At 63.9% G+C, this 56,386-nt stretch carries 52 protein-coding genes and 1 pseudogene (2 of these 53 only partly in view); 35 read left to right on the top strand and 18 right to left on the bottom strand.

Features of this window, described 5'->3' with window-relative positions; all coding sequences use genetic code 11:
* From clpB to secA, 3 genes are all read right to left on the bottom strand, one after another.
* Nucleotides 1–2,362: the 5' portion of an ATP-dependent chaperone ClpB gene (gene clpB, locus AB6N07_RS04920; protein ID WP_370676699.1), read on the bottom strand. The gene continues 236 nt to the left of window position 1, outside the view; the window shows 2,362 of its 2,598 coding nt (coding positions 1–2,362); the start codon lies at nt 2,360–2,362; its stop codon lies off the left edge, out of view.
* 206 nt (nt 2,363–2,568) lie between these two features.
* The gene (gene rirA / locus AB6N07_RS04915) at nt 2,569–3,036 is read right to left on the bottom strand and encodes an iron-responsive transcriptional regulator RirA (protein WP_370676698.1); all 468 of its coding nucleotides are present in this window, start codon (nt 3,034–3,036) and stop codon (nt 2,569–2,571) included.
* A gap of 210 nt (nt 3,037–3,246) precedes the next feature.
* The gene (secA, locus tag AB6N07_RS04910) at nt 3,247–5,997 is read right to left on the bottom strand and encodes a preprotein translocase subunit SecA (RefSeq protein WP_370676697.1); all 2,751 of its coding nucleotides are present in this window, start codon (nt 5,995–5,997) and stop codon (nt 3,247–3,249) included.
* A gap of 361 nt (nt 5,998–6,358) precedes the next feature.
* Between secA and AB6N07_RS04905 the strand changes: the two genes are divergently transcribed.
* The 4 genes from AB6N07_RS04905 (at nt 6,359) to AB6N07_RS04890 (ending at nt 9,405) form a co-directional block, all read left to right on the top strand.
* Nucleotides 6,359–7,240 (top strand): peptidylprolyl isomerase, encoded by an 882-nt coding sequence (locus AB6N07_RS04905; RefSeq protein ID WP_370676696.1) that lies wholly within the window; start codon nt 6,359–6,361, stop codon nt 7,238–7,240.
* Between the two features lie 65 nt (nt 7,241–7,305).
* Nucleotides 7,306–8,547, top strand: coding sequence for a bifunctional glutamate N-acetyltransferase/amino-acid acetyltransferase ArgJ (gene argJ / locus AB6N07_RS04900; RefSeq protein ID WP_370676695.1), 1,242 nt, complete (start codon nt 7,306–7,308; stop codon nt 8,545–8,547).
* Nucleotides 8,548–8,675: 128 nt separating this feature from the next.
* On the top strand, nt 8,676–9,098 hold the full coding sequence (gene mutT, locus AB6N07_RS04895) for an 8-oxo-dGTP diphosphatase MutT (RefSeq protein WP_370676694.1): 423 nt from the start codon (nt 8,676–8,678) through the stop codon (nt 9,096–9,098).
* 109 nt (nt 9,099–9,207) lie between these two features.
* Nucleotides 9,208–9,405, top strand: coding sequence for a Flp family type IVb pilin (locus tag AB6N07_RS04890; protein WP_370676693.1), 198 nt, complete (start codon nt 9,208–9,210; stop codon nt 9,403–9,405).
* Between the two features lie 4 nt (nt 9,406–9,409).
* Here AB6N07_RS04890 and AB6N07_RS04885 read toward each other — a convergent pair whose 3' ends face one another.
* Nucleotides 9,410–10,291: a methyltransferase domain-containing protein gene (locus AB6N07_RS04885; protein WP_370676692.1), complete on the bottom strand. Its 882-nt coding sequence runs from the start codon at nt 10,289–10,291 to the stop codon at nt 9,410–9,412.
* 215 nt (nt 10,292–10,506) lie between these two features.
* Between AB6N07_RS04885 and AB6N07_RS04880 the strand changes: the two genes are divergently transcribed.
* The 4 genes from AB6N07_RS04880 (at nt 10,507) to AB6N07_RS04865 (ending at nt 12,991) form a co-directional block, all read left to right on the top strand.
* On the top strand, nt 10,507–11,325 hold the full coding sequence (locus AB6N07_RS04880; RefSeq protein WP_370676691.1) for a ComF family protein: 819 nt from the start codon (nt 10,507–10,509) through the stop codon (nt 11,323–11,325).
* Nucleotides 11,326–11,373: 48 nt separating this feature from the next.
* Entirely contained in the window at nt 11,374–11,628 is a 255-nt protein-coding gene (gene grxC / locus AB6N07_RS04875) for a glutaredoxin 3 (RefSeq protein ID WP_370676690.1), read from the top strand.
* A 9-nt stretch (nt 11,629–11,637) separates the two neighbouring features.
* Nucleotides 11,638–12,462: a carbon-nitrogen hydrolase family protein gene (locus tag AB6N07_RS04870; protein ID WP_370676689.1), complete on the top strand. Its 825-nt coding sequence runs from the start codon at nt 11,638–11,640 to the stop codon at nt 12,460–12,462.
* A gap of 67 nt (nt 12,463–12,529) precedes the next feature.
* Entirely contained in the window at nt 12,530–12,991 is a 462-nt protein-coding gene (locus AB6N07_RS04865; RefSeq protein ID WP_370676688.1) for a DUF1178 family protein, read from the top strand.
* A 2-nt stretch (nt 12,992–12,993) separates the two neighbouring features.
* On the opposite strand, the gene ubiG is transcribed toward AB6N07_RS04865, so the two are convergent.
* Complete coding sequence (gene ubiG, locus AB6N07_RS04860) at nt 12,994–13,743, bottom strand: bifunctional 2-polyprenyl-6-hydroxyphenol methylase/3-demethylubiquinol 3-O-methyltransferase UbiG (RefSeq protein WP_370676687.1); 750 nt, start codon at nt 13,741–13,743, stop codon at nt 12,994–12,996.
* Nucleotides 13,744–13,920: 177 nt separating this feature from the next.
* Here ubiG and AB6N07_RS04855 point away from each other — a divergent pair, with 177 nt between their 5' ends.
* From AB6N07_RS04855 to AB6N07_RS04830, 6 genes are all read left to right on the top strand, one after another.
* Complete coding sequence (locus tag AB6N07_RS04855) at nt 13,921–14,853, top strand: alpha/beta hydrolase (RefSeq protein ID WP_370676686.1); 933 nt, start codon at nt 13,921–13,923, stop codon at nt 14,851–14,853.
* A gap of 364 nt (nt 14,854–15,217) precedes the next feature.
* Nucleotides 15,218–16,471 (top strand): aspartate kinase, encoded by a 1,254-nt coding sequence (locus AB6N07_RS04850; RefSeq protein WP_370676685.1) that lies wholly within the window; start codon nt 15,218–15,220, stop codon nt 16,469–16,471.
* A gap of 283 nt (nt 16,472–16,754) precedes the next feature.
* On the top strand, nt 16,755–19,022 hold the full coding sequence (ptsP, locus tag AB6N07_RS04845; protein ID WP_370676684.1) for a phosphoenolpyruvate--protein phosphotransferase: 2,268 nt from the start codon (nt 16,755–16,757) through the stop codon (nt 19,020–19,022).
* Nucleotides 19,023–19,041: 19 nt separating this feature from the next.
* Nucleotides 19,042–20,115 (top strand): peptide chain release factor 1, encoded by a 1,074-nt coding sequence (gene prfA, locus AB6N07_RS04840; RefSeq protein ID WP_370676683.1) that lies wholly within the window; start codon nt 19,042–19,044, stop codon nt 20,113–20,115.
* Nucleotides 20,112–21,005 (top strand): peptide chain release factor N(5)-glutamine methyltransferase, encoded by an 894-nt coding sequence (prmC, locus tag AB6N07_RS04835; protein ID WP_370676682.1) that lies wholly within the window; start codon nt 20,112–20,114, stop codon nt 21,003–21,005. Before prfA ends, prmC begins: the two co-directional genes overlap by 4 nt.
* 430 nt (nt 21,006–21,435) lie before the next feature.
* Complete coding sequence (locus tag AB6N07_RS04830) at nt 21,436–22,650, top strand: DUF4167 domain-containing protein (RefSeq protein ID WP_370676681.1); 1,215 nt, start codon at nt 21,436–21,438, stop codon at nt 22,648–22,650.
* Nucleotides 22,651–22,801: 151 nt separating this feature from the next.
* On the opposite strand, the gene typA is transcribed toward AB6N07_RS04830, so the two are convergent.
* Nucleotides 22,802–24,628 (bottom strand): translational GTPase TypA, encoded by a 1,827-nt coding sequence (gene typA / locus AB6N07_RS04825; RefSeq protein ID WP_370676680.1) that lies wholly within the window; start codon nt 24,626–24,628, stop codon nt 22,802–22,804.
* A gap of 208 nt (nt 24,629–24,836) precedes the next feature.
* Between typA and AB6N07_RS04820 the strand changes: the two genes are divergently transcribed.
* The gene (locus tag AB6N07_RS04820) at nt 24,837–26,021 is read left to right on the top strand and encodes a multidrug effflux MFS transporter (protein WP_370676679.1); all 1,185 of its coding nucleotides are present in this window, start codon (nt 24,837–24,839) and stop codon (nt 26,019–26,021) included.
* Between the two features lie 10 nt (nt 26,022–26,031).
* On the opposite strand, the gene AB6N07_RS04815 is transcribed toward AB6N07_RS04820, so the two are convergent.
* Nucleotides 26,032–26,673 (bottom strand): LysE family translocator, encoded by a 642-nt coding sequence (locus AB6N07_RS04815; protein ID WP_370676678.1) that lies wholly within the window; start codon nt 26,671–26,673, stop codon nt 26,032–26,034.
* Nucleotides 26,674–26,962: 289 nt separating this feature from the next.
* Between AB6N07_RS04815 and AB6N07_RS04810 the strand changes: the two genes are divergently transcribed.
* On the top strand, nt 26,963–28,957 hold the full coding sequence (locus tag AB6N07_RS04810) for a methyl-accepting chemotaxis protein (protein WP_370676677.1): 1,995 nt from the start codon (nt 26,963–26,965) through the stop codon (nt 28,955–28,957).
* A 158-nt stretch (nt 28,958–29,115) separates the two neighbouring features.
* Entirely contained in the window at nt 29,116–29,754 is a 639-nt protein-coding gene (locus AB6N07_RS04805; RefSeq protein WP_370676676.1) for a hypothetical protein, read from the top strand.
* Here AB6N07_RS04805 and AB6N07_RS04800 read toward each other — a convergent pair.
* Nucleotides 29,680–30,177 carry a biosynthetic peptidoglycan transglycosylase gene (locus AB6N07_RS04800; RefSeq protein WP_370676675.1) on the bottom strand — a complete coding sequence of 166 codons (498 nt, stop codon included), beginning with the start codon at nt 30,175–30,177 and terminating at the stop codon, nt 29,680–29,682. The genes AB6N07_RS04805 and AB6N07_RS04800 overlap by 75 nt on opposite strands.
* Before the next feature lie 298 nt (nt 30,178–30,475).
* The gene (locus AB6N07_RS04795; protein WP_370676674.1) at nt 30,476–31,696 is read right to left on the bottom strand and encodes an argininosuccinate synthase; all 1,221 of its coding nucleotides are present in this window, start codon (nt 31,694–31,696) and stop codon (nt 30,476–30,478) included.
* 172 nt (nt 31,697–31,868) lie between these two features.
* On the opposite strand from AB6N07_RS04795, the gene AB6N07_RS04790 reads away from it, so the two are divergent.
* From AB6N07_RS04790 to AB6N07_RS04770, 5 genes and pseudogenes are all read left to right on the top strand, one after another.
* Nucleotides 31,869–33,323: an ArnT family glycosyltransferase gene (locus tag AB6N07_RS04790; protein WP_370676673.1), complete on the top strand. Its 1,455-nt coding sequence runs from the start codon at nt 31,869–31,871 to the stop codon at nt 33,321–33,323.
* A 31-nt stretch (nt 33,324–33,354) separates the two neighbouring features.
* Complete coding sequence (locus tag AB6N07_RS04785) at nt 33,355–33,732, top strand: YkvA family protein (RefSeq protein WP_370676672.1); 378 nt, start codon at nt 33,355–33,357, stop codon at nt 33,730–33,732.
* Nucleotides 33,733–33,957: 225 nt separating this feature from the next.
* On the top strand, nt 33,958–34,509 hold the full coding sequence (locus tag AB6N07_RS04780; RefSeq protein WP_370676671.1) for an invasion associated locus B family protein: 552 nt from the start codon (nt 33,958–33,960) through the stop codon (nt 34,507–34,509).
* A 276-nt stretch (nt 34,510–34,785) separates the two neighbouring features.
* A pseudogene (gene rlmN / locus AB6N07_RS04775) lies at nt 34,786–36,032 on the top strand (23S rRNA (adenine(2503)-C(2))-methyltransferase RlmN).
* The gene (locus tag AB6N07_RS04770) at nt 36,032–36,490 is read left to right on the top strand and encodes a hypothetical protein (protein ID WP_370676670.1); all 459 of its coding nucleotides are present in this window, start codon (nt 36,032–36,034) and stop codon (nt 36,488–36,490) included. Before rlmN ends, AB6N07_RS04770 begins: the two are co-directional and overlap by 1 nt.
* On the opposite strand, the gene AB6N07_RS04765 is transcribed toward AB6N07_RS04770, so the two are convergent.
* Complete coding sequence (locus AB6N07_RS04765) at nt 36,474–37,112, bottom strand: LysE family translocator (protein ID WP_370676669.1); 639 nt, start codon at nt 37,110–37,112, stop codon at nt 36,474–36,476. The two genes, AB6N07_RS04770 and AB6N07_RS04765, sit on opposite strands and share 17 nt — an antisense overlap.
* Before the next feature lie 76 nt (nt 37,113–37,188).
* On the opposite strand from AB6N07_RS04765, the gene AB6N07_RS04760 reads away from it, so the two are divergent.
* Entirely contained in the window at nt 37,189–37,656 is a 468-nt protein-coding gene (locus AB6N07_RS04760) for a low molecular weight protein-tyrosine-phosphatase (RefSeq protein WP_370676668.1), read from the top strand.
* 126 nt (nt 37,657–37,782) lie between these two features.
* On the opposite strand, the gene thpR is transcribed toward AB6N07_RS04760, so the two are convergent.
* Complete coding sequence (gene thpR / locus AB6N07_RS04755; protein WP_370676667.1) at nt 37,783–38,322, bottom strand: RNA 2',3'-cyclic phosphodiesterase; 540 nt, start codon at nt 38,320–38,322, stop codon at nt 37,783–37,785.
* 182 nt (nt 38,323–38,504) lie between these two features.
* Between thpR and AB6N07_RS04750 the strand changes: the two genes are divergently transcribed.
* The 5 genes from AB6N07_RS04750 to AB6N07_RS04730 all read left to right on the top strand — a co-directional run bounded on the left by AB6N07_RS04750 (nt 38,505) and on the right by AB6N07_RS04730 (nt 41,842).
* Nucleotides 38,505–38,642: a hypothetical protein gene (locus AB6N07_RS04750; RefSeq protein ID WP_370676666.1), complete on the top strand. Its 138-nt coding sequence runs from the start codon at nt 38,505–38,507 to the stop codon at nt 38,640–38,642.
* A 190-nt stretch (nt 38,643–38,832) separates the two neighbouring features.
* Nucleotides 38,833–39,780, top strand: a complete 948-nt coding sequence (gene argC / locus AB6N07_RS04745) for an N-acetyl-gamma-glutamyl-phosphate reductase (protein ID WP_370676665.1) — start codon at nt 38,833–38,835, stop codon at nt 39,778–39,780.
* A gap of 120 nt (nt 39,781–39,900) precedes the next feature.
* Nucleotides 39,901–40,506 carry a 3-isopropylmalate dehydratase small subunit gene (gene leuD, locus AB6N07_RS04740; protein WP_370676664.1) on the top strand — a complete coding sequence of 202 codons (606 nt, stop codon included), beginning with the start codon at nt 39,901–39,903 and terminating at the stop codon, nt 40,504–40,506.
* A 40-nt stretch (nt 40,507–40,546) separates the two neighbouring features.
* Nucleotides 40,547–40,945: a RidA family protein gene (locus tag AB6N07_RS04735; RefSeq protein ID WP_370676663.1), complete on the top strand. Its 399-nt coding sequence runs from the start codon at nt 40,547–40,549 to the stop codon at nt 40,943–40,945.
* A gap of 174 nt (nt 40,946–41,119) precedes the next feature.
* Nucleotides 41,120–41,842, top strand: a complete 723-nt coding sequence (locus AB6N07_RS04730; RefSeq protein WP_370676662.1) for a DUF1223 domain-containing protein — start codon at nt 41,120–41,122, stop codon at nt 41,840–41,842.
* Nucleotides 41,843–42,032: 190 nt separating this feature from the next.
* Here the strand turns inward: AB6N07_RS04730 and AB6N07_RS04725 are convergent, their stop codons facing one another.
* Entirely contained in the window at nt 42,033–42,506 is a 474-nt protein-coding gene (locus tag AB6N07_RS04725; RefSeq protein ID WP_370676661.1) for a DUF1203 domain-containing protein, read from the bottom strand.
* Between the two features lie 180 nt (nt 42,507–42,686).
* The gene (locus AB6N07_RS04720; protein ID WP_370676660.1) at nt 42,687–42,929 is read right to left on the bottom strand and encodes an Lrp/AsnC ligand binding domain-containing protein; all 243 of its coding nucleotides are present in this window, start codon (nt 42,927–42,929) and stop codon (nt 42,687–42,689) included.
* Between the two features lie 228 nt (nt 42,930–43,157).
* Between AB6N07_RS04720 and AB6N07_RS04715 the strand changes: the two genes are divergently transcribed.
* Nucleotides 43,158–43,769: a hypothetical protein gene (locus AB6N07_RS04715; RefSeq protein WP_370676659.1), complete on the top strand. Its 612-nt coding sequence runs from the start codon at nt 43,158–43,160 to the stop codon at nt 43,767–43,769.
* Here the strand turns inward: AB6N07_RS04715 and AB6N07_RS04710 are convergent.
* On the bottom strand, nt 43,742–44,662 hold the full coding sequence (locus AB6N07_RS04710; protein WP_370676658.1) for a metallophosphoesterase: 921 nt from the start codon (nt 44,660–44,662) through the stop codon (nt 43,742–43,744). The two genes, AB6N07_RS04715 and AB6N07_RS04710, sit on opposite strands and share 28 nt — an antisense overlap.
* A gap of 573 nt (nt 44,663–45,235) precedes the next feature.
* Here AB6N07_RS04710 and AB6N07_RS04705 point away from each other — a divergent pair.
* Complete coding sequence (locus tag AB6N07_RS04705) at nt 45,236–45,715, top strand: NUDIX domain-containing protein (protein WP_370676657.1); 480 nt, start codon at nt 45,236–45,238, stop codon at nt 45,713–45,715.
* Between the two features lie 61 nt (nt 45,716–45,776).
* Here AB6N07_RS04705 and AB6N07_RS04700 read toward each other — a convergent pair whose 3' ends face one another.
* Nucleotides 45,777–46,310 carry a carboxymuconolactone decarboxylase family protein gene (locus tag AB6N07_RS04700; protein WP_370676656.1) on the bottom strand — a complete coding sequence of 178 codons (534 nt, stop codon included), beginning with the start codon at nt 46,308–46,310 and terminating at the stop codon, nt 45,777–45,779.
* A complete protein-coding gene (locus tag AB6N07_RS04695) occupies nt 46,310–46,864 on the bottom strand; it encodes a peroxiredoxin (protein WP_370676655.1) in 555 nt (184 codons plus the stop codon). Before AB6N07_RS04695 ends, AB6N07_RS04700 begins: the two co-directional genes overlap by 1 nt.
* A gap of 356 nt (nt 46,865–47,220) precedes the next feature.
* Here AB6N07_RS04695 and nifB point away from each other — a divergent pair, with 356 nt between their 5' ends.
* From nifB to AB6N07_RS04675, 4 genes are read left to right on the top strand one after another with little or no spacing between them, the layout of a single operon-like run.
* A complete protein-coding gene (gene nifB, locus AB6N07_RS04690) occupies nt 47,221–48,675 on the top strand; it encodes a nitrogenase cofactor biosynthesis protein NifB (protein ID WP_370676654.1) in 1,455 nt (484 codons plus the stop codon).
* Between the two features lie 15 nt (nt 48,676–48,690).
* A complete protein-coding gene (locus tag AB6N07_RS04685; RefSeq protein WP_370676653.1) occupies nt 48,691–49,854 on the top strand; it encodes a cysteine desulfurase family protein in 1,164 nt (387 codons plus the stop codon).
* Nucleotides 49,851–50,996, top strand: coding sequence for a homocitrate synthase (gene nifV / locus AB6N07_RS04680; protein ID WP_370676652.1), 1,146 nt, complete (start codon nt 49,851–49,853; stop codon nt 50,994–50,996). The genes AB6N07_RS04685 and nifV overlap by 4 nt, the downstream gene beginning before the upstream one ends.
* Before the next feature lie 60 nt (nt 50,997–51,056).
* Nucleotides 51,057–52,064 (top strand): Gfo/Idh/MocA family protein, encoded by a 1,008-nt coding sequence (locus AB6N07_RS04675; RefSeq protein WP_370676651.1) that lies wholly within the window; start codon nt 51,057–51,059, stop codon nt 52,062–52,064.
* Between the two features lie 48 nt (nt 52,065–52,112).
* Here AB6N07_RS04675 and AB6N07_RS04670 read toward each other — a convergent pair whose 3' ends face one another.
* Nucleotides 52,113–53,057: an ROK family protein gene (locus tag AB6N07_RS04670; protein WP_370676650.1), complete on the bottom strand. Its 945-nt coding sequence runs from the start codon at nt 53,055–53,057 to the stop codon at nt 52,113–52,115.
* Nucleotides 53,058–53,368: 311 nt separating this feature from the next.
* Here AB6N07_RS04670 and AB6N07_RS04665 point away from each other — a divergent pair, with 311 nt between their 5' ends.
* Nucleotides 53,369–55,429: a methyl-accepting chemotaxis protein gene (locus AB6N07_RS04665; RefSeq protein WP_370676649.1), complete on the top strand. Its 2,061-nt coding sequence runs from the start codon at nt 53,369–53,371 to the stop codon at nt 55,427–55,429.
* Between the two features lie 35 nt (nt 55,430–55,464).
* On the opposite strand, the gene AB6N07_RS04660 is transcribed toward AB6N07_RS04665, so the two are convergent.
* On the bottom strand, nt 55,465–56,386 hold the 3' portion of the coding sequence (locus AB6N07_RS04660; protein WP_370676648.1) for an MFS transporter. 299 nt of this gene lie beyond the right edge of the window; 922 of the gene's 1,221 nt are visible here — the last part of the coding sequence; its start codon lies beyond the right edge, outside the window — the gene reads right to left on this strand; it ends in the stop codon at nt 55,465–55,467.

The raw sequence follows: 56,386 nt of genomic DNA, 5'->3' as shown, positions 1-56,386 counted from the left end.
GTAGCGTCTCCAGGCGCTTGAGCTGAATGTCGACAATGGCACCCATCTCCGACCGCTTCAGGCGATGGAACAGCACGATCTCGTCGAGCCGGTTCAGGAACTCCGGCCGGAAGGCCGAGCGCACCACACCCATCACCTCGTTGCGCACCGCTTCGACATCCTCGCCCTCCTTCTGGTTGGCGAGATATTCCGAGCCGAGGTTTGAGGTCAGGATGATCAGCGTGTTCTTGAAGTCCACCGTCCTGCCCTGGCCGTCGGTGAGGCGACCGTCGTCAAGCACCTGCAACAGCACGTTGAAGACATCCGGATGCGCCTTCTCGATCTCGTCGAACAGCACCACCTGATAGGGCCGCCGCCGCACCGCCTCGGTGAGCGCGCCGCCCTCATCGTATCCGACATAGCCCGGAGGCGCGCCGATCAGCCTGGAGACCGAATGCTTCTCCATGTATTCGGACATGTCGATGCGCAGCAGGGCGTGCTCGTCGTCGAACAGATAGGCGGCGAGCGTCTTGGTCAGCTCGGTCTTGCCGACGCCGGTCGGTCCGAGGAACATGAACGAACCGATGGGACGGTTGGGATCCTGCAAGCCGGCACGGGCACGGCGAACAGCCGTTGAGACGGCGTGTACCGCTTCGGCCTGACCGACGACGCGCTTGGCAAGTTCGTCCTCCATCTTGAGCAGCTTCTCGCGCTCGCCCTCCAACATCCTGTCGACGGGAACTCCCGTCCAGCGGGAGACGACCTGCGCCACATGGTCAGGCGTCACCGCCTCCTCCAGCATGCCGTTGGCTTGGCCAGCCGCTGCCTCGTCGATCACCTTCAGTTCGCCTTCGAGGCCCGGAATGACGCCGTAGGCAAGCTCGCCGGCCCGCTGATATTCGCCCTTGCGTTGGGCGACTGCGAGGTCGTTGCGCGCCTCGTCGAGCCGCCGCTTAAGCTCCGCGGCGTGGCCGAGCTTGTCCTTTTCCGCCTTCCAGCGGGCAGTCAACCCCGCGGATTCCTCTTCGAGGTCGGCGAGTTCACGCTCCAGCCGCTCCAGCCGATCGCGCGAGGCGACATCGGTTTCCTTCTTCAGCGCCTCCTGCTCGATACGCAGCTGGATGACCCGCCGATCGATCTCATCGAGTTCCTCCGGCTTGGAATCCACCTGCATCCTGAGCCGCGCCGCGGCTTCATCGACCAAGTCGATCGCCTTGTCGGGCAGGAACCGATTGGTGATGTAGCGATTGGACAGCGTTGCCGCCGCGACCAGCGCCGCGTCGGTGATGCGTACCCGGTGGTGCTGCTCGTATTTCTCCTTGATGCCGCGCAGGATGGAGATGGTGTCGGGCACCGTCGGCTCGTCGACGAACACCGGCTGGAAACGCCGGGCCAGCGCCGCGTCCTTCTCGACATACTTGCGGTACTCGTCGAGCGTGGTGGCACCAACGCAATGCAGCTCACCGCGCGACAGCGCCGGCTTCAGCAGGTTGGAAGCATCCATCGCACCATCGGCTTTGCCGGCGCCGACCAGCGTGTGCATCTCGTCGATGAACAGGATGACGCCACCCTCCGCCGCCGTCACCTCCGACAACACCGCCTTGAGGCGCTCCTCGAACTCGCCGCGATACTTGGCGCCGGCAATCAGCGCGCCCATGTCGAGGGCCAGCAGTTCCTTGTCCTTCAGGCTCTCCGGTACGTCGCCGTTGACGATGCGCAATGCGAGCCCCTCGGCGATGGCCGTCTTGCCAACGCCTGGCTCGCCGATCAGCACCGGATTGTTCTTGGTACGGCGCGACAGCACCTGAATGGTCCGGCGGATCTCCTCGTCGCGGCCGATCACCGGGTCGAGCTTGCCGTCGCGCGCCGCTTTCGTCAGATCACGCGCATACTTTTTCAGCGCATCATAGCCGCTCTCGGCCGACGCGCTGTCGGCGGTGCGGCCCTTGCGGATTTCGTTGACCGCCGCGTTGAGCGCATTGGCGGTGACGCCGGCATCCTTCAGGATCTTCGCCGTCCCTGCATCGGCCTCGACGGCCAGCGCGATCAGCAGCCGTTCGACGGTGACGAAGCTGTCACCCGACTTGTCGGCAAGCGCTTCGGCGGTTGAGAAAACCTTGGCGGTCGGTGCCGTCAGGTAGAGCTGGCCATTGCCACCCGAGACCTGTGGCATCGCATCGAGCGCTTTGTCGACGGCGGACAGCGCCCGGCCGGCATCGCCACCGGCGGCGTTGATCAAACCGGCGGCCATGCCCTCGGAATCGTCGAGCAAGACCTTGAGCAGATGCTCCGGCGCGAACTGCTGATGGCCGCGACCAAGCGCCATGGTCTGCGCCGACTGGACAAAACCACGCGCCCGCTCGGTATATTTTTCGAAATTCATATGGACATCCTTTCCTGGAGCCCGCGTCCCGCCGTCCGAAGCCCGGCGGAAGCGTCTGGATATCTTGGAGATTGGGACATGACCCTTGCCCCTCGCCGATCAATATGGGGAACGAGGCGAGCGCCGAAAAGGGGCAGCAAGAAAAGACAAAGCCCACCACGACGGAAACCGCCGGGCGGGCTCAAAAAACGACGTGACGAACCGCGTCAGGCGCTGGCAAGCGCCGGATGGAGAAGATCGTCGATGCCGAGCGCGTCGCGCAACATCGAGCGGTCTTTGGCGATATCGGCCACCGTGTAGCGGTCGAGCACGGCAAAGAAGGCGCCCAGCGCCTCGCGCAGCACGCGGTTGTATTCGCAGGACAGGATCAGCGGGCAGTCCTTGTGTCCATCCTCCGAGAAGCATTCCGCCATCTGGAAGCTTTCCTCGGTGGCGGCAATCACGTCGCCGAGCTTGATATCCTCGGCCGGCTTGCCGAGCTTCAGGCCGCCGTGACGGCCGCGAATGGTCTCGATGAACTTGTGATCCACCAGCACCTTCAAAATCTTGAACAGGTGCGTCTCCGACATGTCGAAGGTGGCCGCGATGTCAGCGACGCGGCTCGGGCGGTCGGGATTCACCGCGCAATAGAGCAGCACCCTGATCGAATAATTGGTTGCTTGGGTAAGGCGCATGACACCATCTGATTAAAGAGTTGACATTAAAAGTCAAGATTAATCGTTCAGATCCAGCATGCGCCTTTGCACAGGCAGACATAATTCGTGCAATTGCTGATCAGCTTTTATGACAGCCCTTTCGGGCAACAATATCGACGAATTGTCTAACCGACGCCCTCATCCGGCCGGAAAGTCGATGACTTCCCGGCCGGACGCGTAGGCCAACCCTCAGGCGAACTGGCCGTGGCAGTGCTTGAATTTCTTGCCGGAGCCGCAGGGGCACGGCTCGTTCCGGCCGATGTGCCCCCAGGTGGCGGGGTCGTTGGGATCGCGTTCGACGGGCGCGGCAACAAAATTCGATTCCATACCGATCGGCTCCAGCTCGAGACCGGTCGCCGGATCGGCGTGATGGGCCGATAGCACCCCTTCGTCGAAGGCCGGCGTTTCGGGCGGCGCCTGCCGGATCTCGACGCGAGCAAGGTTCGCCGTCACCTGACGGCGAAGATCGTTGAGCAGCGCCTCGAACAGCGAGAAGGCCTCGGTCTTGTATTCGTTGAGCGGGTCGCGCTGGGCATAGCCACGGAAGCCGATCACGGAGCGCAGGTGGTCGAGGTGAGCCAGATGCTCGCGCCACAGGTTGTCCAGCGTCTGCAGCAGGATCGCCTTTTCGACGCGGCGCATCAGCTCGGAGCCGACGCGTTCCTCACGGGCGGCAAAGTCGGCATCGGCGGCGGCGATGAGCCGCTCCTCGATCTCTTGATCGGCAATGCCCTCTTCCTTGGCCCAATCGGGGATCGGAACGTCGACGTTCAGCGTCTCGATCGCCGCGTCATGCAGACCCTTGACGTCCCACTGCTCGGCATAGGCGTTCTCGGGGATATGACGCGCCACCAGGGCGGAAATCACTTCGCGGCGCATGTCGGCGACGGTGTCGGCAACGCTCTCCTCGGTCATCAGCTCGATACGCTGCTCGAAGATCACCTTGCGCTGATCGTTCATGACGTTATCGAACTTGAGAAGGTTCTTGCGGATGTCGAAGTTGCGCGCCTCGACCTTCTGCTGCGCCTTTTCGAGGGCCTTGTTGATCCACGGGTGGATGATGGCTTCACCATCCTTCAGGCCGAGCTTCTGCAGCATGCCGTCCATACGGTCGGAGCCGAAGATGCGCATCAGGTCATCCTGAAGCGAAAGATAGAAGCGCGACTGGCCGGGGTCGCCCTGGCGGCCGGAACGACCGCGCAGCTGGTTGTCGATGCGCCGGCTTTCGTGGCGCTCGGTGCCGAGCACGAACAGGCCACCGGCGGCGAGCGCCTTTTCCTTGAGGCGGGCGACGTCCTCGCGGATCTTCGCCTCGCGGGCATCGCGCTCCGGTCCCGGCGGAACGTCGCCGAGGCGGTGGGCAATCAGCATGTCGGCGTTACCGCCGAGCTGGATGTCGGTACCGCGGCCGGCCATGTTGGTGGCGATCGTCACGGCGCCGGGCAGGCCGGCCTGCGAGATGATGTAGGCTTCCTGCTCGTGATAGCGAGCGTTGAGCACCTGGAATACCGGCTTGTCGCCGTCCATCAGCACGTCCGGATCGCTCTGCTGGAAGCCGCGCTTAATGAGAAGCTCAGCCAGCTGTTCGGACTTCTCGATGGAGGTGGTGCCAACCAGGATCGGCTGCCCCTTCTCCTTGCAGACGCGGATGGTTTCGATGATCGCCGCGTATTTTTCCTCGACGGTCCGATAGACCTCATCGTGATCGTCGATGCGGGAGATCGGACGGTGCGTCGGAATCTCGACGACTTCGAGCTCGTAGATGTCGGCGAACTCGTCCGCCTCCGTCGACGCCGTGCCGGTCATGCCGGCCAGCTTGTCGTACATGCGGAAATAGTTCTGGAAGGTGATCGAGGCGAGCGTCTGGTTCTCCGGCTGGATGCGCACGTGCTCCTTGGCCTCCAGCGCCTGGTGCAGGCCGTCCGAATAGCGGCGACCCGGCATCATGCGGCCGGTGAACTCGTCGATGATGACGACCTCGTTGTCCTTCACGATGTAGTCGCGGTCGCGCTGGAACAGCTTGTGCGCCCGGAGCGCCTGATTGAGATGATGGACAACCGAGACGTTCTCGACGTCGTAGAGTGAGCCGCCCTTCAAGAGGCCCGCGGCGCGGAGACGCTCTTCCATCCGCTCGGTACCGATCTCGGAGAAGATGGCCGTGCGCTGCTTCTCATCGATCTCGAAATCATCCTCGGCAATGCCGGGGATGAACGTATCCATGGTGTTGTAGAACTCGGAGCGATCCTCGAGCGGACCGGAAATGATCAACGGCGTACGCGCCTCGTCGACAAGGATCGAGTCCACTTCGTCAACGATGGCGTAGTGATGGTCGCGCTGCACCATCTGCGCCTTCTCGTACTTCATGTTGTCGCGCAGATAGTCGAAGCCGAGCTCGTTGTTGGTGGCGTAGGTGATGTCCGAGGCATAGGCGGCGCGGCGCTCGTCATCGGAAAGGCCGTGGACGATGATACCGACGGAAAGACCGAGGAAGCGATAGACGCGCCCCATCCACTCGGCGTCGCGGCTGGCGAGGTAGTCGTTGACGGTGACGACGTGGACGCCCTTGCCCGGCAGCGCATTGAGGTAGACGGCGAGTGTCGCCACCAGCGTCTTGCCTTCGCCGGTCTTCATCTCTGCGATGTCGCCGTCGTTGAGCACCATGCCGCCGATCAGCTGCACGTCGAAATGGCGCTGACCGAGGGCGCGCTTGGCCGCTTCACGCACAACGGCGAATGCGGGAACCAGCAGCGTCTCCAGATCGGTTCCAGCGGCGAGTTTCTCGCGGAATTCGAGGGTTTTGCCGGCAAGCGCCTCATCGGAAAGCGCCTCCATTTCCGCCTCGAGCGCGCCGATCGCCTCAACGGTGGGGCGATAGGAGCGGATGCGGCGGTCGTTCGCCGAACCAAAAATCTTGCGTGCTAATCCGCCGAGGCCGACCATGGCAGCCCATCCCTTCGATCAGAATTCCGTGTGCAGGTGCGGGAAAGGGAAGCGGCGACGCCCAGCGTTTGGTTCTGGGCCAACCGTTCGCCCGACCTGCCGAGCCACGCTCCATCTATGGCGGGGTCGGAGATATGTCAACGCTGGCCCCACCCGGATGGCCGGAATCGGCGCTTCCCGCGACCGCGCGATGCGATTGGTCTTCGGTGATGCACCGCTCCCACAGCGATACGGCGAGAGGCTGTTTTTTTGTCCGCGCCGTTACGGAGAATTTGCCGCCGCGCGCCGAGCGCGCTATAGGGCTGCCATCACGGTGCCGGCCCGATCTCCCGGGTGCCGGACCGAAGACAGGATCGTCCCGATGAATTTTGCTCCCGCAACCGGCACTCGCGGTCGCCTCGGTCTTCTCGCCGCCGCTCTCCTCGCGCTGCCCCTTTCCGTGCTGCCGGCCTCGGCCGACGACGTGGTGGCCCGCGTAAACGGCCAGGATATCACTGCCACCGAAGTGCAGATGGCCACCGACGTGTTCGGCGAGCAGCTTGCTCAGGTGCCCGAGGCACAGCGCCGCTCGATGGTGGTCGACGCGCTCGTCGACATGCATGTGGTGGCCGACGCCGCCAAGGCGGCTGGCACTGCCGACAGCCCGAAATACAAGGCGCGTATGGCCTTCCTCGAAGCGCAGGCCCTGCGCAATACCTATGTCGAGGACGAGTTGCAGGGCAAGATCTCCGACGAGGACGTCAAGGCCCGCTACGAAAAGGACATCGCAAGCTACACGCCGCCGGAAGAAGTGCACGCCCGTCACATCCTCGTGAAGACCGAAGATGAGGCCAATGCCATCCTGAAGCAGCTCGCCGATGGCGGCAATTTCGAAGCCATCGCCAAGGAAAAGTCGCAGGATCCGGGCTCCAAGGGCAACGGCGGCGACCTCGGCTTCTTCGCCAAGGGCCAGATGGTGCCTGAGTTCGAAGCAGAAGCCTTCGCGCTGAAGCCCGGTGAGACGTCGACCAAGCCCGTCAAGAGCCAGTTCGGCTATCACATCATCAAGGTCGAAGAACGCCGCACCCAGCCAGTGCCGACCCTCGACCAAGTGCGCGAGCAGGTGATCCAGATGGTCCAGCGCGACAAGTATCAGGAGACGCTCGCCAAGATGCGCGGCGAGGCCAAGATCGAGATCCTGACGCCGCCCGCCGCGCCTGCCGATCCGGCCGCCGCCCCGGCAACGCCGGCTCCCGCCAAGTAATAGACGCCTATCCGCCCCGGCCGCCCGTCGGCCGGGGTCCGCTATCTCCTCGTGAAGAGCCGAAGATGTCCGGAAACCTGTCACCGCTCGCCCCAAAGTCCTATCCCGAGCTGCCGGCCCTTAAGGGCGTGCGCTTTGCGACCGCCGCCGCCGGCATCAAGTACAAGGGCCGAACCGACGTGCTGCTGGTTGCCCTCGACGAGGGGACCGAAGTGGCCGGCGTCTTCACCACATCCAAGTGCCCGTCAGCGCCGGTCGACTGGTGCCGCGCCAACCTGCCCGCCGGCAAGGCGCGGGCGGTGATGGTCAACTCGGGCAATGCCAACGCCTTCACCGGCAAGAAGGGCCGCGAGACGGTGGAAGCCTCCGCCGCCTACGTTGCCGCCGCTCTCGGCGTGCCGGCCGGCGAGGTGTTCCTCGCTTCGACAGGCGTTATAGGCGAACCGCTCGATCCCAAGAAGTTCGAGGCAGTGCTCGCCGAGCTTTCCGGCCGCATGGCGCCGGCGCCATGGCTCGACGCCGCACGCGCCATCATGACCACCGACACCTTCCCGAAGGTGGTCACCGCCACGGTCGATCTCGGTGGTGTACCGGTGACGATCAACGGCATGGCCAAGGGCGCCGGCATGATCGCTCCGGACATGGCGACCATGCTGTCCTTCATCTTCACCGATGCGCCGCTGGCTGCCCCGGTGCTGCAGGACCTCATCGGCAAGGGGACACGGCAGTCCTTCAATTCGATCACTGTGGATAGCGACACGTCGACGTCGGATACGCTGCTGCTGTTTGCGACGGGCAAGGCGGCGCCCCATGGCGCGCCGCGTATTACCGACCCGGCCGACCCGCGCCTTGCCGCTTTCCGCGCCGCTCTCGACGGCCTGCTCACCGACCTCGCCAAGATGGTGGTGCGCGACGGCGAAGGCGCTCGCAAGTTCATCGAGGTCAATGTGACCGGCGCCACCGACGATGCCTCAGCCAAGCGTATCGCCTTTGCCATCGCCAACTCGCCGCTGGTCAAGACCGCCGTCGCCGGCGAGGATGCCAACTGGGGCCGTGTCGTCATGGCCGTCGGCAAGGCCGGCGAGCCGGCCGATCGCGATCGTCTGGCCATCTATTTCGGCGGCATCCGCGTTGCCGTCGACGGCGAGCGCGACCCCGACTATTCCGAGGAAGCCGCCTCGGCGGCGATGCGCAAGGACGAGATCGTCATCCGCGCCGATATAGGCCTCGGCAAGGGTTGCGCCACGGTCTGGACCTGCGACCTCACCAAGGAATACGTCGCCATCAACGGCGATTACCGCAGCTAAGCATCTGCCCGAAAAGTTGCAGACTTTTCAAAAAAGCAGATGTGTCGAGATAAGCGGCAAGGCATCCGCTGGAAAAATCTTCAGGATTTTAGGCGGATGCGGGCAACCAAATGTCTGGAGAGCGGCAGATGAAGATGGTGCTGGTCGTTGCCTGCGCTCTGATCGACGCCGACGGACGTATCCTGCTGGCTCAGAGGCCGGAGGGTAAAACACTCGCCGGCCTATGGGAGTTTCCCGGTGGCAAGCTGGAAGCCGGCGAGCGGCCGGAAGATGCGCTGATCCGCGAACTCGCCGAAGAGCTTGGCATTGTCGTCAAGCACGCCTGCCTCGCCCCGCTCACCTTCGCCAGCCACGCCTATGACGATTTCCATCTCCTGATGCCGCTCTACGTCTGCCGTCGCTGGGAAGGCGAAATATCCGGCCGTGAGGGACAGGCAATCGCCTGGGTTCGCCCAGCCAAGCTGCGCGACTATCCAATGCCACCGGCCGATGCCCCGCTGATCCCACATCTCACGGATCTACTATCTCCGCTTTCCAGTCGTTCTTTGTAACCGCCATATACGAAATTATCACAATTTTGCCGCTAAGATGGAGCCTGCGCATGGGTGATCGGCCGCGCCGGTCGCTCGCCACGTTTCCGGAACAGGAAGAGGCGACAGCATGGCGGAGAAGCGTCCGAAACAGCGCCTGCGCCGGCCCTACACCTTGTTGCGCGACACCAACGGCGCCACCGCCATCGAATATGGCATACTCATGATGATGATCGGTCTGGCGCTGCTCGGCATGATGACGCTGACCGACGTCTCCAACCAAATCAGCAACACCTTTAATTCCGTCTCGGATACGTTGTCGCGCTGATCGATCAGCCATCATTGCTTGGTGGCGAAGCCTTCAGCGCATCAGCGAGCCTCATATTGGCACTGCCTGGCCTGAGCGGCTTCTGCTGGCTTTCGTGTGGTGCCCAGCCCGACAGCGACACCAGCGTAAGGCTTGCCCGGACGCGCCCGTCGAGATCGGCGAACATATCCTGATAGACTGCCGCGACCTCGGCAAACAGCGCCGGCCCGGTAAGGCCGCGTTGGCGGTCGACCAGCACGCTGGTCGCGCCCATTGCCTTGAGATCGTCCATCAGCGCCAGGGCACTCGCATAGCGCAGCGTCAGTCGATCCTGATCGGCCACCGGCAGCGCGAAGCCGGCTCGCTGCAACAGGCCACCAAGATCGCGCACCTCGCCCATGGGCGCGACACGCGGCGATACACCGCCCGAGCGCCGGCTCTCGGCCATAAGAAAGGCCTGACGCAGCTCGGTCAGCGTTTCGCCGCCTGCCAGTACGCCCAAAAACAGGCCATCGGGCCTCAGCACACGCCGGACCTCGATCAGCGCACCCGGCAGATCGTTGGCGAACTGCAGCGCCAGCGAGGATACGACAAGGTCGAAGGCACCGCTGGCAAACGGCAACGCCTCGTCGTCGATCACCACGGCGCCGCCGCCATCAGTGCCAGGGACGAGCAGGTCGGCGCGCACCACCTCATCGACCCGGCCAGCGGCGATTCGGGCCGCCAGCAAGCCGGTCGGGTCGCCGACGACCAGCGCCCGCGAAAAATGCCGATCAACGGCGGCGAGCCGGTCGGCGAGATCGTCGGCGGCAAGCGCCAGCAGAAAGTCCGCACCTGATCGCCGCTCGGCAAGCGCCCGCGTCCGGCGACGCGCGAAAAGGTGACGGTCGAAGATCATGGGCGTCATCGGCGGCGGTCCAGCTGAAGCATCCATCGAAGATGGTTTCGGACAAGGCGGATGCGGAAAGCGAGCCAACCCGGATCGATCGGCTCTTTGCCCGCAAGATCGCCACCGTGATAGGCGGCGACGGGCGAGGCGTCAAACCGGGGCACCGACCCCGCAACCTCTGGGCGCGGAGACTGATCCATGCTTAACTTATCGCGGAACCCGCCGAACGCATCATGACCATAGATTCCGAACCCTGGCTGCCACTTGCCGCCGACGCACCGCGCCGTTGGATGCCGGGCTTTAGCGTCGCCGTCGTGGGCCGCTTTGTCCGTGCCATCTGCGGCGAGATGACTGACCTCGTGCTGCCGCCCGCCTGTCCGGTGTGCCGCGCCCGCCTCGGCAGCACCGGCGGCCTTTGCACCGCGTGCTGGCAGTCCCTGCGTTTCCTCGAACGTCCCTGGTGCGAGCGACTTGGCACGCCGCTCCCCATCGATCTTGGCCCCGGCATACTTTCGGCCGCCGCCGTGGCCGATCCGCCGGCTTTTGCCCGCGCCCGTTCGGCGGTCTCCTACGAAGGCCCGGTCCCAGACCTTGTCCACGCGCTCAAATACGCCGATCGCACCGATCTCGCGCCGATGCTTGGCGCCTGGATGGCACGCGCCGCCCATGAGCTGGTTCCTGATGCCGACATGCTGATACCGGTGCCGCTGCACTGGGGACGGCTCGCCAGCCGCCGCTTCAACCAGGCCGCCCTGCTTGCGCATCAAGTGGGCCGCTTGACCGGTCTGCCGGTCGCGGCCCGTCTCCTCCTTCGGACCCGACGCACGCCACAACAGGTCGGGCTCGGCCGGGACGAGCGCGCGCGCAACATGCGCGGCGCCTTTATCGTCCCCGAAAGCAAGAAGGCGGATCTCGCCGGCCGCCGGCCCATTCTCATCGACGATGTGCTGACCACTGGCGCCACGCTTGAGGCCGCCACGCGTGCGCTGCTCGCCGCCGGTGCCCCTGCCGTCGACGTGCTGACGCTGGCACGGGTTGTGGCGCCGAGCTGAAGCGGGCTATAGAATCGTCTCAGTAAGGCTTATCTCAGGAGGTCCGCCATGGTTCCGGTCACCATCTACACCCGCGAGGGCTGCGGCTACTGTGTCAGGGCCAAGGCGCTCCTGACCAAGAAGGGCGCTGCCTTTACCGAGATCCACGCCGGCGGCGACCCCGCCCTCAAGGCGGAAATGATGCAGCGCTCCGGTCGCGCAACCTTCCCGCAGATCTTTCTCGGCGATGCTCACGTCGGTGGTTGCGATGACCTTTACGCACTCGACGCCGAAGGGCGGCTCGACGCCCTTCTTGCCGGCTAAGGAGAGATTATGACGCGTCCGCTCTGCGTCGCCGCCGTTCAGCTCCGCTCCGGCCGCGATCCCCTGAAGAACCTGCCCGAGGTCGAGGCGCTGATCCGCGACGCCGCCGGCGCTGGCGCCACGTACATCCAAACGCCGGAGATGACCAACATCATCGAGCGCGACCGGCCCGACATGCTGGGCCGTCTCGAGGTCGAGGCCAGGGACGCCTTCGTTGCCCGTGGCGCCCAGCTCGCTCGCGAACTCGGCATCACCTTGCACTTCGGCTCGCTGGCCATCCGCCGCGACGACGACAAGATCGCCAACCGCGCCTACATTTTTGGTCCCACTGGCGATCTCCTTGCCCGCTACGACAAGATCCACATGTTCGACGTCGATCTGCCCATGGGGGAGACTTGGCGAGAAAGCGCCGCCTACACACCAGGCGAAAGCGCCATCGTCGTAACAGCTGCCGGAACGAAGATCGGCCTCGCCATCTGCTATGATCTTCGCTTTCCGCAGCTGTTCCGCGCCTACGGCCATGCCGAAGTCGAAATCATGGGCGCGCCGGCCGCCTTCACCCGCCAGACCGGCGAGGCGCACTGGCACGTGTTGCAGCGCGCCCGCGCCATCGAGAACGGCTGCTTCATGGTATCGGCCGCCCAGGGCGGCACCCATGAAGACGGCCGCGAAACCTATGGCCATTCGCTGATCATCGGCCCCTGGGGTAAGGTGATCGCCGAGGCCGACCACGCCAATCCCGGTATCGTCGTCGCCGACATCGACCTCGATGAGGTCGAGCTCACCCGGGCCCGCATCCCCTCGCTGGAAAATGAGCGTCGCTTCACGCTTTGATTGCCGGCTCAGCTAAAAAGCAGCGCTGGACTTGCGATAACAGTGCCGGCGCGCCATGTTGAAAGTCATGATCCGCTATTCGCTCGTCTGTTCCAACGGCCATGAATTCGAGGGGTGGTTCCGCTCCTCGGACGATTTCGACACCCAGTCGTCGGCTGGCCTTTGCGCCTGTCCCGAATGCGCGTCGACGTCGGTGGCCAAAGCGCTGATGAGGCCGAACGTTGCGACGTCGGAAACCAGGGCCGCCGTCCCGGTCGCGGTCGAAGGGGGCGCGCAGGAGAAGCAGCTCGTCGCCGTCCCGCCAGAAGCCCGAGAATTCCTTGAAAAACTCAAGGAAATCAAGGCCGCGCTGCTCGATGGTTCCGAGAACGTCGGCAAGCGTTTTGCCGAGGAAGCACGGCGCATCCACTTCGGTGAGGCGCCGATCCGCGCCGTACACGGCGAAGCCACCGAAGAGGACGCGCGCGCCTTGGTGGAAGAAGGCATCGACATTTTGCCGCTGCCCGTCCTGCCCGGCGAGCGAAACTAACCTCAGCCTTTAGGGCGCGCTGCCAGCACCATGTAATTCACGTCGGTGTCGTTGCTTTCCTTCCAGGCGAAACGGAGGGGATCGAATACGACGCCGCGCCGGTCAAGCAACGTCAGGCCCGAATCCTGAAGTGGAGCTTCCAGTTCCTCAGGCTTGACGAACTTCTTCCAGTCGTGGGTGCCAACCGGCAACCAACGCAACACGTATTCAGCGCCCACCACCGCCAGACCGAGCGCCTTCAGCGTCCGATTGAGCGTAGCGGCGACGACGAGGCCACCGGGCTTCACAAGGTCGGCCACCGTCGTAAGGAAAGCTGGTACGTCGGCCACGTGCTCTACCACCTCGAGCGCAAGCACCACGTCGAAGCGTTCACCGCCCGAGAGAACCTCCTCAGCCGTCGTCGCCCGATAATCGATGGCCACGCCGGTCTCGGCGGCGTGCAGCCGCGCCACCTCGATGTTGACGGGGGACGGATCGATGCCTGTCACCGCGGCACCGAGTCTGGCCATCGGCTCTGAAACAAGGCCACCGCCACAACCGATGTCGAGGAAGGAAAGCCCGGAAAAGGCGTCGGCGGCGCGCTCATCGAGGCCGAAATGCCTGGACACCTCGCGCTTGAGGTAGCTGAGCCGAACCGGACTGAACCGGTGCAACGGCTTGAACTTGCCGTTCGGGTCCCACCACTCCCTGGCCATTGCCGAGAAGCGGTCGACTTCGGCCTGATCGACGCTGTCACGCTTCATCTCGGTCATGGGTTTCTCCGAACCATTGTCGCCGCCAGGATCGGGGCGGGTCTCGACTTTTCGAGCCGGTCGGCTGCCAAGTCAACCCTCGGTCCAATGTTCGAATTCTGGTCATAAGCGAAAAGGAGACCTTTCCGCCGCCGCTCTGAAGCGCTTCACTAGTGAAAAATATGCTGGAGTATCCCCATGCCGCTTCATCCCGAAATCGCCGCTGATCTGGCGGCCGCCGCCGCGCGCGGCGAACCACCGCTCAAAGAGCTGTCCGCTGAAGCCGCTCGCGCCCGCGCCGAGTCCGAGCCACGCGTCGGCGGTGCGCCGGTAAAGACGGTGGAGACAATCGCCATTCCCGTTGACGGCGGCACCATCGCGGCGCGCGTCTACCGGCCGTTCGGCGACGGCGATGCCCTGCCCGGCATCATCTACATCCATGGCGGCGGCTGGGTGCTGTGTTCGCTGGACACCCACGACAACGTCTGCCGCAATCTCGCCGCCAGTGTCGGGGCCATCGTCGTCTCGGTTGACTACCGCATGGCGCCCGAGCATCGCTTCCCAGTGGCGAGTAACGACTGTCTCGCCGCCGTCCGCTGGGTTGCCAGCCAAGCGACCAAGCTCGGCATAGACCCGGCCAAGCTGGTTGTCGGCGGTGATAGCGCCGGCGGCAATCTTGCCGCCGTCACGGCCCTGCGCATCCGCGACGAGGGCGGACCGACGCTCGCCGGCCAGATGCTGATCTATCCGGTCACCGACGACATCGCCGCCGGCCATCCGTCCTATGCCGAGTTCGCCGACGGCTTCGGCCTCACCGCCGATGACATGGCCTGGTTCTGGGACCACTACGTGCCCGATCCGGCTGAGCGCACCCATCCACATGCCTCGCCGCTACGGGCCGAAAACCTCGCCGGACTGCCACCGGCCTTGCTGCTGACGGCCGGCTGCGACGTGCTGCGCGACGAGGGCGAGGCCTATGCCGGCCGCCTCGCCGCCGCCGGCGTCACGCTCGACTTCCGCCGCTACGACGGTTTGCACCACGGTTGCGCCGGCGACTATGGCCGCCTGCGGGCCGTCACGCCCTTCTTCGAGCACATCGTGGCCTGGTCCAGATCGATCTTCCAACTTTAGGCAAGCGCCAAGCATTCCGCGCGTTACCAAGCAAAGGCACCCGAAGCCGCGCCAGCGGCTTCCGGCGCCAAGCGGCGCCCGCGCGGAGCGCGAAAGCCAAAGGCCGGAGGCCTGCCGGCGACTGAGGCTGGAAAGAGCCACGCCAAGCGGCGCCCGCGCGGAGCGCGAAAGCCAAGAGCCGGAGGCTCGCCGGCGACTGAGGCCAGAAAAAAGCCAAGCAATCACCGTAGGGCATCGTCTGCCGGTGATTGCCCGCCGCCGCACCTTCCTGTATTGAGGGCGCGGCCCTGCGGGTGCCGTACGGTGGCCCGCCTTTTCACCTCTCGCAACGGGGTTCCCGCCCCTTAGGAAACGACGTCGGAAAATGGCTCGATTGGTGATGAAATTCGGCGGCACTTCGGTCGCCGATCTCGATAGGATCCGTAATGTCGCGGCCCACGTGAAGCGTGAGGTCAACGACGGCCATCAGGTCGCCGTCGTCGTGTCGGCCATGGCCGGCAAAACCAACGAGCTGGTCGCGCTCTGCCGCGGCGCGGCCACGTTGCACGACGCCCGCGAATATGACGCCATCGTCGCCTCGGGCGAGCAGGTAACGAGCGGTCTCCTTGCCATCACGCTGCAGGCGATGGGCATCGACGCCCGGTCCTGGCAGGGCTGGCAGTTGCCCATCGTCACCGATGGAGCCCATGGTGCTGCCCGCATTCAGTCGATCGACGGCAGCCGCGTCATCGAGCAGATGGATGCCGGCCGCGTCGCCGTCATCGCCGGCTTCCAAGGCGTCGGCCCCGATGGCCGCGTCTCGACGCTCGGTCGTGGTGGGTCAGATACCTCGGCCGTCGCCGTGGCTGCGGCGGTAAAGGCCGATCGCTGCGACATCTACACCGACGTCGACGGCGTCTACACCACCGACCCGCGCGTCGTGCCCAAGGCCCGCCGTCTCGACAAGGTCTCCTTCGAGGAGATGCTGGAGATGGCCTCCCTCGGCTCCAAGGTGCTGCAGGTGCGCTCCGTCGAGCTCGCCATGGTCCACAAGGTCCGCACATTCGTGCGATCGTCCTTTGAGGATCCCAACAACCCCAAGACCATGCCGAACGGCGACCCGTTCGGAACGCTTATTTGCGATGAGGACGAGATCGTGGAACAGGAAGTCGTCACCGGTATCGCCTACTCCAAGGATGAGGCGCAGATCTCCATTCGCCGCGTGCCGGACCAGCCGGGCGTCGCCGCCGCCGTGTTCGGGCCGCTCGCCGAGGCCAACGTCAACGTCGACATGATCGTCCAGAACATCTCGGCCGATGGCGCCGAGACCGACATCACGTTCACGCTGCCAGCCACGGACTACGAGCGCGCCACCGCCGTGCTCAACGACAAGAAGGTCGAGATCGGTTACAAGACCTTCGAAGGCACGACCGGCATGTGCAAGGTGTCGGTGATCGGTGTCGGCATGCGTAGCCACGCTGGCGTCGCCGCCCAGGCCTTCAAGGCTCTGTCGGCCAAGGGCATCAACATCCGGGCGATCACCACGTCCGAAATCAAGATCTCCGTGCTGATCGACGAGGCCTATACCGAACTCGCCGTCCGCACCCTGCATTCGGCCTACGGCCTCGACAAGGTCTGATATGCCATACCGGTGCCGGGGGTTCCGGAGCCGGTTCGCCACGTCGGCGCTCACGCCGATTTGTAAGGGGCTCTGAGAAAAGGGCCTCGCCGCTCGAACGGCGAGGCCGTATCAACGTGCTGGAGCCCGTTCGTTTCTCGGCAGCTGTCCGTGAAGGAAAGGCTGCCATATTGATGGCTTCAAGCCGGCCGCAAAAAGCGCTAGGGCTGGCAATATGGAGTGGATGAGCCCGTCGGCCGGCCTGGCGCCGTTCCGGCCCGCGGGAGAGAGCAGGAAGCCGACGATGCGGGGAGGCCTTTCCGGACCGCGCGTTCTGCTCCGCCGCCTCCGCGAGGTGATGGCGGAGCCGATTAGCGCCCAGGAGCGATTGGACAAGATCGTCGTTACCATCGCGGCCAACATGGTCGCTGAGGTCTGCTCGCTCTATGTCCTGCGCGCCGACGGCGTGCTCGAACTGTTCGCTACCGAAGGCCTCAACCGGGAAGCCGTCCACAAAGCTTCGCTCCGTGTCGGCCAGGGCCTCGTCGGCCTGATCGCCGCCGAGGCGGCGGTGCTCAACCTCGCCGACGCCCAGGAACACCCGGCTTTCTCCTACATTCCCGGCACCGACGAGGAAGCCTACCATTCCTTCCTCGGCGTGCCGATCCTGCGCTCGGGCCGTACGCTCGGCGTACTGGTGGTGCAGAACCGCGTCCGCAAGACCTACTCCGAAGAGGAGGAGGAGGCGCTTCAGACCACCGGCATGATCATCGCCGAGATCATCGCCTCCGGCGAGGTGCTTGGCCTGGCCGCCGCCCAGCAGACGGTTCTCGACCTCAATCGCCCGATGCACGTGCCTGGCATCGTGTTGTCCGATGGCGTGGGCCTCGGCCATGTCGTGCTGCACGAGCCGCGTGTCGTCGTTACCAACTTCATCGCCGAGGATCCCGAGCAGGAAGTGAAGCGGCTCACCGCCGCCATCGGCAACCTGCGCCTTTCCATCGATGACATGATCGACAGCGGTGAGGTCGCCCACCACGGCGAGCATCGCGACGTGCTGGAAGCCTACCGCATGTTCGCCTACGACCGCGGTTGGACGCGGCGCATGGAAGAGGCGATCGTCCGCTCCGGCCTGTCGGCCGAGGCGGCGGTGGAGCGCGTGCAGTCCGACACCCGCGCCCGCATGCAACGGCAGACCGACCCTTATCTGCTGGAGCGCCTGCACGATTTCGACGACCTGACCTATCGCCTGCTGCGCGAGCTGATGGGCAAGGACAAGAACACCGAACTGCCCGAAAACGCCATCGTCGTCGCCCGTTCGATGGGGGCCGCCGAACTCCTCGACTATGACCGGTCCAAGCTGCGCGGCCTCGTCCTCGAGGAAGGCACCTCGACCAGCCACGTGGCCATCGTCGCCCGTGCCCTGTCGATCCCGGCCGTGGGCCAGCTCGCCAACGTCGTGTCGTTGGCCGAGAACGGCGACAGCATCATCATCGACGGCGAGAGCGGCTATGTGCACCTCCGGCCGCCGGCCGATGTCGAGCAAGCCTATGTCACCAAGGTGCGCTTCCGCGCGCGCCGGCAGGAACGCTATCGCCAGCTGCGCTTCAAGGCACCTGTGACGCTGGATGGCGTACGCATCGCCCTCAATACCAACGCCGGCCTGCTGTTCGACCTGCCGCATTTCGACGAATCGGGTGCCGATGGCATCGGCCTGTTCCGCACCGAACTGCAGTTCATGATCGCGCCCACCTTCCCCAAGCTGAGTCAGCAGGCGGAGCTCTATTCCAAGATTCTCGACGGCGCCACCGGCCGGCCCGTCACCTTCCGCACGTTGGATATCGGCGGCGACAAGGTGCTGCCCTATCTCACCCGCTCGGTGCAGGAAGAGAACCCGGCCATGGGCTGGCGCGCCATTCGCATCGGCCTCGACCGCACCGTCATCCTGAGAACGCAGGTGCGCGCCTTGCTGAAGGCGGCTGGCGGGCGCGAGCTGCGCGTCATGTTCCCGATGATCTCGACGGTCGAAGAGTTCAACAAAGCCAAGGAACTGGTGAAGGGCGAGCAGCGCTTCCTCGAAAAGCACGGCCACGCCCTACCCTCGTCGCTGAAGCTCGGTGCCATGATCGAGGTGCCGGCGCTGCTGTTCGAGCTCGATGAACTGCTGTCGGTGGTCGACTTCGTCTCGGTCGGCACCAATGATCTGTTCCAGTTCATGCTCGCCGTCGACCGTGGCAACGCCAAGGTGGCGCAGCGCTTCGACCCGCTCGCCCCGTCGTTCCTGCGCGCGCTGCGCACCATCGCCCGCAAGTCGGCCGAATATGGCAAGCCGGCAACGCTGTGCGGTGAGCTGGGTGGCACGCCGCTCACCGCCATGGCGTTGATGGCCATCGGCTTCCGCTCAATGTCCATGGCGGCCACCTCGGTCGGCCCGGTCAAGGATATGATCCGCTCGGTCAACCTCGGCGAACTCGAGGCACTGCTCGCCCCGGCCCTTAACCGGCCCGACGGTCCGCCGATCCGCAAGCTCTTGCAGGACTTCGCAGAATCTCGCGACATCCCGCTCAACTGATCTGGTTCCCAACCAACGCATGACCCCTTTTGACGCCCGTCTCGAGGCTCTCCTCGACCGTTTCGCCATTCTCGAGGCGCGGCTTGCCGGCAATCCGGACGCCGAGACCTTCGTCCGCCTGTCGCGCGACTATGCCGAACTCGAACCGCTGGTCGTCCGCATCCGCGCCTTGCGGGACGTCGACCGTGAATTCGGTGACGTCGAGGCGATGCTTGCCGATCCCTCAACCGATGCGGAGATGCGGGCGCTCGCCGAAGCCGAACGGCCGGAGTTGCTCGAAAAGGTCGAGACGCTGCGGCAGGACGTGCGCATCGCGCTGTTGCCGCGCGACCGCGCCGACGACAAAAGCGCCATCCTGGAAGTGCGGGCCGGTACCGGTGGCGACGAAGCCGCCCTGTTTGCCGGCGATCTGTTCCGCATGTACCAGCGCTACGCCGAAGCGCGCGGTTGGCGCGTCGAGGTGATGAGCGTGTCGGAGGCCGAACTTGGCGGCTACAAGGAAATCATCGCCTCGATCGACGGTGCCGGCGTCTATGCCCGGCTGAAATTCGAGTCCGGCGTCCACCGGGTGCAGCGGGTACCGGTGACGGAGAGCTCGGGCCGCATCCACACGTCGGCGGCCACCGTGGCGGTGCTGCCGGAAGCCGAGGACGTGGATATCGCCATCAACGAGACCGACCTTCGCGTCGATACCTTCCGCTCGTCCGGTGCCGGCGGTCAGCACGTCAACACCACCGACAGCGCCATTCGCATCACCCACATACCCACCGGGCTTGCCGTCGCCTGCCAGGAGGAGCGGTCGCAGCATAAGAACCGCGCCAAGGCGATGAAGCTGCTGCGCTCTCGCCTTTACGAGATGGAGCGTGAAAAGGTCGACAGCGCCCGCGCCGCCGACCGGCGCGGCCAAGTGGGCTCCGGCGATCGCTCGGAACGCATCCGCACCTACAATTTTCCGCAGGGGCGCGTCACCGATCACCGCATCAACCTCACGCTCTACAAGCTGCCACAGGTGATGGAAGGCGATCTCGACGATGTGGTCGATGCCCTGATCACTGATCATCAGGCCAGGCTGCTCGCCGAAGCCGAAGCATGAGCGGCGCACCCACCCTCGGCACCCTCCTCGCGACCGCCCGTCGGCGTCTTGCCGAGGCGGGCGTCGACACGGCGGCCATCGATGCCCGTCTGCTTGTCGAGGCGGCGACCGGCGCCAGCCGGCTCGATTTCCTCGCCGCGACGGACCGTCCGGCGGCGCCCGACGCCGCCGCCCGCCTCGACAGCTGGATCGACCGCCGCGCCGCCGGCGAGCCGGTTGGTCGAATCCTGGGATCCGCCTCTTTCTACGGCCTCGACTTTGCGCTTGGCCCGGACACTCTGGAGCCGCGCCCTGACACCGAGACGCTGGTGGAAGTGGCGCTCGGTACCGTTCGCTCCGGTCGCATACCGGGCGTTTCACCCAACGGCGACGGCCTTCGCCTTCTCGATCTTGGTACGGGTACCGGCGCCATCGCCGTTGCGCTGCTCGTAAAACTGACGCATTCCCGGGGGCTGGCCATCGACCTTTCGCCCGGCGCGTTGGAGGTTGCCAAGGGCAACGCCACCCGCCATGGCGTCGACGACCGGCTCGATTTCGCGCTGGGCGATTTTTTCGCCGCCGCCACCGGCAGCTTCAACCTCATCGTCTCCAACCCGCCCTATATCGCCAGCGATGTCATCGCCGACCTCGATCGCGAAGTGCGCCTGCACGATCCGCGGCTTGCTCTCGACGGCGGTCCCGACGGGCTCGACGCCTACCGAACCATCCTGAATGACGTAGGCCAACACCTTTCTCCGGGCGGCCTCCTCGCCGTCGAAATCGGCTGGGACCAGGGCGAGGCGGTCGGCAATCTGTTTGGAGCGGCCGGGCTGTCGGAAATTGAAGTCCACCGCGACCTCGGCGGCCGCGACCGGGTGGTCTCGGGCCTCTTTCGAGCGCAAATCGACTGAAATTCCCTCGCTTTATTGGCCTTGAACCTAAAATTCAGCTTGGAAAGTTGCAGCGAAGCAGCTAGGGTCCGTTCGTAGAGAATCGGCTGTATTTGACGTCACCGTCGAAAAGCCGTATTCGGGAGGCATGACCTCTTGCCCTGGCGGGTGAGCAATCGGAGTTCGCTCACGGCGGCCGGTTGCCGACAGAGCCAAGGCGTGGGCCAGGATCCCGCTCAGACCCGTTCTCGATACGATCAAACGTAGAGGATGCTGAGGCGACACCGTCATGGGCCAGGCCCGAGCGGATGGCCGTTCTCGATGGATAATATGTTTGCACCAGGCGCCGCGACTTCACCGGCCTCCTCATCAGGAGAGCTGAAAGTCAACGAGACCCGCGGCCTCGCGCCCCGTGCTTTTTTGACCCGCGAAGGCAAGAGATAGCGGACATATGAGGCAGAACCAGCAGAACAAGCAGCGGATGCGCGGCCGGCCCAACAACAACCGCAAGGCTCCCAATCCGCTGACCCGGTCGTTCGATTCCAACGGCCCGGACATCAAGATCAGAGGCACCGCCCTTCATATCGCCGAGAAATACACGCAGCTCGCCCGCGATGCGTCGTCGGCCGGTGACCGGGTGATGGCGGAGAATTATCTCCAGCACGCCGAGCATTACTACCGCATCATCGCCGCCGCGCAGGCTGCTCAGGCCGCCGCCGCCGCGGGCCGCGAGGATGAAACCGACGACGACGATTTCGAGCCGATCGGCTCCGACCGTTTCGAGCCACGCCAGATCGAGATCCGTCAGCCTGGCCAGTTGGACAACAACACCCGGCAGCCGAATGAGCAGCGCGAACCGCGCGACATCGGCAACGGCAACTACCAGAACCGCGACAACAGTGGTCAGCAACGCGATTACAATCGCAATGGCGACAACAACGGCCAGCAGCGCGACTACAATCGCAATGGCGACAACAACGGCCAGCAGCGCGACTACAATCGCAACGGTGGCGACAACCGCAACGGCGATACGGCCGCTAACGGTGACCGCAACCGCAATGTCGACAACAACCGTAGCGCGGATACCGCCGGCGGTGATCGTCAGCAGCAAGACCGCAACAACGAATATCGTCGCGATCGCCGCCCGCGCTTCGACCGCTTCGGCCGCGACAATCGCAACGACCGCCAAGGTCAAAACAACCAGGACAACCGTGGCGGCGAGCGTCAGCCGCAGCCGGCCGTAGCGCCAACGCTGTCCGATGCGCCGCAGCCCGACGTCAGCTTCCCCGACGTGCCGCAGCCGGTCGTCCGCGTTGAGCGCGAGCGCTCAGCCGAGCGCGAACGTCCTGTCGAGCGTGAGCGTCCAGTGACGGTTGCCGCCGAAGCCGGCCTGCCGGCCTTCCTGCTCGAGCGCCAGCCGCGCGCTTCAGAGCCAGCTCCCGCGACGGTGGCCGAGCGCCCTGCTCCGGCTGCCGAGCCTGTTCGCGAAACTTCGCCCGCCCCGGTGGCTGCCGCGCCAACCGAGACCGGAGCCGAGGAAGAGGCCCCGCGCAAGCGCGTCCCGCGCCGCCGTGCCACCACCATCGGCACGCCGATTGTGCCGACGACCCGTCCGCGGACCCGCCGAACTAAAACCACGACGGAACCCGAGGGCGGCGAGAGCTAAGCCTTTCGCAAAACCCCATAGAATAAGCAAAGGGCCGCGTCGGCAACGACGTGGCCCTTGTCATTTCCGCCTCCCGCGGGCGTGGACCGGATATGAAAAAGGGCGACGCCACGGCGCCGCCCTTTGCCTATCTTGGTTCGCAGGAGCTAGCTCAGGCTGCCGCGTCCTTGGACCGCAGGCGCTTGCGCTCGATCGGATCGAGCAAAATCTTGCGCAGGCGAATGGACTTCGGCGTTACCTCGACCAGTTCATCGTCCTGGATCCAGGCGAGGGCCTTCTCCAGCGTCATGCGGATCGGCGGAGTGAGGCGCACCGCCTCGTCCTTGCTGACCGAGCGAACGTTGGTGAGCTTCTTGCCTTTGAGGACGTTGACCTCAAGGTCATTTTCGCGGGTATGCTCGCCAACGATCATGCCCTGATAGACCTTCCAACCCGGCTCGATCATCATCGGGCCGCGATCTTCGAGGTTCCAGAGCGCGAAAGCGACGGCCTCGCCGATGTCGTTGGAGATCAGCACGCCGTTGCGCCGGCCGGGCAGGTCGCCCTTGTGCGGCTGATAGGCGTGGAACAGCCGGTTCATCACCGCTGTACCGCGCGTGTCGGTCAACAGCTCCGACTGGTAGCCGATCAGGCCACGGGTCGGCGCGAAGAACACCAGGCGCAGGCGATTGCCGCCGGACGGGCGCATCTCCACCATGTCGGCCTTGCGCTCGCTCATCTTCTGAACGACCACCGAGGAATATTCCTCGTCGACGTCGATCACCACCTCTTCGATCGGCTCCAGCGTCTCGCCGGTGGCCTCGTCCTTGCGGAAAACGACGCGCGGCCGCGACACGGCGACCTCGAAACCTTCACGGCGCATGGTCTCGATCAGCACGGCAAGCTGCAATTCGCCGCGACCGGAGACGAACATCGAATCCTTCTCTGAGCTTTCCTCGACCTTCAGGGCAACGTTGCCCTCCGCCTCACGGATGAGGCGATCGCGGATCATGCGGCTCGTCACCTTGTCGCCCTCGGTGCCGGCCAGCGGCGAGTTGTTGACGACGAAGGTCATGGTGACGGTCGGCGGGTCGATCGGCTGCGCATGCAGCGGCTCGGTGACGTCGAGGGCGCAGAAGGTCTCGGCCACCGTGCCCTTGCTGAGGCCAGCGATCGCCACGATGTCGCCGGCTTCGCCGACGTCGATCGCCGTGCGCTCGAGGCCACGGAAGGCGAGGAGCTTGGAGACACGGCCCTGATCGACAATGTTGCCGTCCTGGTCGAGCACCTTGATGGTCTGGTTGGTTTTTACCGAACCCGAGGTGATGCGACCGGTCACGACGCGGCCGAGGAAGGGATTGGCCTCGAGCAGCGTGCCGATCATGCGGAAGGACGCGTCCTTCTCGACATGCGGCGGCTCGACGTGGCGCAGAACCAGATCGAACAGCGGCGCCATGCCGTCGCCCTCGCCGCCTTCCGGCGTGGTCGAGAACCAGCCGTTGCGGCCCGAGCCGTAAAGGATCGGGAAGTCGAGCTGCTCATCGGTGGCGTCGAGATTGGCGAACAGGTCGAACACTTCGTCCACCACTTCGTGGATGCGGGCGTCGTGTCGGTCGACCTTGTTGATGGCAACGATCGGCTTCAGGCCGACCTTCAGCGCCTTGCCGACCACGAACTTGGTCTGCGGCATCGGCCCTTCGGCTGCGTCGACCAGAACGATGGCACCATCCACCATATTGAGGATGCGTTCCACTTCCCCACCGAAGTCGGCGTGGCCTGGGGTGTCGACGATGTTGATCCGCACATCCTTCCAGACCACGGAGGTAGCCTTGGCAAGGATGGTGATGCCACGCTCCTTCTCGAGGTCGTTGGAATCCATCACGCGCTCCGCCACCTTCTGGTTCTCGCGATAGGTGCCGGACTGTTTCAGAAGCTCATCGACCAGGGTCGTCTTGCCATGGTCGACGTGCGCGATGATGGCGATGTTGCGCATTTGCATGGGCGTACTCGGTTTGGAAAAGACAGACGGCCCGAAGCGAGCCTCCGGACCGTCATTCTGGCGCGCACTATACAAATGATTGTGACAGGAGCAAGAAAAACCTGATTATTCGTGCGAAGATCAGCCATGCAACAGGCTGCGACACTTAACAGAGCTGAGCCGTCTCTGCTAAAAAAGCCAATTCCAGCTCTCCTGTCCGGGACTCCCCATGCAGCATGCTCCGATGACCGAGCGCCATGTCGCCGCGATCGGTTCTCTCCTCATTGCTCTCGGGCCGATGTCGCTCGCTCTCTACACGCCGGCCATGCCGGAGCTGGTCGCCGATTTTGCCACGACCTACCCGGCGGTAAAGGCAACGCTGGCCGCCTATTTCGCCGGTTTTGCCTTGGCACAGCTGATTTGCGGCCCATTGTCGGATGCCTATGGCCGTCGCCCCGCCGCGCTCGCCTTCCTCACGCTCTATGCGATCGGCTCGGTCGGCGCCATGCTGGCACCCTCCATCCATGCGCTGATGATCGCCCGCCTCGTGCAAGGCATTGGCGCGGCGGTCGGTATCTCGGTCGCCCGCGCCATCGTCCGTGACAACTTCACCGGCGAGCAGTCGGCGCGGGTGATGAACACCATCGGCATCTTCCTCGCCATCGGCCCAGCGATGGCGCCGACGCTCGGCAGCCTCGCCATGCTGGCTTTCAGCTGGCGGGCAATCTTCGTGCTGATGGTGGTCTATGGCGGCACGCTGCTGGTCGTCGTCTATCGCTTCCTGCCGGAAACCAACCACGCACCCGATCCGGCCCGCGCCAGGCCGGCTGGCCTTGTGCGCGCCTACGCCGATCTCGGCCGCGATGGTCGCTTCCTGTTTCCAGCCCTGATGCTAGGCCTCGTGCTCGGCGGCTTCTATTCGCTGAGCTCGATGCTGCCATTCCTGTTGATCGACATCGCAGGCCTCAGCCCGCAGGCCTTCGGCTTCGGCATGCTGGGGCAAACCGGCGCCTATATTCTCGGCGGCATCGTCACCAAGGCCCTGCTCAAGCACGTTCCCGCCCGCAATCTGGTGCTGCCCGGGCTTACGCTCTCCATGGTGGGCGCACTGGCCATGATGGCGTCGATCGCCCTCTGGCCGCCCTCCTACCTCTCGGTGATGCTACCCGTCGCGGTATTTGCCTTCGCGCTGGCCATGCTGACGCCCGACCTGACCACCCGCGCCATGGCCGCCTTCCCGGAAAAGGCCGGCGCCGCCGCCGCCCTGCTTGGCTTTGCGCAAATGGGCAGTGGCTTCATCGATTCCGGAGCGGTGGCGCTGATCGGCTCGCCGCCGCTTGCCTTCGCCACGGTGATCCCGATCGTCACCCTGGCCGCTCTGTCGCTTGGCTTTGCAGAACGGGAACGCGACTGAGCGTGGCCCCTCAGGTGCGTCGGTAGCCAAGCAGCCCCGGAGCCGAGTGCCAGAAGGCTTGCGCGGCAAATCCCATGAACAGCAGCCCCGAGCCCCTGACAATGGCAAGCTCGTGCGCCCGGTAGAAGCGGCGCACCGCGCCGGCGCCGATGACGGATATCATCACCACGTCGGCGGCGAGGAAGCCGACGAAGGATGCCGCGAGCAAAGCCGGCAGGTTTGAGAAGGACAGCGTGTCGGCGACGCCGCCGACCAGCGCCGTGAAAGTGGCGAGCGCCACCGGATAACCCTTGGGGTTGGTAAGGCCGAAGATCAGGCCACGTCGAAACGGCCGCTCCACCGCCATCACGGCCTGACCTTCTTGGCGCGGGCGCGCCCGGAAGGCGCGCCAGCCGATGAAGGCGAGATAGGCGCCGCAGATGCAGCCAAGCAGATCGAACACCATCGGCCCCACCACGTGCGCGCCCACCAGAGCAACGAGCGCCAGGCTCGTCCACAGCGTGTCACCGGCAAGATGGCCGGCGATGAAGCGAGCCCCGGCACCTCGCCCCTGCCCGGCGCCGATACCGAGCAGCGCAATGAAGGCAGGACCGGGAATGACGACGTAGAGGAACGCGGCGACGAAAGCCGATAGAAGAAGCGAAAGCGGCATGAAAACTGGCCTTCTGGCAGGAGATTATCGAGCTTCCCGCAAATCGCCGCCCCGCGCAATCGCCGCCCTGCCGATAAGCTAGGCACAAGCCACGAGCGCCACTATCCGGCAACGCTGTCAGCATTGTTGTCATCCGCAGTTTCTTCAGGTTCGCGCTATTTTTGGCGATGCACTTTACGCGCAATTAATCGGCGGCGGCGATGCTACCTGGGATGGAATCTGATCGGGAGGAGACGGCGCGCTAGGCTTGGGCTTTGCGCCGGACCGATCAATCGGGGAGTTTCGCCATATGCCGAAGTTCAAGCTCAAGGGATTCGCGTTCGGCTCGCGGTTCCGAATTGCCACCAAAGTGCTCGCCTTTGGGTTGTTTTCGCTATTGGCCCTAGCCATGGTCGGCGGGCTTTACATGACGCAGGACATCAACGCCAACAGTTACCGCCAGCGCGCCGCCAGCGCCCGTATCAACGCCGATCTCGCCGGTACGCTGCAGACCACCGCGCTACAGCTCCGCCGCGCCGAGATCGAGTTCCTGTTCACTGGCAACGAGCGCTATTCCGGCCTGCACGGTGATCTGACGCGCATGACCGTCTCGAATATCCAGCAGCTCGAGACCCGCATCAAGGCAACCGACCCGGCGAAGGCGGGAAACGTCGCCCAGATCAAAGCCGGGCTCGAGGAGTATGGCACCTCCTTCAAGGCCATCCTGGACATCAAAAAGCAGCTCGGCCTCTATCCGCAGCAAGGCGTCAACGGTGCGCTCCTGAAATCCAGTCAGGCAGTGACCGACCTCCTGGCCGCCAACCCGGCACCCGATCTGTCGGCGCTTTTCGCTACCATGCGAACCTTTGAAAAGGACTTCATGCTGAAGAGCGATCCGCAGGCTTTCACGGCTTTCGGCAAGGCGTCCATGGACTTCACCCGCGCCCTCGCCCGCAGCACCCTGCCGGCGGATGCCAAGGCGGCGCTCAGCAAGGCGATGGACGGCTACTCGACCAATGTTGGTCAGTGGGTGGCGTTGCAGCAGAAATTCCTCAGCATCTATGAGCAGCTTTCCAACGGCTATAAAGCGCTGGAGCCGCAGCTCGACAATCTTGTCTCAATGATCCGCAGCGTCGACACCGCCGCCTCCACCTCGGAAATTCGTGCCCGCCGCGACGCCCGGGATCAGCTGATGATCGTCTTCGGCGTCATCATGGCGATGACGCTGGTGTTCGGCCTGCTGCTGGCGCGCGGCATCGTCAAGCCGATCGGCCGCATTACCGCTGCGATGAAGGCGGTTGCCGCCGGCGACCGCGACGTCAGCATTCCCTACGCCGACCATCGCAACGAGGTTGGCGACATGGCACGGACACTCGACGTCTTCGCCAAGGGACTGTCCGAGACAGAACACCTCCGGGCCGAGCAAGGCGAGAACGACCGCCTCGCCGCCGAGCGGCAGCTCCAGGAGCGGCAGTCCCTCGCCGATGCCTTCCAGTCGACCATGGGCGCTTTGGCCGATCGCTTCGCCCGCTCATCGGCCGAGGTGGCCGAAGCTGCTCGCGAGCTATCGGAAACCGCCGATGCGACATCCGGCCGGGCGCAAGCGGTGACCGGCGCCGCCGAAGCCGCGGCGTCCAACGTGCAGACGGTCGCGGCCGGCACCGAAGAACTCACGGCCTCGATCCGCGAGATCAACGTCCAGGTATCCAAGTCGGCCGGCATCGCCGACGAAGCTGCCGCCGAGGCATCCCGCACCGAGACCAAAGTGCGCGCGCTGACCGACGCCGCCGTCCGCATCGGCGACGTGGTCAACCTCATCCGTGCAATCGCCGAGCAGACCAACCTTCTCGCGCTCAATGCCACCATCGAAGCGGCGCGGGCTGGGGATGCAGGCAAGGGCTTCGCCGTCGTCGCCAGCGAGGTCAAGCAGCTCGCGGCCCAGACGGCCAAGGCCACCGACGAGATCGGCTCGAAAATTGGCGAAATCCAGGAGGCGACCAACGAGACGGTCACCGCCATCGGCCGCATTACCTCCACCATCTCGATGATCCGTGAAGTGACGGCATCGATCGCCGGCGCGGTCGAGGAACAGGGCGCCGCCACCGGCGAGATCGCCCAGAACACCCAGCGCGCCGCCGAGGGCACGCAGACGGTGACCGGCTCCATCGCCGGCGTCGGCGAAGCGGCCGAGCATACCGGCCGCGCCTCGACCCACCTGATGTCGCTCTCGAGCGAACTCGAACACCAGTCCGCCGACCTTCAGAGCGAAGTGGGCAAGTTCGTCGACAGCCTGCGCGCGGCGTAACGTAAATACTACAAATCACATACAGTCGCCGCCTTCAAAAAGCGGCGACTTTCTTTTATGCGAAAAGAAGATTATTTTGCAGGAATGTAACCAGCTTTATGCTTCTAAGATAGAAAACTGGCCATCCGATAGGGATCGCATATTCGGAAGCACAAATCATGTTAACTGCCCTAATAACTTCTCTACTTACATTTATCCTATCTGGAATAATCGCAACTCGAATTGCGTATACATGGCAGAGGGAAAGCTGGATTCGCCAGCAGAGAGTCCTCGACAGAGAGAATGAGGTAAAAATTCTTAGAGATCTGGTAGATAGATTCGCGGATCTGGCTGGGAAACGCCAACATAAAATGCTTAGACTTGTTTTCGCCTTAAGGTCTGGGAAAAAAGATCTCATAGAAAAAAGATCCATAGAATATGATGAGATATTGGACGAATGGAACTCAAATATCGTATTTCTATACGCCAAATTGACAATGTATGTATCTTGGGAAGAGGCGATAAAACTTGAAAATATACAAAATATATTTGTCAGAATCGGTTGGAAGATAGAATATATAAAAAATAATTTATCTAACAACCAGAATAAAGAAATTAAAGATTCTCTAAACAGCATGAACGAGCTGCAAGGCTTGCTAGGTAATTTGCAAAAGAAACTTATCAAGTCGATCTTAGAGAAGAAAGATAATATATATAAAGAAGAAAAATTGAGTGAAGATACCCTAGACCGCATCCCAACTTGGAAGCTTTTCAAATCGCTCTTTGAGCGAAGGGTAAAGAGAGACGAGATATTTTGAGCGGCGATCTAATTTAAGCTTCCATCGGTTATCCGGAACTAGAGGACGGGGATAGACAAGCATTGACGCAAGCTGCGCCGCCTCAGTAAGATCGAGTTCAAACGGCATTTTGCCAAAGATGACTAATGAAGCTCGGCTAACCCCGTAAATTCCAGAACCCAAGAAAGCGCACGACAGGTAGCTCCTGAGAATTTGCGCCTTCGAGTATCTATATTGGATAATTCTCGCCAAAAGCATTTCATATACTTTTCTGCGTAACGATTTCTCATAAAACTCCGTCGCCGTTCGAACAAATTGCATGTCTACTGTACTAGCTCCGCCATAAAACCTTAAATTAATAATTCCGGAGACAACACGGAGTATTGATAGCCAGTCAATACCGTTATGACGAAAGAACCGCCTGTCCTCAGAGATAAGAACCATTACCTCCACCAGGTCCAAATCGGACGAGTATTCAGCCTCAGAAATGATATAGCTATCTATCTTCAAAAGATCCCTATGGATGCGAATCAATAATCGCCTAGGGAAAGGTGCTCGAAATGGGCTAGTTCTTGTAGCCATTATCGTCTGGAGCCTCGAACTCCGTATAAAATACAGAAACCAGCGGCATCGATCAATGTAACCTAAATAGCTGGGTACATACGGCCCGACTTGGGTGATTCCTTATGAACCCAGCGGGAGTTACCCCGCTGGGCGATTTTTGAATGGTGCAAAGGCCGGCTCAGCCGCGATCGCGCTTGGCGAGGGTGCGCAGGCGCAGCGCGTTGAGCTTGATGAAGCCGGCGGCGTCCTTCTGGTCGTAGGCGCCCTGGTCGTCTTCGAAGGTGACCAGCGTCGACGAGTAGAGCGTCTTCGGCGACGAACGACCGGTGACGATGACGTTGCCCTTGTAGAGCTTCAGCGTCACTTCGCCCTCGACGCTCTCCTGGCTCTTGTCGATCAGCGCCTGAAGCATGTAGCGCTCCGGGGCAAACCAGAAGCCGTAGTAGATGAGCTCGGCATAGCGCGGCATCAGCTCGTCCTTGAGATGGGCGGCGCCGCGGTCGAGCGTGATGCTCTCGATCGCCCGATGGGCGGTGAGCAAGATGGTACCACCGGGGGTCTCGTAGACGCCGCGCGACTTCATGCCGACGAAGCGGTTCTCGACGAGGTCGAGGCGGCCGATGCCGTTGTCATGGCCGTAGGCGTTGAGCGCCGCCAACAGTTCGGCCGGGCTCATGCGCTTGCCGTTGATGGAGACGGCGTCGCCCTTCTCGAAACCGACGGTGATGAGGGTCGCCTTGTCGGGCGCCTCTTCCGGCGAGATGGTACGCATGTGGACATATTCCGGCGCCGGCTGCGACGGATCTTCAAGCACCTTGCCCTCGGAAGATGAGTGCAGGAGGTTGGCATCGACCGAGAAAGGCGCATCGCCCTTCTTGTCCTTGGCGATCGGAATCTGGTGCTTTTCGGCAAAGTCGAGCAGATCGGTGCGGCTCTTGAAGGACCAGTCGCGCCAGGGGGCGATGATCTTGATGTCCGGGTTGAGCGCGTAGGCGGAGAGCTCGAAGCGGACCTGGTCGTTGCCCTTGCCGGTGGCACCGTGGGCAATGGCGTCGGCGCCGGTCTTCTTGGCGATGTCGATCAGGTGCTTGGAGATCAGCGGCCGAGCGATCGAGGTGCCGAGCAGGTAGACGCCCTCGTAGACGGCATTGGCGCGGAACATCGGGAAGACGAAGTCGCGGACGAATTCTTCGCGCACGTCCTCGATGAAGATCTCCTTGATGCCCATCATCTCGGCCTTCTTGCGGGCCGGCTCGAGATCGCCATCGCCCTGACCGAGGTCGGCGGTGAAGGTCACCACCTCGGCGTCGAGCTCGGTCTGCAGCCACTTGAGGATGATCGACGTGTCGAGGCCGCCGGAATAGGCCAGCACGACTTTCTTGACTTCGCCCTTTTTCATGGAAACTCCGTGGGGATGAGTGCCGCGGCGGTCGGCGGGAGGCTCGCCGGCGGCTCGAAAAGATCGCCGGCAATTTAACCGACTATGCCGGCCGTGCAAGGCTGGAGATTCGCCATTTGCCGACCATGATCGCAGCTGATAAACCCGGCCATCCCCGCCAGCCGAGCCAAGCATGACCGATCTCCACCCGATTTCAGACCGAGCCTGGATGAGGCTGACCCTTCTGGTCATCGCCGCCTTCCTTCTCCTTCGCCTCGCCGCCCTCCTGTTGAGCGGCTTCGAACTGACCTATGACGAGGCGCAGTATTGGGCCTGGTCGCGCCATCTCGCCTTCGGCTATTTCACCAAGCCAGGGCTGATCGCCTGGCTGATCCGAGGCACCACGGAAATCTGCGGCGACGGCGTTGCTTGCGTGCGGGCGCCCGCGCCCATTCTGCATGCGGCAGCCGCCTGGTTCGTTTTCCTCGCCGCCCGTCGTCTCTACGATGCCCGCATCGCCTTCTGGAGCGCGCTCGCCTACGCGGCGATGCCGGCCGTCAGCCTGTCCTCGCTGATCCTCAACACCGATGGGCCGCTCCTGTTCTTCTGGTGCGTCGGCCTGCATGCGACAGTGCTGTTCCTCGAAAAGCCATCCCTCTCCCGCGCAGCCTATCTTGCCGCAACCGTCGCCATCGGTCTCAACGCCAAATACGCGATGATCTATCTGCCGGCTTCGCTTCTCGCTTATGTCCTGGCGACGGCCGACAAGCGGCCGCTGCTGCGTAGCGGTTCCACCTGGGTGGCGCTTCTCGGCGGTCTCGCCGGCTTCCTGCCCAACCTGATCTGGAACGCCCAGAACGGCTTCGTCACCTTCCACCACACCGGCGACAATGCCGGCTGGGAGAAGATCGGCTTCAAGGTCGGCAAGATCGTCGAATATCTCGTCGGGCAGTCCGTCATTCCCGGGCCGATCCTGTTCATTGTCGTCGTCCTCGCCGCGATCCTCGGTTGGCGGTCGACGAAGCCAACGGCCGACCGGCTGCTGATGTGGCTGAGCCTGCCCATCCTGATCGTCATCGGCGTCAATGCCGCCTTCGCCAAGCTGCATGGCAACTGGGCGGCGACGGCCTTTCCGGCGCTGATCATCTTTGCCTCCGCCTTGCTCTGCAAAGGACGCTGGTACGGCTTCCTGAAGCTGTCGGCGGCGATCAACATCGTGGCGGCCGTCGCCCTAGCGGTTGGCGCAAGCCTCGTCGGCCATGTGCCCCTGCCGGAAAGACCGAGACAGCTCCATCGCCTGCTGCATTGGTCCGACTACGGCGACAAACTCGCCGCGGCCGCGAGGGCGGCCGGTGTTCATACCGTCGTCACCGTCGGGCGTCCGATGACGTCGGAAACCCTCTACGAACTGCGCGACAGCGGTCTTGACGTGCGCCCCTATCTCACGCCCGGCGCGGCGCCAGCCGATCAGTTCGAAATGACCATCCCCTACCAGCCCGCCGCCCATGGCCCGGCACTGCTGGTTACCGAGGTCGATCCGGCAACGCTCGGCATCGCGCCGGAGCGGATCGAGCAGCTCGGTGCCCTCGACACCCGAATCTACAAGGCAGAAGGCGGCCGCATGCCGATCTACCGAATCGACCGTTGACAGCGGGCGCCGGGATTCCCATTTCGACCCCATGCGCAAAACACACCACCCCGACCCTGAGATCATCGGTCCCGCCGAAGACCACGAGGCCCGTGTCCGTTCCCGTTTCTGGAGGACGGTCAAGAAAGCGGTTGCCGCCATTCCATTCATCGAAGAGGTGGTAGCCGCCTACTATTGCGCCCTCGACCCGGAAACGCCGGCTTCGGTGCGGGCGACCTTGCTGGCCGCCCTCACTTATTTCGTCGTACCGCTCGACATCGTACCGGATTTCATTCTGGGATTCGGCTTCTCCGATGATATCACCGTGCTTGTCACCGCCATCGGCATGGTCAGGCGCCATATCGGCGAGCGGCATCGGGTAGCCGCTCGCATCGCGCTCGACCGTCTCGCTACCGAAAAGACCGGATAACTGGCGGGCGGATAACAGCATTGACCGGCTGGCCGCATTGTCGCCCGATTTCGGGCCAAGCCTCGCGCCGCAGCAACGTGAGGCGCCTATGGCTACCTTAGTCAGACAGATCGAAACGCCGGAGCAACACTTTGGTAACCATGACGCATTAACGTTTCCCTTAGGCTTCATGCGGACCGCTTCGGTGGGCGCATCCGTGTCCACGACAAGACCCAAGGTGATTAGATGACGAACGCACGCACCCTCGGCTTGGCCGTCGCACTGCTGCTCGGCGTGACAACCATAGCCGACGCTCAGCAGACCAAGGCGCCCACGCCGCAGCAACAGCAGCAGACCAAGGCCCCCACACCGCTCCAGACGTTCGAGAGCTGGGCCACCTACACCTACAACAATGCCGGCGCCAAGGTCTGCTACACGGCGACGCAGCCGACCGATAAGCAGCCGGCTGGCGTCAACCGCGACCCGGTGTTCATGTTCATCACCAATCGCCCGAAGGAAGGCGTCAAGCACGAGGTTTCGGTGATCGCCGGCTATCCTTACAAGGAAGGCTCCAAGACCACCGTCAAGATCGGCGACGCCACCTTCAGCATGTACACCAAGGACCAGGGCGCCTGGGTTGACAACGCCGCCGAGGAAACCCGCTTCATCAATGCCATGAAGGGTGGATCAAACATGGTGATCACCGGCACGTCGCGTCGCGGCACCGTGACCACCGATACCTATTCGCTCAAGGGCATCAGCGCCGCCCTGAAGCGTATCGACGGCGAGTGCCAGTGAAACATGATCGGCCGGAAGCCGCCTATGGCAGCTTCCGGCGCCCTGCGGAGCGGCAAAGCCAACGGCCGCAGGCCTGCCGGCGACTGAGGGCGGGATAATATAAGACCTGCGTCGGCAGAGCGGCAGCTTTGCCCCGCCGGCTTGGGTTTCTCCCGATTTTCTGATATAGCTTCGCATAACCGGGAACGGTCGGGACGGTGACGTCCGCGGCCGTTCTTGCATTTCGGGCGGACTTTTTTCGCCCCTTTCAACCTCATCAGGACTCACCGAACGCCCATGTCGACCCTCATCGACCACAGCCCTGTTGCCGTCTCTCCCGCCGCCGCGCCGGAAAAGCCGTCGCTCGTCGGCATGACACGGATCGAGATGGCCAAGGCGCTTCTTGCCATCGGCGTCGAGGAGCGGCAGCTCCGGATGCGCGTCGCCCAGCTTTGGCACTGGATCTACGTGCGTGGTGTGCGCGAGTTCTCGGCGATGACCAACGTCGCCAAAGAATTGCGCGCCCGCCTTGACGCCGCCTATGTGGTCGGTCGCCCGGAGATCGTCGCCGAACAGGTGTCGGCCGACGGTACGCGCAAATGGCTGATGCGCTTCCCCCGCGCGGCGCCGGCAAGCCGGTGGAGATCGAAACCGTCTATATCCCCGAGGAAGGACGCGGCACGCTCTGCGTTTCCTCGCAGGTCGGCTGCACGCTCAACTGCTCCTTCTGCCACACCGGCACGCAGATGCTGGTCCGCAACCTCACCGCCGAGGAGATCGTGGCGCAGGTGCTGGTGGCTCGCGACCGGCTCGGCGACTATCCGGACGTGGCACCCAACGCCGACGCGGCCATTCCGAGCGAAGGGCGCCTTGTTTCCAACGTCGTCATGATGGGCATGGGCGAGCCGCTCTATAATTTCGACGCGGTCAAGCAGGCGCTCGCGATCATCATGGACGGCGACGGACTGTCGCTATCGAAGCGTCGCGTTACGCTATCCACCTCCGGCGTGGTGCCGAATATCGCCCGCACTGGCGACGAGATCGGCTGCATGCTGGCGATTTCCCTGCATGCCGTGCGCGACGACCTGCGCAACGTCCTGGTGCCGATCAACAAGAAATATCCGCTCAAAGAGCTGATGGACGCCTGCCGCGCCTACCCGGGGCTGTCGAACGCCCGTCGCATCACCTTCGAATATGTGATGCTGAAGGGGGTCAACGACAGCCTGGAGGACGCCCGCGATCTCGTGAAGCTTCTGAAGGGCATTCCGGCCAAGATCAACCTGATCCCCTTCAACCCCTGGCCGGGCACCACCTACGAATGCTCCGATTGGGAGACGATCGAGGCCTTCGCCCAATTCGTCAACGACGCTGGCTACGCTTCGCCGATCCGCACGCCGCGCGGCCGCGACATCGCCGCCGCCTGCGGCCAGCTGAAGAGCGAGAGCGAGCGCCTCAGGAAAACCGAACGGCTCCGGCTTGAGGCGGGCCTCACCGAGGCCGATCTTGCCATGCGCGCCATGGTGGCCGGCCACGGAGAGGACTGATGCGAGCGATCGGCCGCATCTTCGCCGCGCTGATCGGCTTCATCCTGGCGGTGATTGCCGCCGCCTTGTTCATGCTGGTCGCCTCGGTCGGCTTTGAACCTGCCGACCCAGCCGACAGCTTGTGGTTCTGGGGCAATTTCGGCGTTGGCGCTGCCATGGCTGCCAGTTATCTCGGCGCCATGGCCCTTACCCCCTGGGCCGTGGTCATCGTGGTCACCGAAGCGTTCCGCTTGCGCTCGGTTCTTGTCTATCTGGTTGCCGGCGGTGCCCTCGGCATCCTGCCAGCTCTCGGGATCGCGCCGCTGATGCGTCCGCTCGATAACGATCCACGCAATATCGCCATCCTGATCGCCGCCGGCTTCGTTGGCGGCTTCGTCTACTGGCTGACAGCTGGCCGAATGGCCGGCATTGACGGCGTTTTCCTGACCGGAAGCCGCCACCCTAAAGACGGGCAGTGACGAGTTTCACCGCGAAGGCCCCCATGACACCGGCAAAAAGATAGTCGATGCCCCGCATCACCTTTGGCCGCGCCTTGAAGAAAGCGGCAACGCCACTCGCCCCAAGAATGAGCGGCAACATCGACAGCGTCGACACCGACAAGAACCACAAGCCAAGGAACAGCAGTTTGCCTCGGGCAGCCGGATCGCCCGGTTCGACGAACTGCGGCAGGAAGGTCAGGAAGAACAGCGCCACCTTGGGGTTCAGCACATTGACGGCCAAGCCCTTGAGATAGAGCCGGATCGCCGGCTCGGGCGGCAAGACACCGCCTTCCGGCGCGAAGCGGTTCCCATGACGGAGGGTGCCAATGGCGACGGTGAGAAGATAAAGCGCGCCGACCACCTTGAGCACATCGAAAGCAACCGGCGAAGCGGCGAGCAATGCGGCAAGGCCGAAAGTCACCAAGAGCGTGTGCACGAGAATGCCGCTGCTGGTACCAAGGAAGGCGGCGAATCCCGCCCGTCGGCCACGAGTAATCGCCGTGCCGACAAACATCGCCATATCCGGCCCGGGTGTATAGTTGAGCGCCAGCACGGCCAGCGTATAGGCGGCAAGCACGCCATCGGTCGGCAGGAAATTCATTTCGCCACACTCCAACGCACAACACTATGATCGCGGCGGTCTTGACCGCAAGGCGCAGGACGGCGAAAACCGCGCCATGCGCTCGATCCTGTTCATTTGCCTTGGAAACATCTGCCGCTCGCCCACCGCCGAGGGATTGATGCTCAACCATCTCGTGGCCGCCGGCCTCTCCCACGCAACGCGCGTCGACAGCGCCGGCATCGGTGGCTGGCACGCCGGCGATCCGCCCGATCCCCGTGCCATCGCCGCCGCCCGGAAGAAGGGCGTCGATTTGACGCCTCTCCGCGCCCGCCAAGTGCGAAAGACAGACTTCTCCGATTTCGAGCTGATCGTCGGCATGGATCGTCAGAACGTCGCCGACCTCCGCCGGCTAGCGCCCGCGGGTTCGACGGCGCGCATCGGCCTCTGTCTGGAAGAGGCACTCGGTCTCCCAAGCGAGGTGCCCGACCCCTATTACGAGGATGAGCAAGCCTTCGATGCCGTGTTCGACCTCTGCGACCGCGCCGTCCGCGCCTTCGTGGAACAGGTTCGCGCAGGCAACTGATACCAAGATGCATTGAAAATGCCTCTTGGTATTCTGCTTGCCGATTTCTCATGCCACTGATGCAAATGAGAAATCGGCAATGACGTCAATGAGCGGATGCGTCAGCATCTTCGCGAATTGGTATGATCAGGCGGCCAGCGGATAGGCCTCCTCGACCAGATAGGGACCGCCGCCCACCGAAGCGCGCGACGAATAGAGCACGAAGCGATCGACCGGGAAGCGCGGGCCGATGAAGTCGCCGTGCTCGGATAGCCAGCGGGCAACATCGGTCGACGTCGTGCCCTTGAAGCGAGCGAGCGTCACATGCGGAATATAGCGCCGCCCCTCAGCCGGCAGACCGAGCCGCTGGATGATGCGCTCATGCTCGGCTTGCAGCTCGATCAGCTGCTCGGTCGGCTCCACCTTGACGGCAAGCGAATGGGGTACGCGACCCGAGGCAAAGCAGTGCAATCCCCTGAGGCTGAGTTCGAAAGGTGGCTTGTAGACGCGGTCGAGCGCAGCGGCCACCTCGTCGGCGGTACGGTGGTCGATGTCGCCGATAAAGCGAAGCGTCACGTGATAATTGGCCGGATCGATCCAGCGGGCGCCGGGCAGGCCGCCCTTGAGTAGGGATAGATGAAAGCCGGCCGCGGCGGGGATTTCGAGGGCGGTAAACAGCCTGGCCATGGCAACCTCGTCGGCGGTGCCACCCGGTTGGCGAAGCTCCTGAAGCGGAATCGCCTGACCGGGCGGACGGTACGGAATAAACGTCGACCGAAGGCTAACCCCGATGCAAGCCCTTTTGTTCGCTTGGCCGTACCCGAAGGGCGATTATATACAAGCGAAACCCTTTCGACCGGGCCGGAGCCATGCAGTTCGACGACCCCGCCAACGACAATGAAGACCCCGACGTCATCTTCGCTCGCAAGATTGCGCGCGTGCTGGCGGTGGTCATGGCCGTCGGCCTTTTCGCCTATCTTGTGATCACCTATATCCTGCCGGTCTGACGACGACCGATGGCCAACAGATCTTCCGCTGTTGCTGTGGCACGTCGTAACGTTGCTCGGCGGTGGCCTTTCAAGGCGCATGACAGCGGCGGCCGATAATGGTAAAGCCTCTTCGCGCTCCGCCCGGCATCCGCCGCGGCGGACTTTCCATCACGTGCCGGCGGCAGCCGGCCAATTCCGGGCTACGAGCATGACGCGGGCGAAGATCTACATCGACGGCGAAGCAGGCACCACCGGCCTTCAGATCCGCGACCGCCTCGCCGCCCGCGACGATATCGACTTGCTCGCCATCGATCCGGACAAGCGCAAGGACATGGACGAACGCCGCCGGCTGCTCAACGCCGCCGATGTCGCCATCCTCTGCCTGCCCGATGACGCGGCCAAGGAGTCGGTCAGCCTGATCGACAACGACCGCACGGCGGTCATCGATGCCTCCACCGCTCACCGGGTCGCGCCGGGCTGGGCCTATGGCTTCGCCGAGATGGCCAAGGGCCAGGCCGAGGCGATCGCCGCATCGAAGCGCGTCGCCAACCCCGGCTGCTGGCCGCAAGGCTTGATTGCCGCCGTTCGTCCGCTCATCGAGGCCGGCCTCCTGCCCAACGGGGCGGCGCTCAGCTACAATGGCGTCTCCGGTTATTCGGGCGGCGGTCGCAAAATGGTCGAGGACTATGTGTCCGCCACCGATCCAGCGCCGTTCATGCCCTACGGCCTGACGTTCAAGCACAAGCATCTGCCGGAAATGGCCGTCTATACCGGCCTCACGCATGCGCCGCAGTTCCAGCCGTCGGTGGGCAATTTCGCGCAGGGCATGCTAAACTTCGTGCCGCTTCGCCTGTGGGCCGTCGCGCCCGACCTCAAGGCGCGGACGATCCACGAGTTGCTCGCCGATCGCTATGCCGGCGAGACCTTCGTCAAGGTCATGCCGTTCGAGGCGACCGAACGGCTCGCCGGCCTTGATCCCCGGACACTCAACGGCACCAACGAACTGCGCCTTCACGTCTTCGCCGATGCCTCCGGCGACGAGGCGCTGATCGTCGCCCTCTACGACAACCTCGGCAAGGGCGCCTCCGGCGCCGCCGTTCAGAACCTCAATCTAATGCTGGGGCGGCCGGCCACCACAGGCCTCCTCCCCGGCTGATTGCCTAGCATCGTACGGAAAAGTGGGAACCGGTTTTCCGTAAAAACGATGCGACACTTGGAGATGGAGCGACGATTTGCGTTCGTCAGAACGCACGTCGCTTTCGGGAAAGGACAGATCATGCAGAAATTCGACGTGCTCACCGGGGTCGCCGCGCCGCTGCCGATCCTCAACATCGACACCGACATGATCATCCCCAAGCAGTACCTCAAGACCATTAAGCGCACCGGTCTCGGCACGGGCCTGTTCTCGGAGATGCGGTACCGGGAGGATGGCTCGGAGAACCCCGACTTCGTTCTCAACAAGGCCGCCTATCGCAAGGCGGAAATCCTGGTGGCTGGCGATAACTTCGGTTGCGGCTCCTCGCGCGAGCACGCGCCCTGGGCTCTGCTCGACTACGGCATCCGCTGCGTCATCTCCACCAGCTTCGCCGACATTTTCTACAACAACTGCTTCAAGAACGGCATCCTGCCGATCGTCGTCCCGCCCGACGACCTCAAGAAGCTGATGGACGACGCCGAGCGCGGCGCCAATGCCACGCTGACCGTCGATCTCGTCAACCAGGTGATCAAGGGCCCCGATGGCGGCTCCATCTCCTTCGACATCGACCCGTTCAAGAAGCACTGCCTGCTGAATGGCCTCGACGATATCGGCCTGACGCTCGAGAAGGCGCCGGCGATCGCCGCCTTCGAGACGAAGAACGCCACCACCCATCCCTGGGCGTGATTTCCTCCGGCAAAACGCCCTCTCCGGAGGGCGTTTTCATATGAGGTTCCGTTCCATGCGCCAGCTCGTTTCCACCGGTTCACCCTTCGAGCAAGTCGCCGGCTACTCGCGCGCCGTCGCCGACGGCCCCTGGTGTTTCGTGTCGGGCACCACCGGCTACGATTACGCGACCATGACCATGCCGGACGACATATCGGTCCAGGCGGAAAACGCCATGGCGACCATCGCCAAGGCGCTCGGCGAGGCCGACTTCTCACTGTCCGACGTGGTGCGTGTCCGCTATATCGTCACGGATGCCGCTTACGCCGAACCGGTGTTTTCCGTGGTCGGCCGCTGGCTCTCGGACATTCGGCCAGCTGCCACGATGATCATCGCCGGCCTGATACGTCCAGAAATGAAGATCGAGATCGAAGCGACCGCTTTCCGGAATCCAGCCTGATTCCATGAGATAAACGGGCGGCGGCCAGCGTTGACCGATTGGTTCGGTCAAGCACTCGTGAGTGGATCATCACACGCCATCGTCGTATTCGTTGCTCTCGTAAAGAACAACGGCAAGAGGTTGGCCTTGGATACGACAATGCGACGCGGGACCTTAGGCGGATTTGCTCGCAGCATGGCATCCTGCTGCGTCGCCTTGGCAGTTGGAAGCGGCAGCGCCTCGGCGGCCGATGTGGTCGAACTGTTCACCAGCCAGGGCTGCTCCGCCTGCCCGCCGGCCGACAAAGTTCTCGCCCACCTCGCCAAGGATCCCGACACCGTCGCTCTGACCTTCGCCGTCGACTACTGGGACTACCTCGGCTGGCGCGATACTTATGCCAAGCCGGAGTTTACCCGTCGCCAACGTGAATATGCCAAAGCGCGCGCCGACCATGCCGTCTTTACGCCGCAGGCCGTGCTCAATGGCCGCAGCGCGGTGATAGGCAGCCGCGAAGAAGAAATCCGCGCCTCCTTCGACGTCATGCACGACAATGGCGAGTCGCCCAGCTTGGCCGTCTCCGCCCGCATCCAGGATGACCGCGTCGTCATTACCCTGCCGGCCAAGGAACACTCGGGCGAAGCGTCGGTGTGGATCGCCGGTTACCTGCCGCCAAAGACGGTGCCCATCGGCTCTGGCGAAAATCGCGATACGTCGGTCACCTACGTCAACGTCGTCGACCGAATGCAGGCGATCGGTATGTGGTCCGGCCAAGCGATGACGCTGGAACTGCCGCTCGCCGACGTGGCGCCGGAAGGCACAGCCGGTCTTGCCGTCATCGTCCAAGCCAAGAAGGACGGTCTGCCCGGCCCGATCCTCGGCGCTACCCATCTGGCGCTCCAAAGCGGCAGTGGCAGCTAGATGGTGAGCCCCAGGCGGTGATGGTGGAGTCTTTTCCAGCTGATGGAGAGGCACACCGGGCCGAGCTCACTCTGACAGAGCCACGCCGACAGTCCGTAGAAACGCGGTGCGGCATGGCCAAGAGAGCCTGAAATTGTTGTCCCGCGCCTAGGTCGCGCACTTCCTCGATCACTGCCCTCTCGCTGAGGTTTTAGCCGTCCACGCGATCAACGCGGCCGGAGTAGCAACCGCGCTTTGCGTTGTGCACGTGGATGTAGCTCACGGCCGGATTGAAGAAGAAGCGCTCGATGATGGTTTCGACGCGGTTTCCGTCGATCACATCCGCGTCCACCATCATGTCGTTTTGATCGAATGCCCGAAGCGATAACAGACGCCCTCTCATGACCTCAGGCACCTGATCGACGGCGTCGTAGGTCTTCTCGGCGCCTTCACGAACGAAGATTGCGTGCGAAGCGCGATAGGGGTTGTCCGCCGGCTGGCTGAAATGGTTGACGAGCAGGACCGTCTCTCCGATTTCCCCCTCGCGCATTTCTATCCGGTCCGGGTAACCGGGCTTCTCATCAACGATGTAGCGCAGCGCACCTCGGGCTGCGAGTTCTTCGCCGGACAGACCATAGAGCGGCTGGTAGGGGCTGGGTGAAAGACCGGTTATGCGGAACGACATGATCGAGCTCCCGTTTGTACATGCGGAGCAGACTCATGCCTTCCGAGTTCGCGAACCACCCGTTTCTCGCGAGGCGCCATAAATTTAACGCCAGCCTGCCCCTTCCTGCGCCCATAAGCCCCGGCATCCGCTGCGCTTCGGTTCTCCAAAGCCGTCCTGGCAGACTTCCGGAGCCGGGTTTCAGAACGCCCGGAACGTCAGCGTCGTCAGCGTTCGCACGATGCCTGGGATCGACGAAATCTTCTCGTTGATGAACTTTCCGATGTCGTCATGGGCCGACGAGTCGACATAGACCTTCATCAGCAAATCATATTCACCCGAGGTCGAATAGAGTTCGGAAGCGACCTCAAGGGCGTAGATGGCATCCGCTACCGCGTAGGTCTGGCCGGGCGCGCACTGCAACTGGATGAAAACGGGCTTCATGACCTTCCTCCTCGCGACGGTTGCCTAACGGCACCGAGCTTGATGGCAGACTTCAAACACAACGAGCAGCCGGACGGCAAGCCCTAGTTGGATGGGCTGAAGGAGCCGTTTTCCCCAGGTGGCGTTGGTCCCTGTGGGTGAAGAATGGTTAAGCTAGTCCTAATTCCGCCATCCGTGTATGATTTTAGGCTAGAGTTTCGAGATCGGACCTAATCGACAAGGTGATCTATGGCTGGCGGCGAGGCAGGCGATAACAAGGTCGGCGATGGCAAAGTCCGGCGTCTTTCGGACGCCGTGCGCCGGATGCGCATTGCCGAGAGCGAGCGGGCCGACGCCTATGCCGACCTGCACGAAGGCGACCGGGCGCGGTTGGCACTTTTGGCGGAAGAGCTTCAAGGCGTATTCGCCGAACTGCCCACCGATGATGCCTATTTCATTTGCGAGGTGGCGGGCTCGACACCGCCGCGCCTCTGGATCGACCCCACCACGCATGTGGTGATGGCGCGCGACCGTCGCTCTTATCGTCTCCTGAAAGACACCCGCCTCGGCCGCCTCACGCTGCATGAGAGCGCCGACCTTGATTCGACTGCCGACGCGGTAACCGACTATATCGCCGAGCGGGTCGTCGAGCGCGAGCGTTCGCTCGAAAGCGACGCGCTGGTGGAGAAGTTGCGCACCGCCGCCCTGGACCGTCGCGAGACGACCGGCAATCCGGCGACGGACGGCCGGGCAACCGATCGTGGCTCGGCATTCATCTGGGCGCTGATCATTTTCCTGGCCGGTTTCGCCGTCGGCGCGCTCGGGCTTGTCGCCTACGCTTGGTTCATGGTCCCAGGCTGACGATCGCCGCAGACGATCTCCTCGGCGCGCGTCTCCTCAAAAAGGCCGCCCGTCGTCACCTGCATCAGGCGATGGTGGATCGAAAATCCCGCGCCGATCTTCTCGATATCGAACAGATTGAAACCGGCGGCCGGATGGTGGCCGTCCGGCCGCTGTGTCGCGGCGGGCGCGCCGATCACCGGCACAGGACCCTTCGGGCCGGTAAGCGATAGCCGGGTTGGCTGATGAGTGTGACCGTGCAGGATGAGTTCGGCGCCATAACGCGCGATCACCTTGCGGAAGCGCGCGGCACCGGAAAGCCGCTTGTGCCAGGCGGTCGCGCCTTTGACCGGCGGATGATGGATCAAAACCACCCGGCAAAGCCCGGTCCGGCCGAGCTTGTCGAGCACCGCCGCCAACCGCTCCTCTTGTTCCTCGGAAAAGCTACCCGTCGCCATGAAAGGCCCGGTCGCCACCGCCGACGACGCGCCAACAATGGCAACATCACCCCGCCGCCGCACATAGGGCCAGCCCCCCGCCTCACCGGCATCGGCCGTCATGTAGGCGGCCCAGGCTTTTCGCGCCCGGCGAGCGGCACCGGGTACGTAGGCGTCGTGGTTGCCGGGCACCGCGCTGACCACATCGCCAGATCCCATCAGGCCAAGAAAGGCGGAGGCGGTCGCGTATTCGCCAGCCAGTGCAATGTTGACGAGATCGCCCGTCACCGCCACATGGTCAGGCCGTTCGGCGGCAATCGCCGCGATCAGCGCCGCTTCGATATCGTCACCGAAGGCGCGCGAGCGGTTGCGCCGCCAATTGACGTAGCCGAGAATGCGCTTGGAGGCGAGATCGCGGATGCGCGCCGCCGGCAGCGGACCGAGATGCAGGTCGGAAATATGGATCAGGCGGAACATGGTTCTTGGGTAGCCGATGCCCGCCCGCCGGTAAAGGCAAATGCCGTCAAAGCAAGGGGCGGATCACCACTTGGCGATCCGCCCCGAATGGTATGCTCACGAAGTTGGTTCACGCCTCGAACCGTTGCGCGTCCGAACCGGACTAACGCCCCCAGAAGGTCAGCACAGCGGCGACGACATGGGGATTATTCGCGTCGACAGCCGACACCCAACTATAACGTAGGGCACGGTGAAAGCGACGGCGGAAGAGGGAAAACATGATAGCCTTCTTCTGAGGTTGTTGAGAGAAACCACAAGCAGCTTCTCTTTCACATGAAAGCTATAACAAATGTGCAATGTTTTTGCCATGAGGCTAAACACTGAGCTTTCCTTTGAGGAAAAAGTGGTTAACCCAAAGTATGCCCTAGACGAAAGGCTAAAGCGCCCTCCCGAAAATTTTCAACCTTTCAGACCAGTCGGGCGCGGAAGAAAAAGCCACGGGCACCAAGTCACTTCAGGCTGGCCGATCCTCGCCGCAACGGTTAACCTTCGCAGGGCTGTCAACGTTCCGACCGACCGCGCAATGAGGTTTTCATGAGCCGCGCCAGCCTTATCGATGCACTGCAACCCCTTGCCGGACAAGTCCGATCCCTGGCAACCCGCCTATGGGGGGGAACGACACTGGGCGTCCGCGCCATGGCCATCGACGAGGAGCGGGTGCTTCTGGTCCGCCACACCTACGTTTCCGGCTGGCATATGCCCGGTGGCGGCGTCCACGCCGGCGAAACGGCCGAGGCTGCCGCGCGCCGGGAACTATTCGAGGAGACCGGGTATGAAGCCACAGGGCCGGCTCGCTTCCTGGGGCTCTACTTCAACCCGGCAATGGCCGGTCGCGACCACGTTGCCGTTTACCACATGTCGGCCTGCGTGATGCGTCATGCCTTTCGTGCGAACCGCGAGATCGCCGAGATCGGTTTCTTTCCGACGGACCGGCTACCCGAGGGAACGACCCCGGCCACCCGCCAGCGGCTTACCGAGTTTTTTGAAGGACTTCCGCCAGCCGATCACTGGTAGCAAAACGCCCGGCCGGAGCCTGTCCGGTCGGGCGCTCAATAATGCTAGGGGATGTCGAGGATCAGGCGGCGACCACCGCCGCCGTTTCGATCCCCACCGCTGCCGACTGGATGATGGCGGCGAAGCGAACGGCGGTCTGCACCGCCGAGGCCGACAGGCCACCCTCGCGCACCACCTTCTCGTGGCTATCCATGCACATGCCGCAGCCGTTGATCGCCGAAACGGCGAGGCACCACAGCTCGAAGTCGACCTTGTCGACGCCCGGCTTACCGATCAACTGCATGCGCAACCGCGCCGGCATGGTCCGGTATTCCGGGTTCGAGGTCAGGTGCAGGAAGCGGTAATAGACATTGTTCATGCCCATGAGCACGCCGGCACCGCGGGCCGCATCAATCGCCTCGGCAGAGAGATGGCTCGCCGCCTCCCCTTCCAAAGCAGCCGCAACCTCGGCGTTACGCGTCGCATGGCCACAGGCAACGAACACCCCGTACTTCTGCTGCGGCGTCAGGCTGTCATCTTCGGCCATGGCCGAGAGATTCAGCTTCACGTCGCGAGCATAAGTGCCGAGCTTGTCCTGCAGGCTGGCGATCGACATCAGGCAGCCTTCAGCGTGTCACCGCCGACCTCACGGTTGCACGGGCAGAGTTCGTCGGTCTGCAGCGCGTCGAGGACGCGCAGCGTGTCCTTCGGATTGCGGCCGACGTTGAGGTTGGTGCCGTAGATGTGCTGGATCGTGTTGTCGGGATCGACGATCACCGTCACGCGGAAGGCGACGCCAGCCGGCGAACGTACGCCGAGGCCATCGACCAGCGAACCAGTGGTGTCGGCAAACGACCAGATCGGCAGCTTGTCGAGGTCCTTGTGATCACGGCGCCAGGCCAGCTTGACGAACTCGTTGTCGGTGGAACCGCCGAGCACGACCGCGTCGCGATCCTCGAAGTCCTTGGCGAGACGAGCGAATTCGGCAATCTCGGTCGGGCAGACGAAGGTGAAGTCCTTCGGATAGAAGAAGATCACCTTCCACTTGCCCGGGAAGGACGCTTCGGTGAGTTCCTCGAATGCGGAGACGCCGCCCTCAACATGATTATTGAAGCCGGGCTTGACGCCGGTGACGGTGAAGGAGGGGAGCTTGTCGCCAATACCGAGCATGATGAATATCCTCGTTACGAGTGGATTTGAATGGGACGGCGGCAATATCGGCAGATCCGAAGTGAAATGCAAGCCTTTCTTAGAGGCATTTTAAACTGGAGCTTTTCCCGTTTGAAAACTAAGGGTTTTCACAGAAATTTGATGGCTAATCCGCGCCTGGGGCTTCAAGCTCTTTGTGCTCTTGGTTCTTCGGCTTTTCAGGCCACGCCGGCGCCCTGTCGCAAGTCCGACAAAGCCTGTCATTTCCCTATGTCGCTTTCGTGGCATAAATTTGCAACGAGCTGATAAATAACGAATTTTATTCTGGCACGCCGCTTGCCGAGTACGAGACGACCTCGTTTCGCCCGGAGAGTGCCATGTCCTCGCAGATCGTTTCCCTCGACGCCCTGATGGCCTCGCCGAGTCCACGGCGCGGCGGCTGCGCATCGTCCTCCTGTGGAACGTCGGCTCGGCCCGCCGACATCGATCCCGCCATTTGGGAGAAAATCAAGGATCACCCGTGCTACTCGGAGGAGGCGCACCACTATTTTGCCCGCATGCATGTCGCCGTGGCCCCGGCCTGCAACATCCAGTGCAATTACTGCAATCGCAAATACGATTGCTCCAACGAGAGTCGGCCCGGCGTCGTCTCCGAACGGCTGACGCCGGAGGAAGCGGTCAGGAAAGTGGTCGCCGTGGCTGCCGCTGTACCTGAGCTTTCCGTACTCGGCATCGCCGGCCCGGGCGATGCGCTGCACGACTGGAAAAACACCCGCGCGACCTTGGAGGCGGTGCGCCAGATCATTCCCGACATCAAGTTCTGCCTGTCCACCAACGGCCTCGCCCTGCCCGACCATGTCGATGAGATCGCCGGCATGGCCATCGATCACGTGACGATCACCATCAACGCCGTCGATCCGGAGATTGGCGCCAAGATCTACCCGTGGATTTTCTTCGACCATAAACGCCGCACCGGCCTCGAAGCGGCGACCATCCTTCTCGAGCGGCAGATGCGTGGCCTCGAGATGCTGACGGCGCGCGGCATTCTCGTGAAGATCAACTCGGTGATGATCCCCGGCATCAACGACGACCATCTCCCCGAGGTCAATCGCGCGGTGCGCGAGCGTGGCGCCTTCCTGCACAACGTCATGCCGCTGATCTCCGACCCGGCGCACGGCACACACTTCGGCCTTACCGGTCAGCGAGGCCCGACGCCCGCCGAACTCAAGACGCTGCAAGACCACCTCGAAGGAGGTGCCAAGCTGATGCGCCATTGCCGCCAATGCCGTGCCGACGCCATCGGGCTGCTCGGCGAGGATCGCGGTCAGGACTTCAATCTCGATCGACTGCCGGAGGTCGTGACCTACGATCCCGAACCCCGGCAAGCCTATCGCGCCTTCGTCGCCGCCGAGCGTGGCGACCGGGGCGCCGCCCGTGACGACGCCCTTCGGAGCGTTGGCGCGGTGGCCGACGACGTCCGCCTCCTCGTCGCCGTCGCCACCAAGGGCGGCGCCCGCGTTAACGAGCACTTTGGCCACGCTCGCGAATTCCAAGTCTACGAAGCCGGGCCAAAGGGCATCACACTGGTCGGCCACCGCAAGGTCGACGGCTACTGCATGGGTGGCTTCGGCGAAGACGCGACACTTGGCCCGACCATAGCCGCGCTCGACGGCATCGACACCGTGCTCTGCGCCAAGATCGGCGACTGCCCACGCGACGCGCTCGCGGAGGCAGGCATCACCGTCAGCGACGCTCACGCCTACGACTACATCGAGACCGCCATCGGCAAGGTCTACGCCGAACGCTTCGGCCGCGCCGCCGCCGTCGCCTGAGCTCGGAGGTCCGTCATGGTCGCCGGTCCAGCTGTCTATCTCGACGCCAACGCCACGACGCCAGTCGACCCGCGCGTTGCCGAGGCCATGTTTGCCGCCTTGACCGGCATTCATGGCAATCCTTCCTCCGGTCACACGGCAGGACGCGAGGCACGACGCGCCGTCGAAAGCGCCCGGCGAGAGGTGGCGGCACTGGCCGGCGCCGAACGGCCGGACGAAATCGTCTTCACCTCCGGCGGCAGCGAGAGCAACGTCACGGCCATCCGGGCGGCACTCGCCGCCCGCCCCGGCCGGCGCGAGGTCGTGACCTCCTCCGTCGAGCATGCATCCGTCGAAGCGGCGCTTGAGCACCTCGCGACGACGGACGGAATCGTCATTCGCCGGCTTCCCGTCGACGGGCACGGACGGCTCGATCTCGGCGCCTATCGAGCTGTCCTTGGCCCGGAAACGGCGTTGGTGACGCTGATGAGCGCCAACAACGAGACCGGTACGCTGTTTCCCATTGCCGACCTCGTGCCGCTCGCTCATGCCGCCGGCGCGCTCTTCCACACCGACGCCGTGCAGGCGGCCGGCCGGCTCGATCTGTCGGTCGCCACCACCGATGTCGATCTGGCTTCGTTTTCCGCCCACAAGCTGCATGGCCCGAAGGGCGTAGGCGCCCTCTATGTCCGGCGCGGCACACCGTTCTCCAGCCTGATTGCCGGCGGCAGCCAGGAGCGAGGCCGCCGGGCTGGCACCGAGAACGTGCCTGGCATCGTCGGCTTCGGCGTTGCCGCCCGGCTCGCCCTTGCAAACAGCGAGACCGATCATCTCGCCCACCTGCGCGACCGTCTGGAAGCGGAAGTCCTCGCCACCTTGCCCGGCACCCTCGTCCTCGGCGATCGCAATGCCCGCCTTGCCAACACCGCCTGCCTCGCCTTCCCCGGCTCGTATGCCGAGATGATGCTCCATCGCCTCGATCAGGCTGGCATCGCCGCATCGGCAGGTTCGGCATGCGCCACCGGCGGCACCCTACCGAGCCGCGTTCTCCTCGCCATGGGGCTCAGGCATCTCGCCGGGTCCACAATTCGCTTCTCGCTCTCCCGCTTCAACACCGACGCCGACATCGACCGCCTGCTCGGCGTGCTGCCGGCTATCGCGCGGGAGGCCCGCCTCGCCATCTCGGAGTCCGCGGCATGACCGACGCTCGCCTCAACGACACCACGCTGCGCGATGGCGAACAGGCACCCGGCGTCGCCTTCACACGCACCGAAAAACTCGCCATTGCCGAAGCGTTGGCCGCCGCCGGCGTTGCCGAGATCGAGGCCGGCACACCGGCCATGGGCGAGGAAGAGATCGACACCATTGCCGCCATCGTCGGCTTGGCCCTGCCGGCGCGCATCGCCGTCTGGTGCCGCATGCGTGGCGAAGACGTTGCCGCCGCCGTCCGGAGCGGCGCCCCGGCCATCAATCTCTCCATCCCCGCCTCCGATCTCCAACTCGCAGCCAAGCTCGGTATCGACCGGCACGAGGCCCTTTTGCGCGTCGCTCGCTTCGTGCCGATGGCGCTCGACCTCGGTTTTTCGGTGTCGGTCGGCGCCGAGGACGCCTCGCGCGCCGACCCAGGCCATCTCGCCGCCATGGCCGAGGCGGTGGAACAGGCCGGCGGCTGGCGCCTGCGGCTCGCCGACACCGTCGGCGTGCTCGATCCGCTATCGACGGCGAAGCTGGTGGCGGAGCTGCGGCCTCACACCTCACTGGCCCTGGAGTTCCATGGCCACGACGATCTCGGTCTTGCCACCGCCAACACGCTGGCCGCCCTGCGCGCCGGCTGCGCCGAAGCCTCCGTCACCGTGCTCGGTCTCGGCGAGCGGGCCGGCAACGCGGCGCTGGAGGAAGTGGCCGTTGCCCTTCTCCGCCTCGACGGCCTGTCGACCGGCATCGATCTGCCATCGCTGAAACCGCTCGCGGAGGTCGTCGCCGTAGCGGCTGGCCGCGCCGTGCCGCCTGGCAAGGCCGTCGTCGGCCGCGACGTCTTCGCCCACGAAAGCGGCCTGCACGTCGCCGGCCTCCTCAAGGAAGCCGAGACCTACCAGGGCCTCGACCCCCGGCTGTTTGGGCGCCACCATTCCGTCGTGGTCGGCAAACATTCCGGCGCTCAGGCCCTCGCCCACGTTCTTGCGAGTCGCGGCGTCGCCCTGGACCCTCGCCTTGCCGCGCCGCTTGTCGAAGCGGTCCGGCGGGTTGCCACCGAGCAGAAGCGCGCGCTGACCAACGGCGAACTTGCCCGCCTTCACGCCGATCTGGCCTCTTCCAGCGGATCGGCAAAGAACGGCGGCTGACCGCTTTCCTTCCTCCGACCCCTCCCTTATAAAATCATACAAAACAGGAGGGAGGCGCATATGTCCACGCTCAAGCCGGTCCGTATCGGCGTCGTTTCCACCGCCAGGATCGCCCGTGAGAAGGTGATCCCCGGTTTCCGCACCACGCCTTGGCTGGAGGTGGCGGCCATTGCCTCGCGCAACATCGACACGGCGAAGACGGCCGCCGCCGCCCTCGGCATTCCGCTCGCCCACGGCTCCTACGAGGCGCTGTTCGCCGACCCGACCATCGAGGCGGTCTACATCCCGACGCCGAACGACAGCCACGTCGACCTGGCGCTCGCCGCCGCCCGTGCCGGCAAGCACGTGCTCAGCGAAAAGCCGGCGGCGATGAATGCCAAGGATGCCGAGCGGCTTGCCGCCCTGCCCCAAGGTATCGTCTATCTCGAAGCCTTCATGGTCCGCCATCATCCGCAGTGGCTCAAGGCGCGTGAGTTGGTCCGGGCCGGCACAATTGGCAAGGTCGCGGCCGCGCAGGCCTTCTTCTCCTACTTCCTCGACGATCCCGCCAACATCCGCAACAAGCCGGAAAACGGCGGCGGCGGCCTGTGGGACATTGGCGTCTATCCCATCGTCACCGGTCGTTTCGTGTTCGATGCCGAACCGAAGCGGGTCATTGGCCTGATCGACCTCGACCCCAAATTTGGCACCGATGTCCTGACGTCAGCGATCCTCGATTTCGGCGCGGGGCGGCACCTGACGTTCACCGTCGGCACCCAGACGGTACCGCATCAGCGCGTCAACATCGTCGGCTCCACCGGCCGCATCGAGGTTCTGATTCCCTTCAATGCTCCGGCAATGGGCGAGACCGTCATTCGTCTCGATCGCGGCAACGCGCTCGGCGACGCCGAGATCGAGGAGATCCGCCTGCCCGCCTGCGATCAGTATGGCCTTGAGGGCGAAGCCTTCGCCAAGGCGATCCGTGGGGTCGAGCCCCTGCCCTATGACCAGCACGACGCGATCAAGATGATGAAAATCCTCGATGCCATCGTCGAGTCGACGAAAAGCGGTCGCTGGACAGACCTCTGACTTCCTGAGGGCGGCGGGGAAAACCGCCGCCCATCGCTCCCCAGCAGCTCACTCTTTCCAGAGGAAGGCCGCGCCCCGGACGCCGGAGCTGTCGCCGTGTTTGGCCTTGCGGATTGGCGTCGCCACGGAGTCGGAGAATACCAGCCGGCCATCGCCCGATCCGGCCGCTTCACCGTCCCAAAGATTGGTGCGCGTCGACAGGAGCATCGGCACGTCGGTGTAGAGCTCGTCGACATTGCTCATGCCGCCGCCCAGCACGAAGACGTCGGGGTCGACGAGGTCGATGATCAAGGCCAGCGACCGGGCGAGCCGATCGACGTAGCGGCCATAGACCGTCGAGGCTACCGGATCGCCGGACCGCTTGAGGTCGATCACCTCCGACGCCTTGCGGGAAACGCCGGTCGTCGTCCGGTAGTCGAGCTCGAAGCCAGTGCCCGAGCAGAACATCTCCAGGCAGCCATGCCGGCCGCACCAGCACCTGGGGCCGGGGTACTCGCCCTCCTTCGGCCAGGGCAGCGAATAATGGCCGATCTCCCCGGCAAGCCCCTGGAAACCGGCGTGGCTCTTGCCCTTGAGCGCGATGCCGCCGCCATGGCCGGTGCCGAGGATGATGCCGACCACCACGTCGAGACCGGCGCCGGCGCCATCGACCGCCTCGGAGACGGCGAGGCAGTTGCCGTCGTTGGCGAGCCGGACCGGCCGACCGAGGGCGGCCTCAAGGTCGCGGCCGAGCGGCTTGCCGTTCAGCCAGAAGGCGTTGGAGTTGCGGATGAGGCCGGTCAGCGGGTTGGGGCTGCCGGGCAGGCCAATGCCGACACTGCCGCTCTCGCCGGTCGCCGTCTCGACATGGTCCACCAGTTCCAGGACCGCCCGGATCGAGGCGTCATAGTCCTCGCGCGGCGTCGGTATGCGATGGCGGCAAAGCTCGACGCCTAGGGCATCGAGCCCCACCACTTCCATCTTCGTGCCGCCCCAGTCGATCCCGATATACATCACAAACTCCCTTGAAACCCGCCTTGCCGTATCCGACGGCGGCAATCCAAGCAAACGACATTTGCGGCGCAACGCCACTCGCCGCAATCCCTAGTTCTCATACAGCCGTTGGTTGGCGGAATATGTAACTTTGCGGATAGATGTTCCGTAAATATCCATCCTTGCAGCGTGGCCACCGGCGAGGATCAGGCTGGAATTCCCTTCACATATACATTTTTTACATGGATAGAACCTGCAGGCTCCAAATGTCACATGCGGTTAACCTCTGCCGGCCCAGCATGCCTCGTCATCACTAGTATAGCGAGACTGATATGCGCCTCCGCAATCTGCCCCTCCGCACCAAGCTCATCGCCGGCATTGGCCTGCTGTTGGCATTGGCCCTCGGCACCCTCACCGCGCTTGCCGCAATCATGTCCATGAAGACAGAATACGCGAATGCCGAGCGCCGCGCCTCAGACCTGATGACCGGCTATTCGCTCGACATTCGCAGCAAAGTCGAGGATGCCTACACGGTTGGGACGACCATTGCCCGCGCCGTGGAAGGCTTGATTGCTGACGGCAAAGCCGACCGAGACGGCCTGGGACGGCTGGTGACCTCCGTCGTCTCCGCCCATCCGGAACTGTTGGGGACAACGCTGGCCTTCGAACCCAACGCCCTCGATAGCCAGGACGCCGATTTCAAGACCCACGCCTATTCCGACGCCACGGGCCGTTTCGTTCCCTATTTCTATCACCGGGCCGATGGCTCGATCGCCGTCGAGAAGCTGGTGATGACCAAAGAGGCCGGAACCGAGGGCTGGTACGATCTTCCTTTGCGCGAGAATCGCGATCTCATCACCGCCCCCTACATCTATCCGATCGACGGCAAGGACACGCTGATGTCGGCGTTGTCGCTGGTGCTGCACCGGGCCGGCAAACCCATCGGCATCACCACCGCCGACCTGCCGCTCACCAAGGTGTCGGCCTTCGTCTCGTCTCTGAAGCCATTCGACACCGGTTCCGTCCGGCTGATCGGCACGGATAACCTCTGGGTCGCCAATCCCGATGCATCCCTGATCGGCAAGACCGCCGAGGACGGCGTCGCCAAGGCCGCTCTTGCCATGACGGCCGGTGGCAGCGGCGTTGTCGACGTCGATGGTGTCCCGACCTACCTGACCACTGCCAAGGTGGCTTTTGCAGGGGTGAAGGAGACTTGGACGCTGGTGATGACCGTGCCGGAAGCGACCTTGGCCGCCGATGCCCGGACGACCGCCCTGGCCATGGTCGGCGCCTCGATCGTCGCTCTGCTGATTGGTCTTGGCTGCGTCGGCTATCTCGCCCACACACTGGCAAAGCCGATCGGCGGCATGGCACGCCGCATGGAGGCGCTCGCGGCCGGCGATACGTCCGTCGCCGTCGAGGGTGCAGACCGCGCCGACGAGATCGGCGCCATGGCCCGTGCCATCAATATTTTCCGCGATCACACCGTCGCCCGCCGCGAACTGGAAGGCAACCAGGCCGTGGAGGCCGCCCGCCGCGACGCGCGACAGGTGGAAATCGACAAGCTGGTCGCTGGCTTCCGCGAGGAAGCGACGGCCGTTATCGGCCGCGTTTCCACCGCCAGTCGCGACCTCGACACGATCGCGCGCGAGATGGCGACCTCGGCGGGCCGCACCACGGAGCGGGCAGGCGTCGCCCACGCCGCCGCCGGTCGCGCTTCCGGCAACGTCCAGACCGTCGCTTCCGCCGCTGAGGAACTGGCCGCGTCCATTGGCGAGATATCGGCTCAGGTTGCTCGCACCTCGGCGATCATCGGCTCGGCCACGGAAGGCGCGCGCGTCAGCCACGAAAAAGTCGGCGAACTCGCCAAGGCCGCAGCCAAGATTGGTGAAGTGGTGACGCTGATCCAGGCTGTCGCCGACCAGACCAACTTGCTGGCTCTCAACGCCACCATCGAAGCCGCCCGCGCCGGTGAGGCCGGCAAAGGTTTCGCCGTGGTGGCGAGCGAGGTGAAGAACCTCGCCGGTCAGACGGCCAAGGCCACCGAGGAGATTTCCCACCAGATCGCGGCCATCCAGCAGGCCACCGACGAGGCTGTTGGGGTCATCGCGCGCATCGCCAGCACCATGGAAAACGTCAACACCCACGCCGCGACCATGGCCGCTGCCGTGGAGGAGCAAGGCGCCGCCACCTCCGAGATCGGCTCGAGCGTTGAGGCGGCATCGCACGAGACCAGGACGGTCGCCGACAATGTCGACGACCTCACCGCGGCCGTCGGCGAGACGCGCACCGCGGCAAATCGCGTGCTGGAAGCAGCGGCCACCGTTGACACGGTAAAGGACGAGCTTGCCGGTGAGATCGAACGCTTCCTGAAGGCAGTTGCCACCGCCTGAAGGAGGCGGCGCCCCTCTCAGGCGGACGTTCCCATTCAGCTACCGTCGAGCTTTTCGGTACGACGCAGATCGGGAAAGATCACCGACCACAGGCCGGCGACGGCGAGCGTGCCGACACCGCCGAACACCACGGCGGGGACGGTGCCGATCAACGCCGCCATGCTGCCAGCGCGAAACTCGCCAAGCTCATTGGAGGCACCGACGAACACCATGTTGACGGCCGAGACACGACCGCGCAGTTCGTCGGGGGTGGCAAGCTGGATCAGCGTCTCGCGCACATAGACCGAGATCATATCGCCCGCGCCCATCAGCCCGAGGCAGAGGATCGAGAGCCACGGCGTCATCGAGACGCCGAACACTACGGTCGCCAGGCCGAACACCGCGACACCCAGGAACATTTTAACGCCGGCCATCGCCCGGATCGGGAAGCGCGCCAGGAAGGCGGCCACCAGGATGGCGCCGATCCCGGGCGCCGCGCGCATCATGCCGAGACCGGCCGGGCCGAGTACCAGGATGTCGGAGGCGTAGACCGGCATCAGCGCCACCGCGCCACCGAGCAGCACGGCGAACAGGTCGAGCGAAATGGCGCCGAGTACGATGCGGTTGGAAAAGACGTAGCGGAAACCGGCCGACACCGCTTGCCAAGCCGGTTCCTTGGCCTGCTGGGCCACGGTGATCGGCGGCAGCGCCAGCATCAGGCTGACGGCGGCGGCCAGCAACACCACCGCCGTGCCGAAGGCGGCGAGTTCGGAAATCCCGTAGAGCAGGCCACCGGCCACCGGCCCGCCGATCGCCGCCACTTGCCAGGACGACGACACCCAGCCGATAGCGTTGGCGAGGGCTGCGCGGGGCACCAGATTCGGAACCACCGACTGCATGGCCGGTCCCATGAAGGCACGGGCGACGCCCATCACCAACAGGATGAGGTAGATCGGCGTGACAGTCGGCGATGCCGTC

The sequence above is a fragment of the Pleomorphomonas sp. PLEO genome, assembly GCF_041320595.1.
Taxonomy (GTDB): Bacteria; Pseudomonadota; Alphaproteobacteria; order Rhizobiales; family Pleomorphomonadaceae; genus Pleomorphomonas.
This window is presented reverse-complemented; position numbering and strand designations above follow the sequence as displayed.

Coding starts and splice junctions, on each gene's coding strand:
- rirA (WP_370676698.1), bottom strand. CDS start 3,036: ATGCGCCTTACCCAAGCAACCAATTATTCGATCAGGGTGCTGCTCTAT.
- AB6N07_RS04815 (WP_370676678.1), bottom strand. CDS start 26,673: ATGCCGCTTTCGCTTCTTCTATCGGCTTTCGTCGCCGCGTTCCTCTAC.
- leuD (WP_370676664.1), top strand. CDS start 39,901: ATGCAGAAATTCGACGTGCTCACCGGGGTCGCCGCGCCGCTGCCGATC.
- AB6N07_RS04790 (WP_370676673.1), top strand. CDS start 31,869: ATGACCGATCTCCACCCGATTTCAGACCGAGCCTGGATGAGGCTGACC.
- nifB (WP_370676654.1), top strand. CDS start 47,221: ATGTCCTCGCAGATCGTTTCCCTCGACGCCCTGATGGCCTCGCCGAGT.
- AB6N07_RS04665 (WP_370676649.1), top strand. CDS start 53,369: ATGCGCCTCCGCAATCTGCCCCTCCGCACCAAGCTCATCGCCGGCATT.
- AB6N07_RS04695 (WP_370676655.1), bottom strand. CDS start 46,864: ATGCTCGGTATTGGCGACAAGCTCCCCTCCTTCACCGTCACCGGCGTC.
- AB6N07_RS04715 (WP_370676659.1), top strand. CDS start 43,158: ATGGCTGGCGGCGAGGCAGGCGATAACAAGGTCGGCGATGGCAAAGTC.
- AB6N07_RS04805 (WP_370676676.1), top strand. CDS start 29,116: ATGTTAACTGCCCTAATAACTTCTCTACTTACATTTATCCTATCTGGA.
- AB6N07_RS04670 (WP_370676650.1), bottom strand. CDS start 53,057: ATGTATATCGGGATCGACTGGGGCGGCACGAAGATGGAAGTGGTGGGG.
- AB6N07_RS04890 (WP_370676693.1), top strand. CDS start 9,208: ATGGCGGAGAAGCGTCCGAAACAGCGCCTGCGCCGGCCCTACACCTTG.
- AB6N07_RS04765 (WP_370676669.1), bottom strand. CDS start 37,112: ATGAATTTCCTGCCGACCGATGGCGTGCTTGCCGCCTATACGCTGGCC.
- AB6N07_RS04885 (WP_370676692.1), bottom strand. CDS start 10,291: ATGACGCCCATGATCTTCGACCGTCACCTTTTCGCGCGTCGCCGGACG.
- ubiG (WP_370676687.1), bottom strand. CDS start 13,743: ATGACCGAGATGAAGCGTGACAGCGTCGATCAGGCCGAAGTCGACCGC.
- AB6N07_RS04850 (WP_370676685.1), top strand. CDS start 15,218: ATGGCTCGATTGGTGATGAAATTCGGCGGCACTTCGGTCGCCGATCTC.
- ptsP (WP_370676684.1), top strand. CDS start 16,755: ATGCGGGGAGGCCTTTCCGGACCGCGCGTTCTGCTCCGCCGCCTCCGC.
- AB6N07_RS04720 (WP_370676660.1), bottom strand. CDS start 42,929: ATGAAGCCCGTTTTCATCCAGTTGCAGTGCGCGCCCGGCCAGACCTAC.
- AB6N07_RS04725 (WP_370676661.1), bottom strand. CDS start 42,506: ATGTCGTTCCGCATAACCGGTCTTTCACCCAGCCCCTACCAGCCGCTC.
- nifV (WP_370676652.1), top strand. CDS start 49,851: ATGACCGACGCTCGCCTCAACGACACCACGCTGCGCGATGGCGAACAG.
- AB6N07_RS04880 (WP_370676691.1), top strand. CDS start 10,507: ATGACCATAGATTCCGAACCCTGGCTGCCACTTGCCGCCGACGCACCG.
- thpR (WP_370676667.1), bottom strand. CDS start 38,322: ATGGCCAGGCTGTTTACCGCCCTCGAAATCCCCGCCGCGGCCGGCTTT.
- argC (WP_370676665.1), top strand. CDS start 38,833: ATGACGCGGGCGAAGATCTACATCGACGGCGAAGCAGGCACCACCGGC.
- AB6N07_RS04785 (WP_370676672.1), top strand. CDS start 33,355: ATGCGCAAAACACACCACCCCGACCCTGAGATCATCGGTCCCGCCGAA.
- AB6N07_RS04705 (WP_370676657.1), top strand. CDS start 45,236: ATGAGCCGCGCCAGCCTTATCGATGCACTGCAACCCCTTGCCGGACAA.
- AB6N07_RS04780 (WP_370676671.1), top strand. CDS start 33,958: ATGACGAACGCACGCACCCTCGGCTTGGCCGTCGCACTGCTGCTCGGC.
- AB6N07_RS04710 (WP_370676658.1), bottom strand. CDS start 44,662: ATGTTCCGCCTGATCCATATTTCCGACCTGCATCTCGGTCCGCTGCCG.
- AB6N07_RS04735 (WP_370676663.1), top strand. CDS start 40,547: ATGAGGTTCCGTTCCATGCGCCAGCTCGTTTCCACCGGTTCACCCTTC.
- grxC (WP_370676690.1), top strand. CDS start 11,374: ATGGTTCCGGTCACCATCTACACCCGCGAGGGCTGCGGCTACTGTGTC.
- AB6N07_RS04830 (WP_370676681.1), top strand. CDS start 21,436: ATGAGGCAGAACCAGCAGAACAAGCAGCGGATGCGCGGCCGGCCCAAC.
- prmC (WP_370676682.1), top strand. CDS start 20,112: ATGAGCGGCGCACCCACCCTCGGCACCCTCCTCGCGACCGCCCGTCGG.
- AB6N07_RS04700 (WP_370676656.1), bottom strand. CDS start 46,310: ATGTCGATCGCCAGCCTGCAGGACAAGCTCGGCACTTATGCTCGCGAC.
- AB6N07_RS04800 (WP_370676675.1), bottom strand. CDS start 30,177: ATGGTTCTTATCTCTGAGGACAGGCGGTTCTTTCGTCATAACGGTATT.
- typA (WP_370676680.1), bottom strand. CDS start 24,628: ATGCAAATGCGCAACATCGCCATCATCGCGCACGTCGACCATGGCAAG.
- AB6N07_RS04795 (WP_370676674.1), bottom strand. CDS start 31,696: ATGAAAAAGGGCGAAGTCAAGAAAGTCGTGCTGGCCTATTCCGGCGGC.
- AB6N07_RS04750 (WP_370676666.1), top strand. CDS start 38,505: ATGCAGTTCGACGACCCCGCCAACGACAATGAAGACCCCGACGTCATC.
- AB6N07_RS04820 (WP_370676679.1), top strand. CDS start 24,837: ATGCAGCATGCTCCGATGACCGAGCGCCATGTCGCCGCGATCGGTTCT.
- AB6N07_RS04770 (WP_370676670.1), top strand. CDS start 36,032: ATGCGAGCGATCGGCCGCATCTTCGCCGCGCTGATCGGCTTCATCCTG.
- AB6N07_RS04760 (WP_370676668.1), top strand. CDS start 37,189: ATGCGCTCGATCCTGTTCATTTGCCTTGGAAACATCTGCCGCTCGCCC.
- AB6N07_RS04905 (WP_370676696.1), top strand. CDS start 6,359: ATGAATTTTGCTCCCGCAACCGGCACTCGCGGTCGCCTCGGTCTTCTC.
- argJ (WP_370676695.1), top strand. CDS start 7,306: ATGTCCGGAAACCTGTCACCGCTCGCCCCAAAGTCCTATCCCGAGCTG.
- mutT (WP_370676694.1), top strand. CDS start 8,676: ATGAAGATGGTGCTGGTCGTTGCCTGCGCTCTGATCGACGCCGACGGA.
- AB6N07_RS04870 (WP_370676689.1), top strand. CDS start 11,638: ATGACGCGTCCGCTCTGCGTCGCCGCCGTTCAGCTCCGCTCCGGCCGC.
- AB6N07_RS04810 (WP_370676677.1), top strand. CDS start 26,963: ATGCCGAAGTTCAAGCTCAAGGGATTCGCGTTCGGCTCGCGGTTCCGA.
- AB6N07_RS04685 (WP_370676653.1), top strand. CDS start 48,691: ATGGTCGCCGGTCCAGCTGTCTATCTCGACGCCAACGCCACGACGCCA.
- prfA (WP_370676683.1), top strand. CDS start 19,042: ATGACCCCTTTTGACGCCCGTCTCGAGGCTCTCCTCGACCGTTTCGCC.
- AB6N07_RS04730 (WP_370676662.1), top strand. CDS start 41,120: ATGGCATCCTGCTGCGTCGCCTTGGCAGTTGGAAGCGGCAGCGCCTCG.
- secA (WP_370676697.1), bottom strand. CDS start 5,997: ATGGTCGGCCTCGGCGGATTAGCACGCAAGATTTTTGGTTCGGCGAAC.
- AB6N07_RS04865 (WP_370676688.1), top strand. CDS start 12,530: ATGATCCGCTATTCGCTCGTCTGTTCCAACGGCCATGAATTCGAGGGG.
- AB6N07_RS04675 (WP_370676651.1), top strand. CDS start 51,057: ATGTCCACGCTCAAGCCGGTCCGTATCGGCGTCGTTTCCACCGCCAGG.
- AB6N07_RS04855 (WP_370676686.1), top strand. CDS start 13,921: ATGCCGCTTCATCCCGAAATCGCCGCTGATCTGGCGGCCGCCGCCGCG.